The organism is Alloyangia pacifica (assembly GCF_003111685.1).
Taxonomy (GTDB): Bacteria; Pseudomonadota; Alphaproteobacteria; order Rhodobacterales; family Rhodobacteraceae; genus Salipiger; species Salipiger pacificus_A.
In genome coordinates this window covers 57,672-112,686 of sequence record NZ_CP022195.1, presented here as the reverse complement: position 1 = coordinate 112,686, position 55,015 = coordinate 57,672, and the positions used below count along the sequence as shown (strand labels likewise).

Sequence of the window (55,015 nt, the reverse complement as noted above, 5' to 3'; positions counted from 1 at the left end):
CAGCAGAGCGGTGCACGGCAGGATGCTCAGCAGCAGGAAAAACCGCGGAAAGCCCAGCGTCAGCGTGCCCAGTTGCAGCGTGCCCGGCGGGATGTAGGTCAGCAGGAAGAGCACGATCACCGCGACCGTTCCTGCTGGCAGCGCCTTGCTCCCCGTCATGGCCCCGGCCATCCCGATCCCCCGTTACCCGATCCACGGGCCGCAGCGGCCCTCCCCGAGCGGTAGGATGGTTTCCCTAATTTTTGGTAAAGTTAAACCGCATATGAAATCCCGCATTCAAAAATAAATTCGCAGGAATTAATTACCTATTAACCAAGTCTATGCCGAATTGAACGGGGTAAAACCCTCACTCTCTTTTCTTGTAAAATTGGCTCCTGCGCAATGCCAGACGATCCTTCCGCCGACTTGACCGTGCTCATCGTCAGCTACAACACCCGCGCGCTGACCCTGAAATGCCTCGAGACGCTCTACGCCAACACGCGCGCGCGCTTTCGCACGATCGTGGTGGACAACGCCTCGCAGGACGGCTCGGCCGAGGCCATCGCGGCGCGCTTCCCGCAGGTCATGCTGATCGCCAGCGCCAAGAACCTCGGCTTTGCCGCGGCCAACAACCTCGCCGCCGCGCGGGCGCGCAGCGACTGGCTGCTGCTGCTCAACCCCGACACCGAAACCTACCCCGGCGGCGTCGACGCGCTGCTGGCGTTCTCGAAGGCCAACCCGCAGGCCGGGATCACCGGGGGGCGGACCTATTACCCAGACGGCAGCCTCAACCCCTATTCGTGCAGCGCCCGTCTCACCCTCTGGAGCACCGCCTGCCGTGCCAGCGGGCTTGCCGCCGCCTTCCCCCGCTCGCCGCTCTTTAATCCCGAGGCCTATGGCGGCTGGCAGCGCGACAGCGCGCGCCGGGTCGATATCGTCGTCGGCTGCTTCCTGATGATCCGCCGATCGCTCTGGGACCAGCTCGGTGGCTTCGATCTGCGCTATTTCATGTATGGCGAGGATTACGACCTCTGCCTCCGCGCGGGCCGGCTGGGATACCGCCCGATGCTCTGCCCCGAGGCGAAGATCATGCATCTCGTCGGAGCTTCCACCACCCTGCGGGCGCGTCGGCACATCCTGGTGGCCAAGTCGCGGGTCTCGTTGATCCACGACCACTGGCACCCGGCGCTGGTGCCGCTGGGGGTGGCGCTGACCTGGCTCTGGGGCGCGCTGCGTACCGCGGCCGCCCTGAGCCGCGCGGTGCTGCGGCGGCACCCCTCCAGCCGCGAGAGCGCCGCGCAATGGCGCGAGATCTGGCGCGCCCGGCGCAGCTGGCTCCAGCCCTACTGACCCCGTCCGCTCGGCGCCGGGCGTTGCCCCGCCGACGCACCGGTTTTCCCTTGCCGCCCGGCGCCGCCGCGCCGGTGCGGCGGGCGCGGGTCGATTGCGCCTTGCAAGGCCCGCCGGTGCCGCCTACCAAGCAGGGGTTCCCCAAGGGTGCCCGGCCATTTCCGCCCGCCCCTCCCCTGTCACCAGAGATCATCACCATGCAGAGTTCCCCCGTTTCCGCCGGTGGAGCGGACCCCGTTTCCGATCCCGACCTCGCCGCGCGCAACCGCCTTGTCATCCTGCTGCTGCTGGTCTCGGCCTTTACCGTGATCCTCAACGAGACGATCATGGGCGTCGCCCTGCCCCGGCTCATGAAGGATCTGAACGTCACAGCCAATGCCGCGCAATGGCTGACCACGGCCTTCCTGCTGACCATGGCGGTGGTGATCCCGATCACCGGGTTCCTGCTGCAGAGGCTGCACACGCGCACGGTCTTCACCATGGCGATGGGTCTTTTCAGCACCGGAACGCTGATCTGCGCGCTTTCGCCGGGGCTCGCCATGCTGATCTTCGGCCGCGTGGTGCAGGCCTGCGGCACGGCGATCATGATGCCGCTGCTGATGACCACGGTGATGACGCTGGTGCCGCCCGAGAGCCGCGGCAAGACCATGGGCAATATCTCGATCGTCATCTCGGTGGCCCCGGCCATCGGGCCGACGATCTCCGGCATCATCCTCAATGTTCTGGACTGGCGCTGGATGTTCTGGCTGGTGCTGCCCATCGGGCTCGGCGCGCTGGCGCTCGGCTATGCCCGGCTGCAGAACGTCACCGAGCCGCGCAAGGCCCCGCTCGACCTGATCTCGGTGCCGCTCTCGGCGCTGGCCTTCGGCGGGCTTGTCTACGGGCTTTCGACCCTGGGCGAAGGCCACGGCAGCGGCGGCGCCGTGCCGGTCTGGGCGCCGCTCGCGGTGGGCTTCGTGGCGCTGGCGCTGTTCATCGCGCGGCAGATCCGCCTCGCCCCGCAGGGACGGGCCCTGCTCGATCTGCGCACCTTCCGGGTGCGGGTGTTCAGCGTCGCCGTGGTGATGATGGCCTTTTGCATGATGTCGCTCTTCGGGATGATCATCCTGCTGCCGATCTACATGCAGAACGTGCTGGGGATGGAGCCGCTCGAGGCTGGTCTGCTGTTGCTGCCGGGCGGGCTGGCGATGGGGCTCATGGCGCCCTGGGTCGGACGCACCTTCGACCGGATCGGCGCGCGCAAGCTGGTGATCCCGGGATCGGTGCTGGTCTGCCTAGGGCTCGGCTCGATGTCCCTGCTCGGCACCGGCAGCGCAATCTGGCAGGTGCTGGCCTGCCACCTGCTGCTCAGCATCGGCCTGGCGCTGCTCTTCACGCCGCTCTTCACCTCTTCGCTCGGCTCGCTGCCCAAGGATCTCTACTCCTACGGCTCGGCGGTGATCGGCACGGTGCAGCAGGTGGCCGGCGCGGCGGGCATCGCGCTCTTCGTGTCGATCATGTCGATCCGCATCGGCACCGAGATGGGCGCGGGGGCCGAACTGGTGGACGCCACCGCCGCCGGGGTGCGCGCGGGCTTCCTCACCGGCGGGCTGATCTCGCTGCTGATGATCGGCGCGAGCTTCTTCGTCCGCCGCCCGCCAGCGATTCCGCCGACGATGCCCGGCGGGCACTGACCGCGGGCCCTCCCCTGCCCCGTGAAGAGAGACCGTGAAGAGATACCGGCCGCGCCATGGCGCGACCGGCTCCCGGGGGTGCGGTGCCCCCGTCCCCGCGTGGTCCCGGTTCCGCAACCGGGCCCCCGCATCCGGTGTCGGTAGGGCATCAGGCGACGAGAAGCTCTGCGAACTCGCCCGCCCGTTGCCAGCCATAGGTTTCGTCGAAGTCCGCCAGGCCGGTCGGAACGGCGGTGAAATTGGCGTTCCCATCGTTGAGCAGCAGATAGGGCGCCGCGCCAATCGGGGTGCCACTGGCGCGGAGGATCAGGTCGATGTCGCCATCGCCGTCGAAATCCCCCTGCGCCGTGATCTGCCCGACGATGCTCGGATCGAGCTTGTCGACCACGATGTCTATCATCCCGTCCTCGACCGGGAACTCGAACACCCGCAGCCCGGGGTCGAGATCCTCGGAGCTGCTCTGGATGCTGGCATTGACCATCTCCAGCGCGCCATCCCCGTCGAAATCGGCGATCTGCAGCCCACCGATGCCGTTCAGCTCGCCCTTGGGGAACCATGGTCCGTAGCCGTCGCTCGCCCCGGTCCCGTCGTTGATATAGGTGTTGATGCCGCCGCCGTCGCTGATCGCCACGTAGAGCACGTCAAGATCGCCGTCCCCGTCGAGATCGGCGGGAATCTCGGTGCTGTTGCCATCGTCACTGCCGCCATACCTACCGACCCAGTCGAAGTTCCCGGCACCGTCGTTGATCATCACCTGCGTCGAGCTGGTCTCCCAGGCAACGCTGAGCAGGAGGTCGAGCAACCCGTCGTCGTTCATGTCGGCCAGCCGGATGTAGTTGCCGCCCTCGCTGAGTTCGCCAGCGAAGAAATGCTCCGACGGGATCGGCAGCACCGACAGGCTGAAGCTGTCGTCGCCGTTATTGTCGAAGAGCAGCAGCTCGTTGCCAAGCCACGACGCCCCGACGAAATCCACGTCGCCGTCGCCATCAATGTCACCGGCCTCGCCCACCTCCAGGATCTGCCACGCCCGCCTGACATCCTCGGCGGGCCAGCCATAGACTCCGGTCCAGTAGCTGGTGGTGTCGGTGGCCACGACGCTGAAGCCGCCGCTGCCGTCGTTCTCATAGACCGTGGTTTCGACAACAAACTCGAAGTCGTCGGTGTAGCTGGAGGGATCGGGCAGCGGGAACGGGTCGGCCACCTCGACGCGCAGGAAATCGAGATCGCCGTCGCCGTCCATATCCACGGCGCGCAGCGAGCCGCCAGCCGCGAGACCGGTGTCGACCTCGGTGAAGGCGCCGCTGCCGTCATTGAGCGCGACATAGACTTCGGCGCCTCGCGTGTACCACAGATCCAGCGTCCCCTGCGGCGGGGTCGGCCCGTTCGGCCCATTCGCCACCGCGGTGAACTCCAGGTAGTCGACCCGCAGCGGCTCGCCGCCGTCGCCTTGGCCGCGCAGCTCGATCACGTCGCCGAGCCCCAGCGCGAGCCCCTCGATCACCTCGGTGGCGCGGCTGGCAGTGCTGGCGATCGCCGCGCCGGTGCCCGCATCCCAGTCCCACTCCGCCACGACGGTGCCATTGACCAGCACCTGCATCCATGACGCGCCGTCGGTCTCGTCGAAATAGCCGATGGCCAGATCGAAACTCCCCGCCTGCTGCACGGTGTAGCTTGCCCGCGCGGTACCGCCGCCCACGTGCTGCAGGGTCTGGTCGCCCGAGGCGGCGCCGTTGCTGGCGATGCTGAAGCCCGACAGGATCTGCAGATCCTCGGCCTCGATGACAAAGCTCTCGCCCACCGCCGGCGTTGCACTGGCGAGGATCTCGATCGCATCGGTGCGCAGCGGCTCACCGCCGTCCGCCATGCCGCGCAGCTCGATCACATCGCCCGGCGCCAGCACCAGCCCGGCGATCGAAGTCACCGCCGCCGAGGCCTTGGTGACGATGGCATCCCCGCCGGTCGCGTCCCAGTCAAAGGCCACGACCACCGCGCCATTCACCAGCACCTCCATGTGAGAGACCCCGTCGGTCTCGTCGAAATAGCTCAGGTTGATGTCGTAGAGCCCAACCGGACCTTCGAAAACGCCCCCGCGCGCGACGTCGCGGCGGTCGCCTGCAGGTAGCGTCCGCCCGAGGCGTGTGGGTTCGAAACAACCGCGAACCCACTGTCAATGCTTAGATTTTCGGCTTCGGTCTCGCCGGCGAACAGGCTGGCCGAAAAGCTGACCTCGGGAAAGCCGACAAGCGACGGCGTTGACTGCGTCGTGGGCATGACCTGCCTCCGAAATAGGGATTTTCAAAATGCGAAATTCAAATGCCCAGCCAGAGTGCTCTGCCCGAGAGAAAGCGTCAACTGTGGCCTGTGAATCGGCGGTTCTTTGCGCAGCTACGACAGAGTCCCGAACGGCCGCTGGATCGGTGGGTCAGGCGATGACCTGCACCTCGTCGATGCCCGCATCTACGCCGCGACAGACACTCAGCAGCCGCGCCCCGAGATGGCCGGCGACATAGCTGGCATGAAAGCGTGTCGGCGCGCCCAGCACGAGCCGCCCCCCTGCCCTCTCGCGCCGCTCGAGCGCGGCGAACCAGGCGGCATAGAGCGCCGGATCCTCCTCGTGCAGGATCGCCCTGGCCAAGCCCCAGTCGGAAACGTCGGCCAGATCCGGCGCGGGAATTTTTCCCTTGATCGGGAGAGGCACGATCTTCTCGTCTGGCTCGCTGCCCGAGAGCCTCTGTTCGAAGTCCGGCCCGACGTCGCCCCAGCGGTCGCGGCTGTCCTCGAGGATGCGCTCGATGGCGAGGGAATATTCGCTGACCCTGCCCCGGGCGCCCTGCCGCTTGACCCGCAGCCAGCCCATGGCGCGCAGCTTGGCCATCTCGCGTTTGACCGTGCGCTCATCCACCATCCAGAGCCGGGCAATCTCGCGCTGCCCCACGGCGAGCTCGTCCCGCGCCCAGTTGTAGCGGGCGGTGATCAGCGTCATCAGCCGCAGAACCAGCACCTGCCGGCCCTTCTCCTGCGCCAGCGCAAAGGCCCCCATCACGGTGAGCAAATCATATTTCAGGGCCGAGGCATTGCGCCCGACCGCTTTCGTGGCAAGCATGTCGCTGCCCCTCGCTCTGTCCCCGCCTGTACGCGGTGCCTCTGTGGTTCCGGGCTCTGCTGGCCCGTTGCGTCGGTGGCGGGGAAAGCGCGGGGTCACTTTCGGTCAAACCCAACGCTCTTTCCCAACCTTGGGCTATTTGCGTCCGGTTTCTCGATTCTGTCAAGCGGCGGGCGGTGACGGGTCTGGCCCTCTTCCCATTTCAGAATGAAAAAATGGGTATTCTGGTATGGGGGGACATGCAGGATGTCCCCTATTGAGGCAAAAATGTCCCCCAATATGTAGCGGGAGGCCAGATCGTGTCCCCCATTATTCGGTCCCTCTCCCCAGGGTGCGCGGTGAATTTCCCGAATCGGTTCCGACCCTTGCGACTTGCGCGGCGCCCTGTGGGGACGAGCGCTGCGCCGGGGACCGACCCGAAAGCCACGCAATTTCGCGGATCGCGCGTTTCCAGAGTATTAGCTTTTGCCTTGATTGCAAATTCGGCGTAAATTCCAGCCCATCGGAAATTAGCGTCCCGCGTTTTCGGAAAGCCTGTCCCCGCGGGGACAGGGTGGTTTCGGAGCGCGGCCCCGGGCAGAAGCCGAGAGGGTGTCCCCGCGGGGACAGGGCACAATCTCCCGCCGGGACGGGGTCCGAGGCGCGTGTCCCCGCGGGGACGGCCCCACGGTCCGGCGTCCCCGCGGGGACAGAGGCAAAGCGCCCGCAGTGGCGCGACACTATAAGGTGTCCCCGCGGGGACAGGAGGCAGGATGTTTACACATGAAGACCTTGCGCGGCTGCAGGCGCAATCGCTGAAGATGCAGGGATGGATCCGGCAGCAGACCTTCTCGCCCGAGATGGAAAAGACCCTGCGCCGCTTCTCGAGCTGGGAGGTCGCCGAGCTGATCCTGCAGGTGAACCAGTCGACCCTGCGGGGACGCATGGCCGCCGACCCGCACCTGCCGCAGGGCCTGGTGGAAGAGGACGGCCGCCAGCGCTGGTACTCGCTCGAAGAGATCAACGAGATCCGCCGCAAGCTGAAGGTCAACCGCAAGAGCCTGATGCCCTACCGCCCGGCGAAGAAGCGGGCCTTCCGCGTCGCCATTTCCAACTTCAAGGGCGGCGCCGGCAAGTCCACGGTGGCGCTGCACTTTGCCCATGCCGCCGCGCTTGACGGCTACCGGGTGCTCTGCGTCGACTTCGACCCGCAGGCGACGCTCAGCCACTCCATGGGCCTTTCGGACGTCACCGAGGAATACACCGTCTGGGGCATCATGGCCCGCGACCTGATCCGCGAGACCGAGCGGATGAACGCCGCAACCCGCGGGGCCGAGAGCGGCTCCGCCCTGCCCCAGCGCAAGCTGCCCGAGGCGATTACCTCGATGGGCCTGCGCGACCTGCGCGCCGCCGACTTCATCAAGCCGACCTCCTGGCCGACGATAGATGTCATCCCCTCTTGCGCCAACGCCGCCTTCGTCGAGTTCGCCAGCGCGCAGTACCGGCACCTCAACCCCGAGTGGTCCTTCTTCGCCGCGGTCAGCCGCTATCTCGACAGCCTGCCGCCCGACGCCTACGACCTGGTGATCTTCGACTGCCCGCCCGCCATCGGCTACCAGAGCATGAACGCGGTCTTTGCTGCCGACATGCTCTATATCCCCTCGGGGCCGGGCTACTGGGAATACGACTCCACCACCTCCTTCATCGGCCAGCTCTCCGAGGCGCTCGGCGATCTGTCGGGCTTCGAGGGGGTTGTCCCCGCGGGGACACTCACTTTGCCCAAGGCGTTTCTCGACGTGCGCTTCCTGCTCACCCGCTACGAGACCGGCAACGAGCTGCACCGCGCGATGCGTCAAGCCTTCCAAAAGGTCTGGGATGAAAGAATGACCGAGCACCCGATCGAGATGACCCGCGCGGTCGAACAGTCCGGGCGCTTCCTGAGCTCGATCTACGAGATCGACTACCGCGAGATGACGCGGGAAACCTGGCGCCGGGCGCGCGCCTCCTTCGATCGCGCCTACGAGGAATTCCGCACCCACGTCCAAGCGGCCTGGGACAAGCTGGAGGATGAGGCATGAGCAAGCGACGCGGTTTCGACATCGACTTCCCCGCGGGGACGGAGGCGCCGGCGGAGGAAGAGTTTCCGCGCGGCCCCGAGGGCTATTACACCGGCGGCGGCCGGGCCAAGCCGGGCGCGTCCCGGCGGGGACCGATGGCGGCGGCGATCTCGGAAAACGCCGAGGCGCTGCGTGACCGCGCCGAAGCCGAGCGCGCCATCCGCGAAGAGAACGACCGGCTGGCGCATGATTACGTCCGGCTGAAGCGCGCCGGGCTGATCACCGATCTCGTACCGATCGACGCGGTGCTGACCACCAAGCTGACCCGCGACCGCGCCGGCGGGCCCGACCCCGAGATCGAGGAGCTGAAGGCCTCGATCCGCGAGGTCGGCCTGTCGAACCCGATCCGTGTCGAGCCGGTGGACGACCACTACGAGCTGGTCCAGGGCTTCCGGCGTCTGTCGGCCTATCGCGAGCTCTATGCCGAGACCGGTGACGAGGCCTATGCGCGCATCCCCGCGGGGCTGGTTGCCTCGGGCGAGGCGCTGGTCGGCCTCTATCGCAAGATGGTCGACGAGAACCTTGTGCGCCGCGGCATCTCCTTTGCCGAGATGGCGCAGCTGGCGCTCAGCTTCGCCCGCGATCCCAACACCGAGACTACCGACATCGAAGAGGCGATCACCCTGCTCTACGCCTCAGCTGGCCGGCAGAAGCGCAGCTACATCCGCCATTTCGCCACGCTGCTCGAGGAGCTGGGCGACGATCTGCACCACGCCGAGGCGATCCCGCGCAAGCTGGGTCTCGACCTGGTCAAGCGCATGGGCGACGAGGAGGGCTTCACCGACGGGCTGCGCGAGATGCTGTCGGGGCAGGGCGAGGTCTCGTCCGACTACGAGGTTGCACGGCTCGCCGACGCGCTGAAGAGCGCGCCCAAGGCCGGCCCGAAACCGAAGGGCAGCTCGGCCAATGCCGCGGCCAAGACCACCTTGCGCTGCACTGTCCCCGCGGGGACAGTCCGCTGCGCGGCGCGCGACGGCAAGGTCGAGCTGGCCATGGAACGCGATTTCTCTAGCATCGACCGCCACCGGCTCGAGGCCGCGGTTGCCGCCTTCATGGCAGCGCTCGACGACTGACGCGCGGCACATCGGCAGCAGGGCCGCGCCCCTGTCCCCGCGGGGACAGGGGCTTTTTCGTGCCCGCTGTCCAGCAAGCGGCCGCCGCACCGACGCTGTCCCCGCGGGGACACGCCGGGATGTCGCCACGGCCAGCCGCGCATCTGTCCCCGCGGGGACAGCCTTGCCGAGGGCGGGTGGGCGCCGCGTTTGTGTCCCTGTCCCCGCGGGGACAGGGACTTTTGAATGGCGGCGGACCTGCCTGCGGATGTTGCATCAAAGCTGTCCCCGCGGGGACAGGCTGGGATATCGCCATGGCCGTCCGCGCGTCTGTCCCCGCGGGGACAGACTTGCCGAGGGCATTTGGCCGCCGCGTTTGTGGTCCTGTCCCCGCGGGGACAGGCGCTTTTGCATGCGTGCGGACCTGCCTGCGGGTGTCGCATCGAACGTGTCCCCGCGGGGACACCCCGGGATAATGCCATGGCCAGCTGCGCATCTGTCCCCGCCGGGACAGCCTTGCTGAGGGCGTATGGCCGCCGCGCTCGCGACCCTGTCCCCGCGGGGACAGCGGGTCTCCGCCACGGACCTATATTAGTATTATGTTAAATATCTACCGCAGTCCCGGGCGCCGGGTCGGCAAGCTGCCGCTCGCAGGAGGCGAGTTGCCGCCAAATCTCACCCGCCGAAGGGAAAATCGCGCTATCAATGAAATATTGACTGCATCGAGGGCCCTTGATGTCCAGATTGTCCAGATACCCCGCCGGATTGCCCGCGCTCTTCCTCGTCGAGATGTGGGAACGTTTCAGCTTCTACGGCATGCGGGCCATCCTCGTGCTGTATCTCGTCGATGCGGTGGAGACCGGCGGGATGGGGCTGGACACCGCGGAAGCGGTGGCGATCTACGGCATCTACACGGCAGCGGTCTACATCCTCGCCTTGCCGGGCGGCTGGGTGGCAGACCGGTTCTGGGGCGCGCGCAAGGCGGTGGCGGCAGGCGGCGTGGTGATCATTGTCGGACACATCCTGCTCGCGATCTCGGGCGCAACCGCCTGGGTATTCCTTGCCGGGCTGTCGTGTATCGCGCTGGGGACGGGGCTGCTGAAGCCCAATATCTCGACCATGGTCGGCGAGCTCTACCCCAAGGAGGACGTCGGCGGGCGCGATGCGGGCTTTTCGTTCTTCTACATGGGCATCAACGTCGGCGCGATCCTCGGCGGCTTCGTCGCGGGCTATCTCGGCGAGGTCTGGGGCTGGCACTGGGGCTTCGGCGCCGCGGCGGTGGCCATGGCGATCGGGCTGCTCAATTTCCTCTATGCCGGTCGGCGCTCGCTGCGCGGCAAGGGCGAGCGGCCGCCGCCCAAGGTGGTGGATGCGGCGACGCACCGGCGCGACCGCCGGGTGAGCCTCGGGATCACCGGCGCCGTGGTGGTGATCCTGGCGCTGCTCATTGGCACCGGGGTGATCGAGGTGACCAGCGCGGCGGGGGTGGCGCAGGCGACCGGCGTGCTGATCGTGACGGTGGCGGTGGGCTTCTTTCTCAACATCTACATCGCCGGGGACCTGTCGAAGGACGAAAAGAAGCGGATGATCGTGCTCGCCGTGCTCTTCGTCGCCGCGGCGGTCTTCTGGTCGCGCTTCGAGCAGGCCGGCTCGTCGTTGTCGATCTTCGCCGCAGAGCTGACCCGCCGCGACCTTCTGGGCTTCGAGGTGCCCGCCTCGTGGTTCCAGAACCTCAACCCTGCGTTCATCATCCTGCTGACGCCGCTGTTTGCCTGGTTCTGGACCCGGGCGCAGGACCGGGGCTGGGAGATCTCGGTCTTCGTCAAGTTCGGGCTGGCGCTGGTGCTGGTGGGGCTGGGCTTTTGGATCCTCGTGCCGGCGGCGCAGATCGCGATGACCGGGGCCAAGGTCTCGGCGCTGTTCCTCGTCGGCACGTTCTTCATCCACACCTGCGCCGAGTTGCTGCTGAGCCCGGTGGGGCTATCGACCTTCTCGCGGCTCGCACCCGAGCGGTTCGTCAGCCAGATGATGGGCTTTTGGTTCCTCGCCGCCTCGCTCGGCAACCTGCTCGCGGGGCTGCTCGCGGCGGGCATGGACACCGAGAGCCCCTCGGCGCTGCCCGGCCTGTTCAACCAGCTCTTCTTCGGCAGCGCGATCGCCGGGCTGGTGTTGATCGGGCTCTCGTGGCCGCTGACTCGCTGGGCGCTGTCCGGCAAGGCGGCGCTCGAGGATGAACGGCGCCCGGTCCAATAGGGCAGGGGGGCCGGTTCGGGAGCGCAAGGGCGCCGCATTTTGGCCTATCCCGACGCGTGGCGCCCAAGTCTCGGGCGGTGTTGGACGAATCCCGACGGTCCGGCGGTGCAACAATGTTCGCCGGAGTTCCTTTGACACGGCAGGGCCACCTCGGGTCGTGACGTGGCTCGCAAATCACTATACCGTGGGACGTGTCATTGGACATAGGGCAGGGGTCGTGCCGGTTTCGGTCATCGGCCCCCGTCCGAAGGCCGTGATGATTTTGAACGATCTGTTTAATTGAACAAATTTTTTTGGCGCCTTGCGGCGCGGGTACGGGGCGGCGTCACACGCATCGGCATTTGCATGTCTCGAGGATTGTCTCGGGGCGCGGCGCCGGAGCGGTCGAGAGGCGGGCGCGGCTCCCGAAGTTTTCGAGCGGAGTGATTACATGGAGGAGAGCATCGTGACGAATTCCGGTCCGGCATCCGACGACACTGGGGCGGCACGTCGCCACTGGAAGCAGAATCCCGAAGCGGTGCGGGCGAACATCCTCGAGGTGGCCCGCAAGGCCTTCGTGGCGCATGGGCTGACCGGGGCGAAGATCGACGAGATCGCGGCGGGCACCGAGACCTCCAAGCGGATGATCTATTATTACTTCGGCGACAAGGAAGGGCTCTACCGCGCGGTGCTCGAGGATGCCTATGCGCAGATGCGGGCGGCCGAGGACGAGCTGGAGCTGGCCAGCCTGCACCCGGTCGAGGCGCTGCGGCGGCTGGCGGAATTCACCTTCGACCATCATGCCTCGCACGAGGATTTCGTGCGGCTGGTGATGGTCGAGAACATGCACAAGGCGCGCCACATGAAGAAGGCGGGCGACCTGTCGGGCCAGAACATCTCGGCGATCCGGCTGCTCGACGAGATCTACCAGCGCGGCTGCGCCGAGGGGCTGTTCCGCCGCGGGCTCACCGCGATCGAGCTGCATTGGCACATCTCGGCACTGGCGATCTTCAACGTTGCCAACCGCGCGACCTTCTCCAGCCTCTTCGGCACCGCGCTCTTCGAGCCCAAGGGGCAGCAACAACTGCGCCGCCACGTCGGCGACATGCTGCTGCGCTTCGTGATGAAGCCGGGGCTGTCCGTCGAGGAGGCCTCGACCAAGCCGATCGCCGAGGCGCGGGCCATCCATCCCGACATCTACCGCTTCCGCGAGACCTGGGATGCCACCTGGGCGACGCTGCCGACCGAAGGCGATGCGGCAACGCGGCGGCTGCATTTCGAATCCGTTTCGCGCTCGTTGCGGCTGCCGAGCCCCGAGGGGGTGGAGACCGACGAGGAGCATTGGATTGACACGGACCGCGGGCCCGTGCGGGTGCGGCTGTTCCGCCCCCCGGGCTCCGAGCCGCTGCCGGGGATGGTGTTCCTGCACGGCGGTGCCTGGCGGCAGGGCAGCCCCGAGACCCATTGGAACATCACCGCGCGGCTCGCCGCCTGGTCCGGGCATCTGGTGATCTCGGTGGATTACGCGCTGGCGCCCGAACAGACCTATCCCGCGGCGCTGGAGCAGATACCGGCCGTGCTCGGCTGGGCGCGCGATCATGCCGGGACGCTGGGGCTGGACCCGGAGCGGCTGTCGATCGGCGGCGACGGGGCAGGGGCCAACCTTGCCGCCGCCGCAACGCTGATCTGCCGCGATGCCGGGGTGAAGCTGTCGGCGCAGCTGCTGATCTACCCGGTCTGCGATTTCGACACGACGCGGCCCTCCTGCATGGAATATGCCGAAGGCCCGCTCTGGACGCTGGCGCAGCTTTTGTCGGCGCATGCGCAATATTGCCCAGACACCACGCGGCGGCTGAGCGATCCGCTGATCTCGCCTTTGCTGGCGCGGGATCACGCAGGGTTGCCGCAGGCCTACCTGGCGCTGGCCGAGCACGACCCGCTGCGTGACAGCGGCATCGCCTATGCCGAGGCGCTTCGGTCCGCCGGGGTCGCGGTGGAGGTCGATTCCGGCAAAGGGCTGGTGCGCGACTACCTGCACGCCATCGGCTTCGGCAGCGCCGCCGAAGACCGGCTGCGCGAGATGAGCGCCTGGATGAAGGCCGTCGCGGGGTAGGGGGGGCGCGGCCCCTCCGGACGGAGCGGGCCGCGGTCAGAAGGCGCTGGTCAACCCGGCACTGAGCCGCAGGTCGCGGTAGCTGTAAGCGTCGAAAGTGCTTTCGCGCCGCGCCGCCTCGATCTGCACGTAGGGGGTGAGCCGACCGAAGAGGAAGGTGTCGGTCTTGTCGACCCGCAGCTCGAGCCCGTATTCGGTCTCGTGGCGGGCCTCGCCGAGTATCGGGTTCGCGCCGATCTGGTCGTAGGCGGCAGCATAGGCGGAGGGTTCCAGCAGAAAACCGCCGCCCACCTCGACCCGGCCGGCGAGGCGCAACTCGGCGTAGTCGTAGGAGAGGTCGTCGCGCTCCGCCTCCTGGTGCTGCAGCGACAGGCTGCCGCCGATCTGGGCGCGGCCGCGCAGGGGGCGGATCACCGTGAGCTTGGCGCTGGCGCGCTGCACGTCGATACCCGGATAGCGCTCGAGATCGACGTCGAGCCATTCGGCCTCGAGCGTGGTGGTGAGACCCGAGGCGGTGCGCCAGCTGACGCCGGCCCCGATGCCGAGACGGTCCTCGAGCTTGTCGCCGCCGAAGTAGTCGGTCCCGGCGATGGCCTCGGCCCAGGCGGTGGTCTGCGGCCATGTGAGCTGCAGGCCGGCGCTGAGATCGGCGCCAAGCTCGTCCCAGTCACTTCCGGAGGTCTGGTAGAGATCGCCCTCGGCCTGAAGGTAGCCGGTCAGCCGGGCGCCGCCCTGGCGGGCGTGCAGCGGCCATTGCTTGCGGAGCGCGCCCGAAAGCTCGAGCCCGGTGAGCGGTGCCTCGTCGCGGTCCATCGTCAGAACCACGGGACCGGAGCCGAAATCGGTCACGATCTTGTCGCTGTCGTAGCTGCGTCCGGCCCCCGCGGGGGCGCGCAGGGCAAAGGAGAAGCGGCTGCGCAGCCCCTGGCGTTCATCGATGGCGCGCAGGAAGCGCAGCACGTTGGCGCGCACCTCCGGGGGCAGGTCGGGGCTGGAAAGCACAATGCGGAACTGCTCGCGCGATTGGGCATATTCGCCGGCCTCGAAGAGCGCGCGCGCCAGCTCGAGGCGCACGCGGAGCAGGCCGGGATCGACGGCAAGCAAGCCGCGCAGGAGGCGCACCGCGGCCCCGGGCTGGCCGCCGGCGAGGGCGGCCAGGGCCTGCTGGAAACGGGCCTCGATCTGGGTCGGGGCAGGGGAGGCGGTCGGGGATACGGTGGCAGGGACGGCGGCCTGCTGGGCCTGCACCCCCGGTGCCCCGACCACCGGCGCCATCGCGGCAAGCGCGAGCACGGTGGTCAGGGCCCGTGGCGGGCGGAGCATGGTCAGCGGCTGCTGTCGACCGCGCCGAAGCCGCCGAAGTAGGTGCTGTCGGCGGTGCTGCCCGAGAAGGTGCCGCCCACCTCCTGCGCATTGTCGCCGTAGAACTGCCCGTCGACCGAGCCGGTCAGCACGCCGGTGTCGATGTCCGCCGCGAAGCCGGTGCCGCTGACGCTGCCGGCGGTGTAGAAGTCGAGGTCGGAGCGGTCGCCGGTGATCGCCCCGGTGGTCGGGTCGGCGGTGACCGTGTCGCTGCTGTAGATCTCGACCATATCGAAGTCGGTGTCGACGGCGATGTAGGAAGTGGTCACTTCCACCTTGTCGCCAGTGACCACCTGTCCGAGGCTGTCGCCGTAATAGCTGGCGGTGCCGGTGGTCGGCATCTGGCTTTCCGAGGTGCGCACGCCCAGCGACCCGGCTCCCGCCACGCGCGAGGTGCCGTTGAGGCCGGACTGCCAGGCGCCGAAGGTCTGGTAGCTGTAGCCGCCCTTCGTGGGGTCCGCGGCCACCAGCATGACATCGCCATCAGCACTTGTCGCAAGGATGCCGTTGAGCACGGTGCTGACGTCGAAACTGTCGCCTTCGGCGGTGGAGAGAGTGACGGTGCCCTTGCTTGTGGTCAGCGTCACGGCGGTCAGAAGGCCATCCTCGTAGGTCATGTCCGCGGTGATGTCGGTCTCGGTCTCGGGTGTGCCGAAGGAAAGCACCTTGCCCGAAGCATCGGTGGTGTACCCCGAGGAGACGGCCATGCCGCTGGCGCGGTAGGTGCCGTCTTCGGGGGTGGTGAAATTGGTGAGCGGGGTGACTGCGCTGGAGTGGCTGCTGCGGGCGCTGGTCTTGCCGTCGCTGCAGGCTGCCAGGAGCGCCAGCGCGGCTGTACTGACTAAAAGGTACTTCATAATTCCTCACGATCAAAAAACACGACAAAATAGGGTCTGGTCTGTTCCGGCACGGCGATCGAGATGCCGGGCCGGGGTCACAAATTATCCGCGAACCGCGGGAGAGGTTAAAAAGTCTACAATAATCAAGCGCGACTCGCCTGTTCGCCCTGTCAGGGAAGCATATAAGCCGGCGTTCTGCAAAGGTTTCCGCCTCAGGCGCTGTCCGCCAGAACCATCCGATGTCGCCGCAGCAGCGCCGACTGGCGGTAGTTCCGGTCGTAGGTGACCTCGGCCCCAAGCCACGCGGGGCGGGCGAAATCCGTCTCTTCGGAGGTCAGCTCGATCTCGGCAATCAGCGTGCCTTCGAGCGCGCCGTGGTATTCGTCCACGGTCCAAGGCTGCCCCTCGTGCTCGACGTGGTGGCGGGTCTTGCAGATCGGCGGGCCATCGCAATGCAGCGTCAGCAGCGCCCGGCCGTCCTCGAGCGGGATGGGATATTCGAACTCGTCGCGCGACATGCCGGTGCGCGGACCCTTGACGGCGAGGGTGGCATGGTTGTCGCCGTAGAACCGCAGGCGAACCTTGCGCCCGTCGCGGAACGCGATGATCCCGTCGCGCAGGTCGACCCGCGAAACAACTGCAGAGCGCCAGCCTTCGGATGCGACCAAGAACTTTCGTTCGATTTCGCGTGCCATGACCACTCCGCCAACCTGACCAAGGTACTGTCACCGCGGTCGGCCGAAAAGGCAAGCAGGCGTTGTGGCGCCCCCCGGGCGCGGGGTGCGCCGGTGCGGGTTCTGCCCGGCGGATGGGCAGCCGCGTGCTGAAAACCGCGCCAGCACGGCGGCTCCCGGCACGCGACGGGACCGGCCCCTCGAGGGGCGATCAGGCGGGGATGCGCAGCACCTGCCCGGGGTAGATCTTGTCCGGGTCGCTGAGCATCGGCTTGTTGGCCTCGAAGATCTCGCTGTAGCGCGCGCCGTCGCCCAGCGTCGCCTCGGCGATCTTCCACAGGTTTTCGCCCTCCTTAACCTCGTGGAACACCGGGCCGGGGCCGTCGGCCTCATCCTCGACCTCGGCCACGCCCTCGATGTTGCCGACGGCGAGGATCATTTTCTCGCGGGTCTCCTGGTCCTTGGGCTGGCCCTTGATCTTCACCTTGGAGCTCTCCGGCTCGACCTCGATCTCGACGCCGCTCTTGTCGAGCCCGAGGGTGTCGAGTTCGGCCTCGAGCTCGGCCTTGGCCGGTATCGCCTCCGTGCCGAGCTTCTTGCCCTTGCCCTTGAGGAAGCTGAAAAGTCCCATGCTGAAACTCCCGTAAAATGGATTGGGTTGAATGGCGGCAGTGTCGCTCAGCCGCCGCGTGCCAGCCACCGGAAAGATTCCGGGTGGCGGGAGTTGGCCTGCCGGGGAAGGGGGCCTATCCGTTTGGTGAGCGCCGCACCCATCCGCCACCCTGGGCCATCCCGCCGCGGGTCTCCGCGCGCCGCGCGTGGCGGGCTATGGTGATCTCACGCCACCGTGACCAACCGATATCCGGTGAGGCAGGTCGAGAGGAGAATGAAAATGGTCAACGGACTCCTGAAAATGGCTGGGTATCGCGTCGAATACGTCTGCGAGTGGGGCACCTACGACCGCCGCTACGGCGACATGGAATATTACGTCAACCTCCCGATCACCCCGGAGATGAAGATCGCGCCGCCCTGGGCCGAGAAGCGCATCGTCCGCAAGCACTGACCCTGCTGCGCGCCCGCCGCGCGAAGCGCGTTGCGGGCTGGATCTCGGCAGGGCCTATCCGTCATATGCGCAGGTGCCCGGAGTCGCCGGGCGCGCAGGCGGACAGACCCAGGACGTGACCGAGCAGATGACGCAGACCACACCGACTCCAGCCAGCGGCGTTGCCGCGCCCCGCAACCTTCATCTCGAGGATATCGCCGTGGGCGACCGGTTCGTCAGCGGCGAGCACGCGCTCGACGCCGATCAGATCAAGGCTTTTGCCGCGCAGTACGACCCGCAGCCCTTCCATCTCGACGAGACCGCCGCCGAAAGCAGCCTCTTCGGCGGGCTCGCCGCCAGCGGCTGGCACACGGCGGCGCTGACGATGAAGCTCTTTGTGGCCTCCGTTCCCGTGGCCGACGGGCTGGTCGGTGCCGGGGTGGAGGTGAGCTGGCCAAAGCCGACGCGGGCCGATGACATCCTGCACACGCAAAGCACGGTGACGGAAATCAAGCCGTCGCGGTCGCGCCCCGGGCGGGCGATGGTGACCTTCGAGACGCTGACCCTGAACCAGGATGGCGAGACACGGCAGCGGCTGGTCTCGCGGGTGGTGATGTTCGCCCGCGGCCAGGGGTGATCAGGGCGCGCGGCCCAGAGAGGCGGATTCGCCGTCTTCCGGCGCGCCGGACCCTCAGAGCTCGAGCGGCGAGTTTTCGTCCGCGATGAGCGCGCTCAGCAGGCCGCGGCGGGTGTTCTCGGTGTGCAGGCTGATCGCCTCGCGCGCCGCCGCGCCGTCGCGGGCGCGCAGGGCGGCGACGATGCGGCTGTGGTCTTCCTCGGTCTCGGGGGTGACGTCGCGGATCGTCGCGCCCATGTGGAAGAGCCGGGTGCATTCCTCGAGATAGCCGGTGATCAGCGCGTGCAGCCGGGGCACCCGGGAGCCGAGCGCGATGGCGGCGTGGAAGCGGTTGTTGGCGGCAACGAAGTCGAGCACCGGCAAGGTCCTGTCCTGCCCGTAGGTCTGATGCGACAGCGCCTCGAGCTCGTCGAGCTCCGCGTCGCTCATGCGCAGCGCGGCGAGCTCGGCCGCCACGGCTTCGAGCGCCTTGCGCACGGTGAAGATGTCGGTGATGTCCTTCACGGTGACCGGCGTCACCCGGTAGCCGCGCCGCGGAAAGGCCTCGACCAGCCCCTCGAGGGTGAGCCGGGCCAGCGCCTCGCGCACCGGCGTCTTGCTCATCGACAGCCGCGCCGCCAGGTCCTGCTCGCCGATGTCGGTGCCGGGGCGCAGCGCGCAGGTGATGATTTCTTCGCGCAGCCGGGCGTAGGCCTGATCGGTCAGCGAGGGCGCCTTGCCGCGCTCGGCGGCGGGTTTGTGCAGTTTCGTCATGCCTGCTCCCTGTGGTCCCGCACGGCCCCCGCCATGCGCTGCAGCGCCTCGTCCAGCAGCTCCGCCGTGCACCCGTAGTTGAGCCGTGCCCAGCCTTCCAGATCCGCCTCGAGGTCGGCGCGTTTGCTCAGCGCCGGGCGGGTGACAATGGCCAGCTACTCGGGCTCGATGTGCCGGCCATTGTCGCGCAGCTTCGCCCGGACGGGCGCGTGGCGTTGTCCGTTCGGGGCCCGGCCCTAGTCAAGCACGCCACGGTCGGAGCCGCGCCGGTCCGGCGCTGTCAGCCTCGTCATCAGAGCCCCCGGATCATCCCGCCATCGACGCGGATCATCGAGCCGGTGACATAGCCCGCCTGCTGCGAGCAGAGGAAGGTAACCATGGCGCCAAACTCCTCCGGTGCGCCGTAGCGGCCGGCGGGGATGGTCTTGCGGCTGGCCTCCTGCACCGCCTCGAGCGAGGCGCCGGACTTGTCGGCCTTGATCCCATCGAGCTGCGCCAGCCGGTCGGTCGCGATGCGGCCCGGCAGCACCATGTTCACCGTCACGCCATGCGGCGCGACCTCCTCGGCGAGGGTCTTGGACCAGCCCGCCACCGCGCCGCGCACGCCGTTCGACAGTGCGAGGTTCGGAATGGGCTGGACGATGCCCGAGGAGCCGATGGTGACGACGCGGCCCCAGCCCTTGGCGATCATGCCGGGCAGGGCGGCGTCGGTGATGGCGAAGATCGGCGCGGCCATGGTCTCGAAGGCCGCAGCCCAAGCGGCGCTGCTCTGGCCCTTGGCGGGCCCGGCGGCGGGGCCGCCGCAGTTGTTCACCAGTATGTCGACCGGCTGCTCGGCGAGCCGGGCGATCAGCGCCTCGACGCTGGCGGCATCGGCGAGATCGAGCGCCAGCCCTTCCATGCCCTCGGCCGGGGCCTCGCCGCTGCGCGAGGCGGCGATCACATGCGCGCCCTCGGCGGCCAGAAGCGTGGCGCTTGCCGCGCCAAGCCCGCGGCTCGCGCCGAGCACCAGCGCCGTCTTGCCCTTCAGTCCCAGATCCATCAGTTCAGCTCCTTCAGTCGTTTTTCTTGCCGGGCCAGCAGACGCTCGACCTCGGCGATGGCCTCGGGGGCAAGCCCCGCGCCCGGGGCGCGCAGCGCCGCCGAGCCGATGGCCCCGCGTTTTGCCAGCACGTATTTGCGCACCGCCAGCCCGGCGCCCGGCTGCTGTTCGTAGCGCACCAGCGGCAGGTAGGCGTCGAAGACGTCCTGCGCCCGGTCCATATCTCCCGCCGCGGCGCGTTGTACAACCTCTGCCAGCATCTCGGGAAATCCGAAACCGGTCATCGCGCCATCGGCACCGCGCGCCATTTCCTCGGGCAGGAAGACCCCGCCGTTGCCGCAGAGGATCGAGATCCGGCGCCGGCCCTCGGCCTCGGCGCGGCGCAGCTTGCTGATCTTGGCAAGGCCCGGCCAGTCCTCGTGCTTGAGCATGACCACCTGCGGGACGTCGTCGATGATCCGGCCCAGCACCTCGTCGGAGATCTGCACGCCGGTCGCCAGCGGGAAGTCCTGCAGCACGAGCGGCACATCGTCCCCGAGCGTGCGGGCGACCTGGCCGAAATAGCCGTGGATCTGCTGGTCGGTCTTCAGGCTTCCGGGGGTGGTCACCATGCAGCCGGCGGCGCCCATGTCCATGACCGCCTTGCCCAGCTCGCCGATGGCGGCGAGCCCGGGGGCCGAGACGCCGACCACCACCGGCTTGCCGGCGGCGCGCTTGATCACCCGCTCGGCCACGGCGCGGCTCTCGGCCTGGGTGAGCTTCGGCGCCTCGCCCATCATGCCAAGGATGGTGAGCCCGTCGGCGCCCTTGTCGAAGTAGAAATCGGTCACCCGGTCGAGGCTGTCCCAATCGATCTCGCCCTGATCGGTGAAGGGGGTGACGGAGATGACGTAGACGCCCTTGGCGTCAGAGGTGAGCAGGGTCATTGGTCGTGTCCTTGATCGGCGAACCAGCCGGTGGCGCCACGCGCCACGTAGCGGCCGCTGCCGGAGGTGTTGAGGATTTCCGCGCCGTCCCAGACCGGGGCGCCGCGCAGGTAGGTGGCGACGACGCGCAGGCTGAAGCTGTCGCCGTGGAAGGGGGACCATTTCAGCCCGTCGCGCCCGGCGGCGCGGGTCTCGGCCAGCCGTTCGGGGCGGTCGAGCGGCAGCGGGTTGTCGTAGGGCATGTCCACAAGCGTGGTCACCCCGCCGGCCAGCGCGCCGCGGGTGGTCTCGGCGATGCCGGCCATGCCCTTGGCGCTGGTGGCATGGGTCTGGCCGTCGACCACCCCGGGCAGGATCAGCGCGTTGCCGTGGTCGATGGTCCGTGCGGCGGCGGGAGCGTCCGGGCCCTGTCCGACCGCGGCGATGCGCCCGCCGGAGACCGCGATCCAGCCGTTTTCCAGCGTTGCCGCGGGCGTGACGATCGTGCTGCGAAGGAGAAGGTCCATGTCAGGCATGTCCGGCTCTGGTCTTTGCAAATGCGTAGTCGTCGAGGTCGAGCGCGGCGATGGCGGCGTCACTCTCGATTCCGGCGGGGGCGCCCGCCAGCTCGGTGCGCCAGCCCTGCGGCGTGCGGACCTGTGTGGTGAGCTTCAATACCGAAAGAAGGGACATGGTGACTCAGCCGGGAGGTGAGGGGCGATTTACTGACGATCCGATCCGTGGGCTCAGGTATAGATATTCCGCGTAATACATCAAGATGGAAGTGCGTGCGGAGTTTTCCCTGCAGGCACCCGACGCCGAAAAGCGCCGTATAATGCTGGTGATCTCGCTGGAGGAGCACGCCTGCTTCCCGATACGAAGATGCGGGATTCCAGGGATCAATATGGCGTTGTTGCAGAAATCTCATCGTGAAAGATTCACATCACGAATCCAAGCGGTTAGACGGGCGTCATGAGCAAGCCCGAGCCCAAGCCCGCCCGCTACCGCACGACGAACTGGTCCGCCTACAACGCTGCGCTGACGAAGCGCGGGTCTCTGCTGATCTGGCTGGACAAGGAGATGGCTTGGCACGCGCCGCATGAGGGCCGCCCCGGACGCCCGCCAGTCTTCTCGGATGCGGCGATCCAGTTCTGCCTGTCGATCAAGGTGCTATTGAAGCTGCCGCTCAGGCAGACTGCCGGGATGGTCGCAAGCCTCCTGCGCCTCGCCGGGCTGGACTGGCCCGTTCCAGACTTCTCCACGCTGTGCCGCCGGCAGAAGACTCTTAAGGTGCAGATCCCCTATCGCCGTGCCGGCGGGCCGCTGAACCTGCTGGTGGACAGCACCGGCATCAAGTTCCTCGGCGATGGCGAATGGCAGGCCCGGAAGCACGGTTTGCAAGGCCGTCGCCAATGGCGCAAGGTCCATCTGGCCATGGACACCGCCACTTCCGACATCCGCGCGGTCGAGTTTACCCCCAGCCGGGAAGGCGACAGCCCCGTCCTGCCAGACCTGCTGGACCAGATCCCGGACGACGAAGACATCGGCACCGTGACCGCAGACGGCGCCTACGACACCCGCCGCTGCCATAGCGCCATCATCGCACACGGTGGCACTGCGATCATCCCGATCCGCAAGAACGGTCGGCCATGGAAAGGCGACTGCCCAGCTTCCCGGGCGCGCAACGAAACCCTGCGCGCCACACGTCACTATAGCAGGGCGTTCTGGAAGCGGTGGACCGGATACCATATCCGCAGCCGCGCCGAGGCCAGGATGCGATGCCTGAAGGCCTTCGGCGAGCGCATCGCCGCCAGAGACCCCGACCGCCAGACTGCCGAAATCCACATCCGCGTCGCCCTCATGAACCGCTTCAACGCCCTCGGCACAGCCGAGATCGTCCGCGTGACCTGAACCTGACGGGGAAAGGGCCCCCCACGCCTCAGGACGCCGTTCTGCAACAACGCCGATCAATATGCAAGAAATCGGATGCCAGCTTTGAAATAAATATTTCACTTGATATAACAAAATCTGGAAACGCCTACGGCAACCCGCGACATAGTCGCGCCGCAACCGCCGCGACCCGATCCAACACAGGCGCGAATATGTCCCGTGCGTTCAGATCCTTCGCGGCGCGCTCCGGCCTTGCACCACGTCGCTAAGGACTTAGATCCGGTTCGCTCGCGCGCGCTCGATGCCGCGATACAGGGGCTGCGCCCGGCCTTCTCAGGTCTGGCGCCCATTTTTGGTGCAAGCATAAGAAATAACGGATTCAGCACGCATACTCTGATTGGAACACTGCGAAACTAGCGGTTTTTCGTTGCGGACCAATACACTTGGCTCTTGTTGCGCAACTCTTCGTAAGAGGAGATCCGGGCTTGGGCCTCGTCTCCTCCGCGGGCCACCAGCATCGCGATCAGCGTTTCGATCAGCGCCATGGCACCCGCGTAGCAGCCGAAATGATAGGTCGACAGGACCGAGACGAGCAGGGTCTCGTCAGCGCTGAATTCCGGTGAGACGATCTCGCTGTCGGAAATCATGATGAGTTTCATGCCCTTGCTCTGCGCAAAGGCACAAGCTTCGATGGTCTCGCGCGAATACGGGGTGAAGGTGATGGCGATCATCACATCACCGGCCTCGGCAGTGTGCAATTCGTCGATGGCGCTGTTCATGTGGCGCGGGATGAGCTGTAGCGAGGGCAGGGCCATCCGGCCGACGTAGTGAAGAAAATACGCCAGCGAGTAGCTGGCGCGCACCGCCGTGAGATAGACGCTCGGCGCCTCCATGAGCATGTCGACGACGCGCGACATCTGGTCAAGCTTCTGCCGCTCGAGGCTGCGCTGCACGATGGCCATCTCGTTCATCGCGGCCTCGGCCTGGACGGCTCCCAGTGCGCCCCCGTCCCGTAAACCGTCAACCCAGGCGGGGCGTTCGGCCACAACCGCGGCGGACACCAAGGCCTGGCGGAACGGTTCCCGCATCTCATCATAGCCGCCGAACCCAAGCCGCTCTGCAAGGCGTACGAGCGTGTAGGTGCTGACACCGGCCTTCTTCGCGGTCTCGCGGATCGAGTCGAGGCCGAAGTCCGAGGGATGATCGATGACATATTTCGCGCCCGTTCGGAGGCCACGCGGCAGGACCGGGATCTGCGCTCGCAGTGCGGCGATCGTCCGGTTTTTGAGCGTCGGGTCCATGGCTGTAAATCTCAGGCTTGAGTGGTACAAACGTTATTTTCTATAGCCATTGACCGTTTTCGTTTTGTTGGCAAGTGTTGGGGTGACGCAAACCAGACGCAAACGGCTCCCGGGCCGTTCCTCCTGCGGAAAGAAACCATGGCCGACCCTTTTCCCTCCCACGCCGCGCCCTTGGGCAAGATTGCCGGGCACACGTCGTCCTGCACTTTTGGCTTCCGGATCGGCAAACCGGTCGCATTGGGGCACGCGTATCATGCAGTGGCTGATGGAACGCGGGTCCAGGTCGACATCGCGCGGACCCTCTACGATGCCACCGCGGTTGAAGGCCCGCTCTTCGATCCCGAAGGCAACCGGATGAAGGTCTGAGGCATGACACGCCCCTACATCATGGTCGCACCCAATGGCGCGCGGCGGGGCAGGGCGGATCATCCTGCCCTGCCGGTCACCACCGAGCAGATTGTCGCAACGGCGGCGTCCTGCCGCGCCGCGGGCGCAGATGCGCTGCACCTGCATGTGCGCGACGACGACGGCCTGCATTCGCTCGACGCTGGCCGGTATGCCGAAACCTTGGCGGCAATCTCGGACCGTGTGCCTGACCTGCGCGTGCAGATCACAACCGAGGCGGCGGGGGTTTTCGATGTGCCCGCGCAGCTTCAGTGCCTGTCCCAGGTCAGGCCCGGCTGGGCCTCCATCTCGGTGCGCGAGATCGCGCGCGAGCCGGAGCTCGCGCCGCGTGTCTATGGCATCTGCGATGAACAGGGCACCGAGGTGCAGCACATCCTCTACGATACCGAGGACATTGCGCTGCTCCAGGATTGGCGGGCGCGGGGCATCGTCAGGCAAGATCAGAGGGCGGTGCTCTTTGTGCTGGGCCGCTATGCCGCCGGACAGGTGTCATTCCCTGGGAACCTTCATCCGTTCCGCGATGCGATGCCAGAAGCCCGGAACTGGATGGTCTGCGCATTTGGCCCGCAGGAGCACGCCTGTCTTCTCGAGGCGGCAAAGCAGGGCGGTGCCTTGCGCGTCGGCTTCGAGAACAGCCTCACCGACCACTGCAATCGCCCACATCCCGACAATGCGGCCTCGGTCGCCGCGCTCCGCTCCCTGCTCGAAAGGCAGCTTTCATGAGCCATGTATTTCCCCGCCACTGCCATTCCGACCTGCCCACCGCGGTGGGCGGCGAGGGCTGCTACCTGATCGACGCCGAGGGCAAACGCTATTTCGATGGCTCGGGCGGCGCGGCGGTCTCCTGTCTCGGCCATTCCAACCAGCGCGTGCGGGACGCGATCAAGGCGCAGGTCGAGAAACTCGCTTTCGCGCACACTGGCTTCCTGACGTCCGAACCCGCCGAAGCGCTGGCCGATCTGCTGATCGCCAATGCGCCGGGCGACCTTGATCGGGTCTATTTCGTCTCGGGTGGTTCCGAGGCGGTGGAAAGCGCGATCAAGCTCGCCCGGCAATACCATGTCGAGCGCGGCGAGCCGCAGCGTCGGCATCTGATTGCCCGCCGTCAGAGTTACCACGGCAACACCATCGGCGCGCTTTCGGCGGGCGGCAACGCCTGGCGGCGGCAGCAGTTCGCCCCGCTGCTGGTCGAGATGAGCCATATCGCGCCCTGCTACGACTATGCCGAACGTCCCGAGGGCGAGAGCCTCGAGGCCTATGGGCTGCGTGTTGCCGATGAGCTCGAGGCCGAGATCCTGCGCCTCGGGACCGACAGCGTGATGGCCTTCATCGCCGAGCCGGTGGTTGGCGCAACGCTGGGGGCGGTTCCCTCGGTGCCGGGCTACTTCCGCCGCGTGCGCGAGATCTGCGACACCTATGGTGTGCTCTTGATCCTCGACGAAGTCATGTGCGGCATGGGGCGGACCGGGCATCTCTTTGCCTGCGATGCGGAGGGCATTGCTCCCGATATCCTCTGCATCGCCAAGGGTCTCGGCGCAGGCTACCAGCCGATCGGCGCGATGCTCTGCTCGAAGCAGATCTACGAGACGATCGCCAATGGCACCGGGTTTTTCCAGCATGGGCATACCTACCTCGGCCACCCGGTCGCCGCGGCAGCAGGCCTCGCGGTGGTGCAGGAGATGCTCGAGAACGATCTTCCGGCGCAGGTGCAGGCGCGCGGCGCCTACCTGCAGTCCGCCCTGGAGGCACGGTTCGGGCAGCATGCCCATGTCGGCGATATCCGTGGACGTGGCCTGTTCCGCGGGCTGGAATTCGTGGCCGACCGCAGCACGAAAGAACCTTTCGATCCCAAGCTGGGCATTGCCGGAAAGCTGAAGAAGGCTGCCTTTGCCGAAGGGCTGATCTGCTACCCGATGCCCGGTACCCGCGACGGCCGGCATGGCGACCACGTGCTTCTGGCGCCGCCCTTCATCGCCACCGAGGCCGAGCTTGACGAAATGATTGTTCGCCTCTCCCGCGCGGTCGACACGGTGATGGCCGGCCTCTGACCCGGAACCGCCTCCCTTCCCTCGGGAAGGGGAGGGCCCTGCGACCTCCGATGCGCGCGGCAGCCTGCCGCGGGTGGCCGCAGCCGTTCGCATATCCTGGCTCACCGTCAATTGCCCGTCGCAGCGCGGCATCGTCGGCGCGATTGCCAGCTTCATTGCCGCCGAGTCATTTCAGCCGACGCGAAGCAGGAGATTGAGCGCCGGCGGGTCCTGGGGCAGGTAAATTGTCAGCCTGTGGGCGAGATACGAGATATATGGCGAGTATCGCGATGCGCAGAGATTTCCCGGCGCTGCCGCAGAACACCGTTTCGTCGACGCCCTCGTCACGAAATACACCGATCAAACCCTCGACGCCATCGTGACGGTCGGACCAGAAGCGCTGCCCGTGGCAATCGAATTCCAAACGAGGACCGGCTCGGAGGCGCCGGTGATCTATGGCGGCGTTCAGGCCGCGCCCCAATCGCAGTATTCCGGTGTCGCCGGGTTCTATGGAGTGCTTTCGTCCTTCGACATGCGCGGCACTTTTGACCTGGCGCGGCACCTGCAGCCGGAAGCGAAACGGGCCTTTATCTTCACCGGATCGGCAGTCTTCGATGAGCGGTGGAAGTCTATTGCGGAAGACATGATGTCGGATGTCCGCGACATGGAGGTCCTATTCGTCTCCGGTCTTTCCCTGCAGGAGTTCCGGGACCGGGCGGCGGGGCTCGACGCATCGGATATCCTGATCATTCTTACGATCTTCGAGGATGCCGACGGGCGCCGCTTCGTGCCGGCCGATGTCGTCGCGACGATTGCCGAGGTCTCGGGCGCCCCGAGCTATGGCGTCTACAGTTCCAACATCGGCCGAGGCGTCGTCGGCGGCAGCTTTTCCTCCTTCGAGGCTACGGGCGCCGTGATGGCTCAGCAGGCTTTGAAGGTTCTCAATCATTAGTCCAAGGTGGAGCCAAGCGTGACCGTGCCGGTGACGTCCGTGCTCGATTGGCGACAGCTCAAGCGCTACGGCCTCGATGCCGAAAGGCGCCCGGCGGACAGCCAGTTGCTCTTTTACGCCCCTGGTCCCTGGGAGCGGTACCGGGTACAGATCGCCGCGGCCATTGTCATCATCGCCCTTCAGTCGAGCACGATTGCCGCGTTGGTCGTCATGAATCGCCGCCGTCGACGGGCCGCCGAGGAACTTGGCCGACGGCGGATGGAGATGGCGAGACTGTCGCGCATAGCGCAGCTCGGGGAACTGTCGGGCGCCATTGCCCACGAGTTGAACCAGCGGCTGACGTCGATCCTCGCGAATGCCGAGGCGGGGTCAGCGATGCTTGCGCAGGATCCGCCCGACATCGTCGAAGTCGGCGAGGTGCTGCGCGACATTGCCGAGGACGACAGGCGCGCGGCGGACATCATCACCAACCTGCGGCGGCTCATGTGCAATGGCGGCGGGGGGCCGAGATGGCCGACCTGAACGAGATGGTACGATCGACCATGCGCCTCGTCTCGAGCGAGATGCTGGCGCGCGGGGTGGCCGTGCAGCTGCGGCTCTCCCGCGACCCGCTCACCGTGAACGCGGATGTCCGGCAATTGCAGCAGGTGCTGCTCAATCTCGTGATCAACGCAGCGGATGCGATGGCGGATGAAGACACGCGCAGGCTGACGATCGCCACCGGACTTGGCGATGGCGACCGGCGTGTGCTGTCGGTGTCCGACACCGGCCCCGGGTTGCCGGAGGGGTTGCGCGACAGTCCCTTCAAGCCCTTCGCGACCTCCAAGGCACAGGGCATGGGGCTCGGTCTTTCGATCAGCCAGAGCATCGCGGAGAGGCATGGCGGCACGCTGCGCGTTGCCAGCAGCACCAGCGAGGGGGCACGTGTCGAGCTTGCCCTTCCAGCGCCATGAGTGGGGAATTGTCAGGAGTGTTCCACGTTCACATCGTGGACGACGACGACCGCGTACGTCGCGCCCTGAAACGGCTGGTGTCGCGCGCGGGGTTCGATGCCCGCCTGAATTCAGATGCCGAGACCTTCCTGGGCAACTTCGATCCGGCTCTGCCAGGGTGCGCAATCCTCGACATGTACCTTCCGAAGCTGAACGGCTTTGACCTGCAGCAAAAGATCGCGGCGATCGCGCCGAACTGCCCGGTCGTGTTCCTTACGGGCCGCGGCGACATCGGCATGGGGGTCAAGGCGATGAAGGAGGGGGCTTTCGACTTTCTCACCAAGCCGGTTCACTCGCAAAAGCTCTTGGCGACGCTCGCGGCCGCCGAGGCGCGGGTGGAAGAGTCGCTGGCCATCACGCGCGATGCTGCACGATACGAGGAGCGCCTTCGGAACCTGACGCCCCGCGAGGCCGAGGTGCTTGCGGCCGTGGTGGAAGGCAATTTCAACAAGCAAATCGCACATGACCTCGGCCTTGCCGAGAAGACGGTGAAGGTCCACCGGGCACGGGTCATGAAGAAAATGGGCCTGCGCAGCATAGCCGACCTCGTGCGCGCCAGTATCACGAAGCGGATCGACGGGCCGTGATGTAGGTACAGAGGCCAACTATGCCTGCGAGGCGGGGCTGTCTAGATTTCCCGCATGGAGCCGAAACCCAGAATTGTCCTGATCGTTGAAGATGACGCGGCCGTCAGCCGCGCGCTGTCACGTGCGGTCCGATCCCTCGCGTTTTCCGTCTACGCCTTCGAGAGCGGAGAGGCGCTGCTCGCCAGCGCGTTGCCCAGATCATCCGCCGTCCTTCTGCTCGATCTGCATCTGCCCGGGATCGGCGGTGCCGAGCTCATTTCGGCGCTCGCGGCGGAGGCGCCTGACCTGCGTATCGCCGTGATGACGGGCCGAGATGTCGCGGGCGCGCGGGAGGCGTGCTTGGAAGCAGGGGCGGCCTGCTACATCACCAAGCCGATCCCGCGGAGCGATCTTGCGGCGCTGCTCGACAGCTGACTCCGCCCCTGCGAGCGCGGTGTAGGTACTTAGTCCAACTATACGGACGACGCAACGGCACCCAAGCTTCCCCTGCGGTGAAGGCCAATGCCGCGGAATCGACCTTTGCCCTTGGACCTGCGCTGTACCGAGCGAATTACGCTGACAGGGAGACAGTCATGTCACCAAGACACAAAGCGCATCTATTTCTGATGGCCGTGGCCGCAGTCGCGGTATCGGGCGGCCCACTCGCGGCACAGGACACGGCAACCGCCGCGAAGCCGAACATTCTGGTGATCTGGGGCGATGATGTGGGCCAATCCAATATCTCGGCCTACACGAGGGGCTGATGGGCTACGAGACGCCCAACATCGACCGGATCGCGAAGGAGGGCATGATGTTCACCGACTACTACGGTGAGCAATCCTGCACAGCCGGCCGTTCCTCCTTTATCATGGGCCAGTCGGTGTTCCGCACAGGTTTGTCAAAGATCGGCCTGCCCGGCGCGCAGGAAGGCATGCAGGTCGAAGATCCGACCATCGCGGGCCTGCTCAAGGCCGAGGGCTACGCGACCGGCCAGTTCGGCAAGAACCACCTCGGCGACCGCGACGAGCACCTGCCGACCAACCACGGATTCGATGAGTTCTTTGGCAACCTTTATCACCTCAACGCCGAGGAAGAGTCCGAGAACGAGGACTATCCGGCTGATATGATGACCGCTGACGGCCAAACCTTCCGGGAAGCCTTCGGTCCACGTGGCGTCATACATTCCTACGCTGACGGCGAAATCGAGGACACTGGACCGTTGACGAAGAGGCGCATGGAAACCGTGGATGACGAGACCACCGCTGCGGCGATCGATTTCATCGAACGCGCCAACGAGCAGGGCACGCCTTGGTTCGTCTGGTGGAGTGGCACCCGTATGCACTTCCGCACGCATGTCAGCGAAGAGAACCGCGCAAGAGCCAACGAGATCGTCGGCAAACAGGTCGACGAATACACCGCAGGCATGATCGAGCATGACGCCGATATCGGCGTTTTCCTCGACAAGCTGGACGAGCTCGGGATCGCGGACAACACCATCGTCTTCTATTCCACCGACAACGGCCCGCATATGAACACCTGGCCCGATGCCGGGATGACGCCGTTCTGGGGCGAAAAGAACACCAACTGGGAAGGCGCGTGGCGCGTGCCTGCGATGGTGCGCTGGCCGGGGCATATCCCTGAGGACGAAGTGGTCAACGAGATCGTCCATCGCATGGACTGGCCGCCGACCTTCCTTGCCGCTGCCGGGAACGAGACGATCAAGGACGACCTGCTGGAAGGCATCACTGTCGCCGAAGTGGGCGGTGGTCGTGACTACAAGGTCCATCTCGACGGCTACAACATCCTGCCGCTGCTGACCGGCGAAACCGAAGAGAGCCCGCGCAAGGAGATCTTCTATTTCTCCGATGATGTCGACCTGATGGCGCTGCGCTATGCCGACTGGCAGATCACTTTCCTCGAGCAAAAGGCCTGGGCCACGTTCCGCGCCTGGATCGAGCCGCTGACGCCGCTGCGCACGCCGCTCGTTTTCAACCTGCGCCGCGATCCCTATGAGCGGGGCTACCGGACGTCGAATACCTTCTACGACTGGATGCTCGACCGTGCCTACATGTTCGTGCCAGCGCAGACCTACGTGGCCAACTTCCTCGAGAGCTTCAAGGAATACCCGCCACGTCAGGAAGCGGCATCCTTCAGCCTCGACAAGGTGATGGAGAAACTCGCGCAACCGGTCGGCACGCAGTGAGCGCTGGCGGGCGATAACAAGAAAATGTCGGCCCTGCGGGATGAACGCGGGGCCGTCCTTCAGCATGCTGGTGCATCACACCGGCGCGGACCGGGAGTTCGCCTATGACCCGCGACCGCCACGTCGGGAAACTGGACCGCGGGCTGGACGAAGGCGAAGGGCGCGGTTGGCTGATTGTCGACATGGCACAGGACTGGAGCAGAATGGCCCGGGCGGTGCGCTGAAAACGCCATCTCGATTTCGCTATTGATGCTGTGGCTTGCGACGTCGGCCCCGCGGAAAGTCAAAGTGGGGTCTGCGCATCGCGTGATGGGTTTGTCTGATGCTGCGCATGCGAAAATCCCTCCGATGCCGCCTTCTTGAACGTCGAGATAGGGCTCGCAGCCCAGCTGCGGCACAGCAGCAGGAGCCGTAGCTCGGCCCGCCAGACCGATGGAGCTACGCGGCATCGCCAGGCTTTCTGGTTCCCTCAAACTTTCTGGTTCAGAAAATCAGCGCTCTTGTGTCGCCGCCGCGCGGCCAGCGATGATGCCGTTGATGATGGCCGCGACCTCGCGGTGCATCTCGATGGTTGCTGGCTGGTGGGATGCCCTTGCCGCGTTTTCATGTGTTGCGGCGGCATCCTTCAAGAGTCCGATAATCTCGCCGTCGGGAAGGACCTCGTTTTCGCTCAGGGCAAGCAGGAGCGCCTCGCAAATGGAGACCGCGGCAACACCGAGGTATTCGACATCGTTGCGCATCTTGATCTTCTCTCCTTCGTGAAGCGGGAAGAAACGGCTCTCCGTTTGTCGTCTGCACTTTGGCCGGAACCCTGCTATGGTGCGCTAACCTGAAGCAGTCATTTAGATTTTTTGGGAGCCGCGAAATTCCGAATTCCATGAGGGCCCAATGACTTCCGCAACAGACAGCCCTCTCGCCCGCAAACTCTCGGCCTTCGCTGTTTTCAACGACAGCGAGATGGCGGTGCTCGAGCGCCTTCACGAGCGCCGCAGATCCTTCTCAGCCGGGCGAGACCTTGTCTATCAGGGGCAATCGCGGCAAGCGGCCTACGTTCTCGCCTCCGGATGGGCCTGCTCGTACAAGATCCAAGCAGACGGCACGCGGCAGATCGTCGATGTCCAGATCCCCGGAGATTTTCTTGGACTGCGCAGCGTCCTTCTGCGCACCTCCGACCACAGCTTCGAGCCGATCACCGACATCGAGGCGATCGAGGTGCTGTCCGAGGATCTTCTGAACGTCCTGACTCAGATGCCGCGTCTTGCAACCGCGATCTTCTGGGCCGCCTCTCGGGACGAGGCCATGGTGGTCGAGCATCTCGTCGGCATCGGTCGACGCGATGCTGCGGCGCGCATGGCGCATTTTCTTCTGGAACTCGCATCCCGTTTGTCGCTGGTCGGGCTGGGCGGCCGAGGCGGCTATGACTGCCCTTTGACACAGTACCACCTGGCGGACGCGCTGGGTCTGAGCGCCATCCATGTGAACCGCGTGCTGCGGCAGTTGCGGGAAAGGGGGCTGGTCACGTTCCGGGACGGCCACGTGTCGTTCCAGGATTACAACGGGCTCGTGACGCTCGCGGATTTTGATCCGACCTATCTGGACCAAGAGGGACCGTTGCTGCCGGGGGCATGATCCGGCGCGCGGTCGCGTTGGCGTGCGGGCGGCCGCTAACATGTGTAAGCGCGTGCGCGATCCCACTGCCGTATGACCAGCGTGGCATCCTCTCCAAGAATGGCGGGACGTGCATGGTCACTTCCTTGGAGGACAATAAAATGAAAACCGTCTCTTGGCTCAAACCGGGCGTTTATGGCGCCGCCATCGGGGCTGTCGCCCTTGCCGTCCTTGGGTTCTCTTGGGGCGGCTGGCAAACCGCAGGAGGCGCCGCGACACGCGCGCAGACCGCAAGCCATGACAGCGTCATTGCGGCAATGGTCCCGGTTTGTCTTGACTTGGCGCAGAGTGACCCCGAGCGCAGCGCGAAGATGGAAACGATCCGCGCGGCCAGCACCTACAAACAAAAAGACGCCGTAATGTCGGCGGGTTGGGCGACAATGTCGGCGGGTTGGGCGACGGTCCCCGGCGCCGAGAAGCCGGATGCGGACATCGCCAAGGCTTGTCTGAGCGCGCTTGCCCTCTGATCCGCATCCCGCCCCCGCAGTCCCGAGGCGCGCTTTCTCAACGTTCCTGCGCTGGCCAGTTTCGCCGCTAACCATCAGCGCCCATGCGGCGCCAAGGAGATCCAAATGCGAGTTAAAATAGGCTGCCGCCTGCAATATACCTTCGTGCAGCCGACACCATTGATCGCGATGCTGAACGTCCACTACTCACGCTTCGGCGATCTTGAGCAGGCGGACTATCTTGTCACCTCCCCCAGCGTCTCGCTCGAAAGCTATCGCGACGGCTTCGGCAACTGGTGTACCCGGATGCTTGCCCCGGCCGGGGAGTTCACCTTGTCCAGCAGCGGCATCTTTCGCGATACCGGGCAGCCCGATCCGACGTTTCCGGGGGCACGCCAGCACAATGTCGAAGACCTGCCGTTCGAGACGCTCGTGTTCCTGCTGGGAAGCCGCTACTGCGATACCGACATCCTATCCGAGCAGGCGTGGCAGCTTTTCGAAGGCACCCCCCCGGGCTGGGCGCGAGTCCAAGCCATCTGTGACCACGTCCACCAGACGATCAGATTCGATTACATGAAGGCCGATGCGACGCGCACGGCGTCACAGGCCCTGTCCGCCCGGCATGGCGTGTGCCGCGACTTTGCGCATCTCGCGATCACCTTCTGCCGGTGCATGAACATCCCCGCCCGATACTGCACGGGCTACCTGAGCGACATTGGTGAGCCGGAGCCGCACCCCCCGGGCGATTTCGCGGCCTGGATGGAAGTGTTCCTCGACGGGCGCTGGTGGGTCTTCGATCCGCGAAACAACACGCGTCGGACCGCGCGAATTCTTATTGCCCGGGGTCGAGACGCGGCGGACGTTCCGCTGACACAGACGTTTGGGCCGAACACGCTCACCGGCTTCCAGGTCTGGACCGAGGAGGCAGAGCTGGCCGGCAATCCAGAAACTGTGGAGTGACGCCTTTTCCAGCTTCATGGAGGTGCCTGACGCTCTCTTTGGCCTGACACGCAAGGATCCACTGGTGGCTGCGCCAGATCAGCGGAGACGCTTCGCTATTCCGCCCACAGCCTTACGACCAAGAGTTTTGCCGGGAGACCAGACATGACCACTCCGATCCCCACCATCGTCGTCTTTCACAAACCCTTTGAGCTCGAGAGCTTTGATGAAACACTGCCAGCTGGCGAGTACCTCATCGAGAGCGAATTGCTGAGCATAGGTACCGTGAGAGCCGACGAAAGCCTTGCCGCGTCGGTTCTCGTCCATCTGCACCCCCAGATCGCTCACCCGGGCCTCGCACGCACCCTGACCGTCCCGCTTGGCGAGCTGGAGCAGGCCATGGCGACCGACAGGATGGGGGAAACGGAGCTGAGAGACACTTTCCTCGAGAAGATGCTGGCGGATCCGCTCATTCGGATGGTTATGCTGGCGGACGGCGTCAGCGAGCGAGAGCTGCGCCACTATTATGCCACAAGATCACCCACAAGCGGCAGTCCCTTGCATCGTGCCCAAGGTGCCCACCCTCCTGCCAGAGGCGCGGGCAGCAAGCCCGACGTGTTCCCCTTTTCGGGGTCTTCTCGGCCGGGCATCGGTGAATGATGCATCTCGATACGCGCCGGTTCTGGGGGCGGGCGGTGGAGCTGGCACTTCGGGGAGCCGGACCATGACAAACCTTCCCATCGATCTCGACCGCCACAGGACGCCCAGTGGTCGGCTCGAAAGCCGCATTCGCCGTATGGCGGCGAATTCCGGACTTCTGGCCCATCTCGATCACAGCGGCGTCGAAATCGACGTGATGTTGCTGGCAGATTCACTGCGCCGGTGGATCGAGGCGATGGAGCAAGTGCGTATCCTGCTGCGGCAACACCAGAATGAGCCTGAGATCAGAGAGGCCATGATCCAGACGATCATCGAAGAGGCGCTCAAGGATCTCGACCTGCTCAAGGAAGGCGAAGGACCGACACTATGACCGAAGACGAAGAGAGGCGGCCGGCTCTGACCAAGGCCCGCGGTGACGTGGAGGCGGAGCGCAAGTGTTTGCGCTGCGGCGCGCGTTTCTTGAGCACGGGTTTCGGCGAGAGAATCTGTGGTCACTGCAAACGGTCGGCCACCTGGCGATCGTCCCTGCCGGCCGACTCGGGCCGTGCCCGGCATCGCGCCTCCGGCGTGGGGCCATAGGAGCTCTCATGACAACGCTGAGCATCTCGCACATCACAACGTATCGCTACGGAAAGGCCGTGGCCATTGGCCCCCATCGCCTGATGCTCCGCCCCCGAGAGACGAGAGACCTGCGCCTGGTCGCATTCGATCTGCAGATCTCACCCTCCGCTCGGATCGACTGGGCTCAGGACGTCGCTGGCAACGCGGTCGCATCGGCCACCTTCGACACCTCCTCCGAGCTTTTGTGCATCCAATCGCGGATGACGGTGGAGTTGAGCGCTCCGACTTGGCCGGTCTTTGCGATTGCCGCCTCTGCGGCGTCCTATCCCTTTCGTTACGAGGGCGATCATTGGACCGATCTCGGGCCGCTTGCCCAGCCCCAGTATGCGGACGACGCCGGCAGGCTGGCACGCTGGGTGGATAGCTTTGTGATGGAAGGGCCGACCGACACCCTGTCGCTGCTCAAGGACGTGGCGAACGGGGTGAACGCCTGGGTTTCCTATCAAAGCCGCTCGTCGGAAGGGACCCAGGGGCCGCTCGAGACCCTGGACAGAGGCTGGGGCTCGTGCCGGGATCTCGCGGTCCTCTTTGCCGAGGCTGTGCGCACGCTTGGCTTTGGCGCGCGGCTCGTCTCCGGTTATCTGCACGACCCCGCAGGGGAAAACCTTGGCTCATTCGGCGCGGGATCGACCCATGCCTGGGTCGAGGTCTTCGTTCCCGGGGCGGGTTGGATCGCTTTCGACCCGACCAATCGCTCCGTCGGGTCGGCGAACCTCATCCCGGTGGCGGTCGCGCGCAACATCGCCCAGGTGACGCCGGTGAGTGGCGGGTACTACGGGACGGGGTGCGATCTTCTCTCTCTGGAGGTGGGGGTGAGCGTAAGCGTGGATGGTCCCTGAACCGCAGATCGGAAGCTGCCCAAGAGATGGGCCCCGTGCCGGGTGCATCGGCCTCGCCCGGGCAGACTTTAATTTTCACCAACTTCCGATTGTCCTTGTAAACCTGCGCGGCAGTCTCCACATGTATTGAGCTTACGCTTTTCTCTTCGAAATGCTGCTTCCGCTAACCCGGTTTCGGTTGATCGTCTTGGATCGACATTTGCCGGGCTGCCGCATGTCGTGGGCAGCATATTCAGGAGACTACGGACATGGCCAATGGCACCGTAAAATGGTTCAACAGCACCAAAGGCTTCGGCTTTATCGCGCCGGAAAGCGGCGACAAGGATATCTTCCTGCACATCACGGCGCTTGAACGTGCCGGGATTCCGCGCATCGACGACGGTCAGGCAGTGACCTTCGATGTCGAGACCGGTCGCGACGGCCGCGAGTCCGCCAGCAATCTGGCCCTGGCTTGAAGCGCTCGCTGGACGATCTGCTGAAGGGCATTCCGGCGCAGACCGGGAACGGCGGGAAGCCGCCGCAGCCCAAAGGGACGTCTGGTGAGAAGCGGACCGGGCCGGAAACCCAGCTCGACAAGATCACGGCGGGCGCCAAGCGCGTCTTGCAAGAAGAAGCCGACGAGCGCGCCGAGAAACTGGAGCGTCTCAAAGCTGCACGCGAAGCGCGCGACAAGACGTGATCGCCAAGACGTGGCCGGCGCCGAACGGGTGGATTGCCCGTGGGATGCCGTGCCACGATTGCAGACGACGGTTTGACCGGCCCGCAAGCTTCGGGCCAGGCAGATCGGATTTCCGGGTGAGCGCGTCGAGTGGACTGGTCCATCCTGTGGGCCTCGACCATTCCGCATCAGTCTTACCTGGAGGAGTTGCTGCAGGGCTTGCCCTGCGGCAGCTTCCATTCACTTTGAGGATTTAGAGGAGAGAGACATGGGCTATTCGCCTTCGAAAAAGCAGCTGGACCTCAAGGACTTCCTGAGCCAGCCGGCAAAGAAACGGCCCGGAGCAAAGACGTTCGGCTATCAGAGAACGCGGACGGCGCCGACACCGGTTCCGAAGCCCGAAGCGCAGCCGACCGAGGAAAAGTCGGAGTAAAATCCGATCCGGCGGCTTGCCCTTTCGGGCGCCGCGAGATGGGCCAATGTTGGTCAACATGGCTCATTCAGGTCATCGCTGGGCGGACCCCCGCCGCAACGATCAACCTTGAGCGAATTCGGGCCTGAGAGTTTCCGGCGGACCCAAGGGTCTGGCTGGTGGCGCAGAACCATTTGCGCCTCGAACTCCGGCCGGGCGCCTCTCACCCTAGACGCCCGCTAAAATGAAGACGCCGTGGTCAGGATCAATCCGGCCACCCGGAGCGCATGAGCGGTCCCGCGTCCGGACATCTTACAACGCCGCAGGCACCCCTGATTGGTCTCCTCGCAAGAGAGGCCGCAATCGGCGGCACCGTGGCTTCACGAATACGAAAGAGAACACACATGATGGAAATTTTCTGGGGAGACCCCCTCATCCTGATCGACCCGAAAGACGGGGACGTCACGCGCTTCTGCACGATCGAGAAGGTGCATTACTGGCTGCGTCGCAAATGGCCGGTGGCCGATGCTGCACAGCAAACCGCCTTGGCGAAGGTCGAGGCGGCCATGGACTGCATGAACTCCGTCGACGATGCCCGCAACGCGTTCCTGAAGGCCGCCCGTTTGGCAGGTTTCAAGCAAGCCGCCATGGTTTGACGGGCGGCGTGCCAAGTGGCAGGCGCTGAAACAGGCGTCTGCTCTTTGCAAGCCCTGCCGAAATCGCTGTTCCGGCCCGAGCCTGGGTCAAGAGTCCATCGGAACCTGTGCTGCCGACTTTCAAGGCGACCGCCAGGTGTCCCGGGGCGGGCTCGGGTAGGCTTTGACCAGAAAAAGGACGTGGGGCGAAAAAGCTAACCGACCCGACGCGAATCTGCCTACTCTAAAGCAATTGATTGAATTCTAAGGGGATGGCAGTGGAAGCGATCGCGGTTCACCCATTGGCTCCTGACCACATTCCCGGGTACGTGGTCGGCGCTGATGGCACTGATACTTTGTTCACGGTGATGACGGTTTTCGGCATCGCGCTCGTCATCGGCCTTGGGGTCATATACCTGACGCTGCATGCGATCCCCGAGCGCATGGCGCACAAGTCGAGCCACCCGCAATTGCAGATCGTCGGCATCCTCGCATTGCTGGCGCTGTTCACCCACAACAACCTGTTCTGGGTCGCAGCGGTGCTGGTGGCGGGCTTTCAGTTCCCCGACATGCTGTCGCCGCTGCAGTCGATCGCCCGCTCTCTCGCACGGCTCGCCGGCCGGCCCGTGGAGGAGGACATTCCGCAGCCCGATGGTTCTGCCCCGGCTGCGGAGCCTGCGTTCCGCCATCGCGACGGGGAGGCCTGATTTTGCTCGAAGCCATCCTTTGTTCGCTTGTCTCGCTGGTGCCGGACTATCTCTATCGCCGCTACGGGCAGGGGAAGCGGTTTGGACACGAGCTGACGCTTTTCTCGGTGTGGTACGAGCTGCGCTGGGGGCTGACGCTCTGGATCTTCCTGACCGTCTCGCTGATCACTGTGCTCTTCTACTACCACCCGGCCAGCATGTCAGTGTCCTCCTATTTCCGCACAGTGACCATCCTGCCGCAGGTGAGCGGGCGGGTCTCGGACATTTACGTGGTGAACAACCAAAAGGTCTCGGCGGGAGATCCGCTGGTGCGGCTCGACGGGCTGTCGCAGCAGGCGCAGGTCGATGCGGCGCTGGCGCTGCTGGCCGAAACCGAGGCTTCCGCAAAGCTGGCTGAAACCGATCTGGCGCAGGCCGACGCGGGAATCGCCCAGGCCCGCGCGGCGCTTGTACAGGCGCAGGAAGAGCTGCAGCGCAATGAGCAGTTGCGCGACCAGGGATCGAGCGCCGTTCGCCTGGTGGATATCGAGCGTTTCGAGAACCTGGTCGACCAGCGCGAGGCGCAACTGCGCGCCGCCGAGCTGCAGAAGGAAAGCGCCCAGCAACGGATCGATGAGGTGCTGCCCGCCAAGCTCGAAAGCGCCCGCGCGCAGCTGGCGCTGGCCGAGGCCGAGCTGGGCAAGACATTGATTTCGGCCGGGGTCGACGGGCGGATCGAACAGCTTGCGCTTCAGGTCGGCGACTTCATCAGCCCGCTCGCCCGGCCTGCCGGCATCTTCGTGCCGAGCGGCGCAGGGGCGGAGCGGTTTCAGGCTGCCTTCAACCAGATCGCCGCGCAGGTTATTCACGCTGGCATGGTCGGCGAGATGGGCTGCCTCAGCAAACCCCTCGACATCATCCCGATGGTGGTGACCGAGGTCCAGGACGTGATCCCCTCGGGGCAGCTGCGGCCGAGCGACCGGCTGGTCGATCCGCAGGACGATGTGCGCCCCGGCAGCGTGCTGGTCTACCTCGAGCCGCTCTACACCGATCAGCCGACCAATGTGCCTCCAGGCAGCAGCTGTACCGTCATGCTCTATACCAACAACCACCACCGGCTCGAGCATGAGGAGTTGGGCACCGGCACGCGGATCTTCCTGCACGTGGTCGACACGATCGGCGTGGTGCATGCGGCGGGACTGCGGTTGCGCATGCTGTTCCTGCCGGTGCAGACGCTGGTGTTCTCGGGCGGACACTGACACATGCGGAGCCGGGTTCCGGCCCGAGCTCCATCATAGCGTCCCGCGCCATGGCACATGCCTCAGGGTCACGGGCTGCGGGTGTCAGCTGATTGCAGCGGGCCAGCCGGGACGCCTAAACAGACATCCGAAGACCATCTACAAGACCGCTTACCGGCAAGGCGACACTCAGGCGTTGAGCCCTCGCGGTTCGCTGGTTGCCAAGATAGCGGCAGCGGGGTTTGTGCTGGCGGGCGATCAAGGCCCGCCAGAAGTCTCTACAAAGGTTGATGCAAACGTGCGGTGTCAGCAGATGTCTTGCGCGATCTATGCGGCGCTACCTTCGCGATGCGCATGCCGAGCCGCGCCAGAAGCGCCGCATCCTGGCTGGCGGATGGGTTGCCTGTGGTCAGCAACTGCTCCCCCACGAAGATCGAGTTTGCACCCGCCACGAAGCACAGCGCCTGTAACTCGTCGCTCATCCTTGTGCGTCCGGCCGAGAGCCGTACGACCGAGGCGGGCATGAGTATCCGTGCAAGCGCCACCGCCCGGACAAGCGAAAAGGGGTCCACCGGTTCGGCGTATTCCTGCACCGGGACGCCGTCGACATCATTCCACAGGTTCACCGGAACGCTCTGGGGATGCTCGGGCAAGGTGGCGAGCGTTACCAGCATCGCGATCCGATCCTCTTCGGATTCGCCCATCCCGAGGATGCCACCGCAGCAGACCCGGATCCCGCCGTTTCGGACATGGGCCAGGGTCTCCAGCCGGTCGTCCATCGTCCGGGTCGTGGCGATTTGCGCGTAGTAGTCGGGGGAGGTGTCGATGTTGTGGTTGTAGAAATCGAGCCCGGCATCCTTCAGCCGCGTCACCTGTTCCGGGCTCAGCATCCCCAGCGTCATGCAGGTCTCGAGGCCGAGCTCCGCAACGCCCTGAACCATTTCGCAAAGATGGTCCATATCGCGGTCCTTGGGGCCGCGCCATGCCGCGCCCATGCAGAAGCGCTGCGCCCCGGCACCCTTTGCCCGTCGCGCGGCTGCAAGAACCGCCTCTGTGCCCATCAGCTTGCTTGCCTTCACGCCGGTGTCATAATGCGCCGACTGCGAGCAGTAGCCGCAATCCTCGGGGCAGCCGCCGGTCTTGATCGACAAGAGGCTGGCGGTCTCGATCTCGGTGGGGTCGAAATGAGCACGGTGCGTGGCCTGCGCCTGCGCCAGCAACTCAGGAAAGGGCAGGGCGTGGATCGCATGTGCCTCCGCTATCGTCCAATCCGTGCGGATCATGCAAGGCGCCCTTTCAGACTGCTCGCGCCTGAAACCAGCGTCGCGGCCAGCGCGACCTTCAAGAGATCGCCAAGCACGAACGGCGTGAGTCCCGCGGCGAGCAGCTTCGGGATCGGAACGAAGAGCGCCAGCCAAGCGAGGCCGACAGCATAGACGAGGGCAAGGCCCGCAACCATCGCCGTGGCCATGCCGAGCCAGCCGCGGCCCCGTGCGAGCGTGCCGATAAGCGATGTCGCCAGCAGGTATCCCGCGAGGTAGCCGCCGGTTGGGCCCATCATGTAGGCGAGACCGATGCCGCGCTCGGGTGTGCCCGAAAACACCGGCAGCCCGAGCGCACCCGCGCCGAGATAGGCCGTCATGGCAGCAAGCCCGAGCCGCGGCCCTAGCCCTGCCGCGACGAGGCAGATCGCCAGCGTGTGAAGGGTCATCGGAACTGGCCAAAATGGGATCTGGACCTTGGCCCCAATCGTGATCAGCGCGGCGCCGGCAAGGGCAAAGGCAAGGCTCCGCCAGAGCGGCAGGCCACGCGCGTGCGTGGGCGTCAGGGGTGTCATCGAAAGGCTCTCCTCGGGTGGTTGGATGATGATCATCAACCTCGGGCAGAGAGCGGTTTCGAAACAACGCAGATTATAGATAATTATCCAGAAATGTCGTATGTATCAGTAATAATGGCATTTTTTCTCGCTGCCTTGCGCTTTCCGATCCAGCCGACGTGCCGTGCTAGGACGGTGCAGGCCAAGTCGACCTGCCCCTTCCGCAACGCCTCGAGGATGGCCCGATGGTCATGGTCGGTGCGCGACTCCCAGTCCCGTCGCCAAGCGGCGAAGAGGAAGCGTGCGCTGGCGGTATGCAGGTCATCGATACTGCGAAGAAGACGCGGCATCTGACAGGGCGAAAGGATGAGCCTGTGGAACTGCCGGTTCGCGGCCTCCCAGTCTCGGACGCTGCAGGCGCGGTCGCCCTGCCGCGTGACCGCATCAGCCTCGGCTAGGATCGCGCGGGTCATTTTGGGCGCGGCGTTGCGCAGCGCCAACACTTCGAGGCTGGCCCGCATCTCCGCCACCTCTCTCAGCTCGGCGACGTCGAAATCGGTCACGCGGTATCCGCGGCGCAGCTCGCCCTCAGCGAGCCCTTGTGCCTCCAGCGTACGGAAGGCCTCTCGCACCGGCACATGGCTGGCCTGAAATTCGATAGCGATATGATCCTGGCGAAGGCGGGCACCGGGCGGGATTTCACCCGAGATGATCCGATCCGCGAGCACCCGCGCGATACGGGCGGACTGGGTTTCTTTGCGTGTCATGCCAGACCCATAGCGCGGCGGCATCAGCTGTGTCATGCGCCGGATGCCGCCCGCGGATCGATTAGCCGCCCCAAGGCCGGTGACCAGAATGCGCGATCGAAGGTTTGAGAGCATGGAAGATGTGCGGGCGACAGAATATTCCCCTCAACCTTCCTCTTCACGCTATTGGCGCTTATGCGACTCTAGAGTGGGGTAGGGTCTTTGGCATCAATCGACGGCTTCAGATCCGGCCCTCATCGTTGCCCCGTGCGGTATCAGCCGGGCGCCGCACGTCCCTTGTTTGGCCGGATGGCCTGGGCGGAGACCCTAGCTAGGCGGTGTTGCGTTTCGTATCTGAGCGATGTCCGCCCAATCGTCACCGGCGGCGGCGCAGCTTCTCAAGACCGGCCATTCGCCGCGGTTGCGGTGCGGAGCCAAGGCCAACGCTCATTTCGCAGACGAGGACGAAGCTGCGATTTGATCCACACCATGATATGTGTTGATATCCACCCAGAATTGACCCGGGATTTCCATCTGGAACTGACCCACCTTGGATTATGCTGAGCGGGTCATATTTGGCTCAAGACATGGCTTCCCGGTCTCTTTTTCCGCGTTGCCCTCGGAATGGAAGCCGCCGTTTCGTGTTTCGGGCATATGGCGGCGACGTCACGCTGTCTTGGAACCCGTCGCTCGAGCCGCCGGTTGGTGTTCAGGGCACTGCCTTTCTGCCAGGGCGAGGAGGGGGCGCAGAACCACGTTTGGGTTCCGAGCTGGGCCTGCAGGTGCGGCCATGAAACGAATTCCGTGCCGCGGGCGAAGATGATGGACACCCGACCCGCCATGGGCGGAACCCGCACCGCCCTCACGATCTTGGTCATGACCGGATTGAAGTGATGCTGTGGACACCCGAACCTTTCAGAATATCCCGTCGGTCCGGCAGTTGATGTGGATCTCGGGCACCGAGGCGGTGTTCGATAGGCCGATCGCTTCCATCACCAGATGCGCGACCTCCTCCGGCTGGGTCATCTGCTGGGCGGCTCTGCTGCCCGCGGCGGCGGTTTCGCCCATGTCGGTTGCCACCAGGCCAGGGCAGACCGCGGTGGCGCGGATGCCATGGTCCCAGCCCTCGTAGCGCAGCGCGTGGGCCAGTCCGACGGCGGCGAACTTGCTGACCGAATAGAGCCCGGACCCGGCCGAGGCCACCCGCTTGCCGGAAAGCGATCCGAGGATGATGACGCGGCCGCGGCCCGCGGCCTTCAGGGCGTCCCAGCTCGCCATGGCCAGCCGCCGCGGCGCGCGCAGGTTCACTTCCAGCAGCGTGTCGACCTCGGCCTCCGGGGCCTCGACGATGCTGCTCGAGGTGAACAGCCCGGCGCTTGCGACGATGGCGTCGATCCGGCCGTGCTGCGCCATGACCGCCCCGGCCCAGGCCGCCTCGGCATCGCGAACGGTCGCGTCGTAGGCGAAGGTGTCGAGCAGGGCGGGATCAAGCCCCTCCGGCACGCGGGCGGGGTCGCGCAGCCCGAGGCTCACGTGCCAGCCAAGGGCCTGCGCTGCGCGGGCGATCTCGGCGCCGATCCCCCGGCTGCCGCCGGTGAGCATCATTACGGGGCTGTCGGTCATGGTGGGTCCTTTCGGTCAGTGGGTCAGTAGGCCAGCGAGGGCAGCCAGAGCGTCAGCGCCGGAAACAGGATCAGGATCAGCAGCGTCGCGAGGTCCATCAGCAGGAACCACCAGATGCCCCGGAAGATCTCGGGCAGGGTCACTGCGTTGTTTAGCGCACCGTTGATCATGTAGACATTGAGCCCAATCGGCGGCGTGACAAGACCGATCTCCAGCAGCTTGACGATGATGATGCCGAACCAGATCGCGTCGATCCCCGTGGTCTGCACCAGCGGGACGAGGATCGGCAGGGTCAGCAGGAGCAGGCCGATGGAATCGATCAGCATGCCGAGAACCAGGTAGATCAACGTTACCGCAAAGAGGATCCACCAGGTCTCGCTGCTGACCGAGAGGATCGCGTTGGAAAAGGCCGTGGGCAAGCCCGACAGGGCGAGGAAGCGGGTGAAGAACAGCGAGCCGATCAGGATGATGAAGATCGACCCCGTGGAGACCACCGCCTGCGTGACCGCCTCGATCACCGCGGCGCGGGTGAGCTTGCCGCGCACCGCCCCGATCACCGCCGCGAAGAAGGCGCCGAGCGCGCCTGCCTCGGTGGGCGAGAAGACGCCCGAGAAGATGCCGCCCAGCACCAGCAGGATCAGTGTCGGCAGTGGCCAGACGTCGCGCAGCGCCTCGCGGCGTTCCTCATCGGTCGGCGGCGGCGGGGTTTCTCCGGCCAGCGACGGGTTCAGCTTCACCCGGGTGACGATCATCGCCATGTAGATCAGCGCCGAGAGAATGCCGGGAATGAAGCCCGCCATGAAAAGCTGCCCGACCGAGACCTGCGCGTAGACGCCGTAGAGGATCAGCAGCACCGAGGGCGGGATCAGCGAGCCCAGCGTGCCCGAGGCGGCGATGGTGCCGGTGGCAAGTCCCTTGTCGTAGCCCTGTTTCAGCATTTCCGGCACCGCCATGCGCGACATGGCCGAGGCGGTAGCGACCGACGAGCCCGAAGCCGCCGCAAAGAAGGCGCAGGCCCCGACCGAGGTGATCGCCAGCCCCCCCGGCAGCCGCGCGAGATAGAGCCGCAGCGACAGGAAGAGGCCGCGGGTCATGTCGGTCGAGGAGCACAGGAAGCCCATCAGCAGGAACATCGGCGCCGCCGACAGTTCCCATTGCCCGACGTAGTCGAAGGGCGTGGCCGAGATCATCCCCCAGGCGACGCTCATGTTGAACATCTGCGAGATGCCGACAATGGAGACGAGGCCAAGCGAGAGGCCGATCGGCACGCGCAGCGCGATCAGAACTAGCGCGACGACGGTGCCGAGAATGCCGATATCGAGATTGCTCATGGGTTCAGATCCTCTCGGCGGTTACAGCGCGCGCCGCAGCGCTACGGATTTCAGCAGGTTCGACAGCACCGCCAGCCAGATACCGGCGAAACCCAGGGGCAGCGCCCAGCGGGCGGGCCAGATGTAGAAGGTGAAGTTGCTCATCGCCTCTTCGGCGCGGCGGGTGGCGCCGATCGCGTCCTGAGCGGACTGCCAGAAGAGCATCCCAAAGAAGATCAGCCCCAGCGCGCAGGCCAGCACGTGGAGCCCGAGCTGCACGGCCTGCGGTAGCATCTTGGCGAAGAGATCCACCCGGATGTGCTCGCCGCGCAGCTCGACGTAGCCCAGCGACAGGAAGACGATCACCACCATGTAGTAATAGGAGACGATCTCGAGCGTGCCGATGAGCCGGCCGTCGAAGAAGAACCGAACCGCCACGTCCGTGGTGATATGGGCCATCATCAGAAGCATGAAGGCGCAGGCGAGCGCCATGACGGCGCGGTTTGTCCAGCGGATCAGGGCGTGCATCGGGGCATCTCCTTGGGGCGTGCGGAAACAGGGGCCCGGGTGAGGGGCCCCTGACGGTTCGGATGCGGGGACGTTACTCGACGCCGTAGGTCGCCGGGTCGATGTCGCCGTAGATCTCGGACATGGCGAGCTCGGTCAGCGCGTCCTCGTCGGAGGTGTCGACCTCGGCCAGGAGCGCGGTCCATTTGTCCATCGTGGCGCGGAAGTCGTCGATCACCGGCTTGGCATCACTCAGCCCGTAGGTTTCCGTTGCCTTGTCGTAGACGCCGTCGAGCGTCTTGGCGCGGAACTCCTCGACCGAGGCGAGCAGGTCGGCCTCGGGCTCGTAGATGTTGCCGCCCTTGTCCCTGGCGGTCTCGAGGGCGGCTTCGGCCTGTGCGGTGTAGTTGATGATCATCCGCGCCATCGACCGGGCCGAGGCTTGCATGAAGACGCCGCGTTGCTCGGCGGTCAGGCCGGACCAGAAGCCGGGGTTGAAGCCCCAGTTCGGCCCCGACCAGTACATGCCGGTGGGCAGGAGGGTCGTGTGCTCGGCCACTTCCATGAGCGAACGGTCCACCAGGTCGTTGGCCGCGTTGGTGGCGCAGTCGAGTGTGCCGCGCTCGATCCCCGTGTACATCTCGGAAGAAGGCACGTTCACCGGAATGCCGCCCGCGGCCTCGACCCAAGCCGAGACGGCGGAGCCGGCGGTGCGGATGCGCTTGCCCTTCAGCTCGGCCAGGGTGCGCACCGGCTCGGCGCACATCAGGATGTAGGGCGGGGTGGCATAGGCGCCGAGGTAGACGATCCCCTGATCCTGCCATTCCGCCAGCTGCGCGGCATTGTGCATCGAGAAATCGGCCACGGCGAAGATCGCGGCCAGCGGATCGGAATAGTTGAAGCCAAGCTCCTGGACCGCGTTGGCGACAGGCAGGTCCGAGGGCGTGTAGATGGCGGCGTGGTGGCCGACCTGCACGACGTTGTCGCGGATGCCCTGCATGGTGGCGCGCGGGGCCAGCAGCACCGTGCCAGTGAAGACCTGTGGGGCGAGATCGCCGCCGGAGAGGTCCTTCACGATCTCGGCCCATTCGGTGTAGCCGTATTTGGCCAGCGGATGCTGCGCGTCGTAGAAGGTGTTGGCGATGAAATCCGTCGCCAGGGCAGGGCTTGCGAGCACGCCGGCGAGCAGCGTGGTGGTCAGGAACTTCTTCATGTCTCTCTCCGAGTTGGTCGGCGGGCGGCTCGGACCGCCCGCGCTGGATAAGTTTATGTTCTTTATTTAAATTTAGAGACTTGCCGCCTTCTTGATCGCGCGGCCGCCCTGCAGGATGAGCGGCATGTGGGCGCCCTGTCCGGTCAGCAGGTCGAGGTTCTCGAGCGGGTTGCCATCGACCGCGATGATGTCGGCATGGGCGCCGGGCGCGATCACACCGACCTCGCCTTCCATGCGCAGCACCTTGGCCGCGTCCACGGTGGCCGATCGGATCACCGCGTCGGCGGGGATGTAGCGCCCGCGGAGCGGGAACTCGCCCGACTGCTCGGTCTGCATGCCGCCCAGAAGGTCCGAGCCGTAGCCCATGGTCACGCCCGCTTCGTGCAGCTTCACCACGCGCTCGAGCCCCGCCTCGCGCACGTCGGCAACCTTGGCGACCGACTCCGGCGGCAGGCCGAACTCGGCGCCCTTGCGGGCCAGCAGGTCGTAGGTGATGTTGGTCGGGACCACGAAGGCCCCTTCGCGGGCCACGCGCTTGATGGTCTCATCCCCGATCAGATTGCCGTGCTCGATGCAGGTGATGCCGCAGTCCAGCGCCCGCACGATGGCCTCGTCGGCGTAGAGGTGCGCGGAGACATAGGTGCCGAAGCCGTTGGCGACCTCGACGAGGGCGGTGAGCTCGTCGACCGAGTAGACGAGGTACCCAATCGGGTCGGAGGGCGAGGACACGCCGCCGTCCGCCATCACCTTGAGGAACTGCGCGCCGCCCTTCAGCTCTTCGCGCGCCGCGCGCAGCAACTCGGGCTTGCCGTCGCAGATGCGCCCCAGAGTGCCGAGCGCCTGCGCGTACCAGCCGACGTCGCGGTTGTCGTAGGGCCCGCGGTAGTCGGTGTGCCCGCCGGTCTGGCTCAGGGCCTTGCCGCAGATCACCAGGCGCGGCGCGGTGAAGTGACCTTCCTCCACGGCCAGTTGCAGGCCTCGGTCAGCACCGCCGAGGTCCCGCACCGTGGTAAAGCCGCGCATGATCATGTTCTTCATCAGCGTCGCAGCACGCGCGGCCACCAGCGAGGAGGGCAGCGAGGCATTCAGCCCAAGGTTCGCCGTGGAGGCGATGGTGTGAACGTGGCAGTCGATCAGCCCGGGCATCACCGTCAGCCCGTCAAGGTCGAGCTCTTCGTCCGCGGTGAAGGTGACAGAGGCACCAACTTCGCGGATGCGGCCATCCTCGATGGCGATCTGCATCGGGTCGGTCGGCTCGTGCGAGGTGCCGTCGACGATGCGGGCGTTCTTGATCAGCAGGGTGGTCATCTTGGTCGTCCTTTCGGGGGTCAGATCAGCGCCGGTGCGAGGGTTTGGGCGATGAGGGACATGTCCGCCATGTCGTCGCGGCTGTAGGCATCGCGCGCATCGTTCAGCGACAGCACGCCGACGCAGCGCCCGGCCCAGAGCACCGGCGCGCAGGCGCAGGCCTCGCAGCCCTTCGACAGGATCAACTCGGCGTCGGGAAAGGCCCATCGGACGTCGTCGGCCGAGTTGCCTAGCCAGCACTTCCCGCCGTCGAGCACCACCTTGCCCCATTCGGTCAGCCCCATCGGCTTCAGCGCGCCGGTGGGATAGTCAGGCTCGGAGCTGTGCATCCGCATGACGTTGCCGGTGCCGGGCAGGTTCCTCAGCACGGTCAGGAAGCGGAAGCCGAAGCGGGCTCGGCAGGTCTGCTCGACGGCGCGGAAGAGCGTGTGGGGCTGGTTGAGCTGCGCCTGAGCGCGCAGCAGGGGTGCGAGATCGAGCGCGCGGTTTGCGGGAGAGGTCATTGTCTTATCCGTAGAAGAAATTCGGGAGCCAGAGCGCGATGCCCGGGAAGACGGCCAGCAGCGCGACCCCCACCAGCATCAGCACGAAGAAGGGTAGCGCGGCGCGGGCGACGTAGCCGATCGAGCGGCCCGAGATGCCCTGCAGCACGAAGAGGTTGAAGCCGACCGGCGGCGTCACCTGCGCCATCTCGACCATCAGCACGAGGTAGACGCCGAACCAGATCGGATCGAAGCCCGCCTGTAAGGCCAGCGGCAGCGAGATCGGCAGGCTCATCACCACGATCGAGGTGCCGTCGAGGAAAAAGCCGAGCCCGAGGTAGAAGAGCGAGAGCACCACCAGCAGCCCCCAGGGCGGCAGGTTGAGCGACGCGATGCCGTCGGCCACGTCCGCCGGGATGTGCAGATAGCCGATGGCCGTCGACATGAAGGCGGCGGTGATCAGGATCGAACAGACCATGGTCGAGGTGCGCAGCGCTCCCATCAGCGTGTCTCGCAGCAGCGTGAGCGATAGCTGGCGGGTGACGGCGGCGATGGCGATGGCGGCGATCACGCCGACAGCGGCCGCCTCGGAGGGAGTGGCGATGCCGGTGTAGATCGAGCCGAGCACGATGGTCATCAGCACCACCAGCGGCGCCAGGTCCCAGAGTGCGCGCAGGAAGTCCGTCGCGCTGCGGCGCTCGCGTGCGGCCGGCACCAGGCCGGGGTTCATCTTCGCGCGCAGCATGATGTAGCCCGAGTAGAGCGCTGTGATCATCAGCCCCGGCAGCACGCCGGCGGCGAAGAGACGCGAGATCGACTGCTCGGCGAGGATCCCGTAGACGATCATCACGATCGACGGCGGAATCAGCAGCCCGAGGCTGCCCGCGCCTGCCAGAGAGCCCAGCGACAGCCGGTCGTCATAGCCGCGCTGGCCCAGCTCGCGCGTGGTGATCCGGCCCACGGTCGCGGTGGTGGCGGGCGACGAGCCCGAGACCGCCGCAAAGAGCGTGCATCCCAGCACGTTGGTGTGGAGCAGGCGGCCGGGGATATAGTCGACGAAGGGCGAGAGGCCGCGGAACAGCCGGGTCGAGATGTCGGTGCGGAAGATGATCTCTCCCATCCAGATGAACATCGGGATGGCCGAGAGCTCCCAGCTGGTGGAATAGCGATAGATGATCCCCGCCGCGATCGAGCCGATACGCGAGAGATCCATCCCGTGCAGGAAGAAAAGTGACGTGGTGGCGACCAGGGCCAGCGAGATAAAGACCCAGACCCCAAGGCCGAGGAACAGCAGTAGGAAGGCCAGCGTTGCGGCCGCGGTCAGGAGCGTTTCCATGTGTTCTCTCCGAGTTTTGCGGCTTATTCGACCGGGGTCGCCAGGGGCGTGCTGGGGGCCGGCGACGGGTTTCCGGTGATGTGGCGCAGCCCATGCGAGAGCGCGGCAAGCGCAAAGAGCCCGAGCCCGAGCATGAGCGCGCCCTCGGGAATCCAGGTCGGCACCGCGGCGACCGACGAGGACACGGTGCCGCGCGACCAGGCCCGCGCGACGCGGATCCAGAACATCCACGCAAGCCCGGCCGAAAGTGCGCAGGCCACCAGCGCAGCCCCGGCGGTCATCAGCTGCTGCGCGCGCGGCGGCAGGCGATCAAGCACAAGGCCGACGCGGATCAGGTCACCATGTTCGAGCACGTAGCCGAGGGACCAGACCACACAGATACTGATCGCGTAGCCGACGAATTCGTCCAGCACGAAGGTTGAGGTGGCGAAGAAGCTGCGCAGGATGATTTCGTAGGCGATGTGGCCCACCATGTAGACCAGCGCACATGCGGCGATCACGGCAGCCAGTCGCGACAGGGCGAAAACGCCGGAATAGAAGCGGGTCATGCGAAACTCCCGTGAAGGCGGAAAAATGCGCGGACGGCAACCGGGGCCACCCGCGCCAGTCGGGGAGAAATCAACGGCTCTTATAGGCGTCCATAATGCTCTGCGCGCGCTCGCCGGTGTCTGCGATCCATTGGTTGATGAAGGGCCGCGCCGCGTCGGTCAGCGCCTGCGAGAACTCGGCAGAGATCTCCTCGGTCACCGTCATGCCGTTCTCTCGCATGGTGTCGAAATCCTTGGCAGTGGCTTCCGCCAGCAGGCCCCAGCCAAAGTCCTCGGCCTCTGCGGCCGCTTCCATGACGGCGGTCTGCTGCTCTTCGGTCAGGTCGTCCCAGGCGTCGAGGTTGAGGTGGATCGCCTGCAGCGAGGAGGCGTAGTTCACGTTGGTGAAGTTCGACTGCAGCTCCCACATCTGCACGCCGACGCCGCCGTTGGGCGAGGTCAGCACGGCGTCGATGGCATTTGTCGACAGCTGCGCGGGCACGTCGGCCCAGGAGATCTGGATCGGGAAGGCGCCGGCGTTCTTCATCGTCTCGGTGGAGGCGACGTCATAGGTGCGCACCTTCACACCTTCGAGGTCGGCGATCGAGGTGAAGGCCGTGTTGCCCCAGAGTCCCGAGGACGGCCAGGGCGTCGCGAGCAGCAGCATCTGGTTGTTGTCCTCGAGGACCTTTTTGTACTCGGGCTTCGCCAGTTCGTAGAGGTCATGCACGTCCTCGGTGGTCGGGGCGAGGAAGGGCAGCGACGAGAGCTGGAAAATCGGGTCGATGCCGGTCCAGAACACAAAGGCCGAGGACGCTGCCTGCAGCGCGCCGTCGCCCACCGCATCGAAATGGTCAACGCTCTTGTAGCCGAGCGCCGCACCGTGGTGAACGGTCACCTCGACGTCGCCACCGGTCTTCTCGGCCACGGCCTTGGCAAAGAAATCGGCGGTCTGCCCCTGGAGCGAGCCGGCGGGATATTCGCTCGACAGGTCCCAGGTGGTGGCGATCGCAGGCGCGGCTGCGAGGCCGAGGCCGGCGACGGTGGCAAAAAGCGTCTTGAAGGTCATGTGATCTTCCCTGTTGCGGCCCGTGCGATCGGGCGGTTTCTGCAATCTGCTCGTTGCGCACGCGAATACTTACGAACAGCTTTGTCCGCATCATGCGATCAGCGCTGTTCGTAAATCAAGCTTTGACCTGCTGATATTTTAATAGTGGGGCGAAAATTTCGGCAAGAATCTGAAAAATTTGGATTAATATCCTGTAATAAAACAGAAAATCTTTAGATCATTTTACGGGCAGTCCTGTCCGTAAGATTGCGGATTGCCCGGGCTTAGGCCTTCCGAGCGATCCGCTTCCACAGATCGATCAGCTTGTTCGCCGTCTGCGGATCAGAATCGAAGCTCTGGTGCATGGCGATTCCGCGCAGCACCGAGAGGTGCAACTGCACTTTCAGATCGGCTTCGGCGTCGTCGACGTCGCCGCCGATCAGGCGCACGGTGATGCGGTCACGCTTTCGGATCCATGACACCAGAATATCGCGCAGCGCGTGGCCCAGCTCGTTGTCCTGGCGCGCGGCGAGCATGAGCTCCATCGCCGCGATGTAGCGGCCCTCGGCGAAGATGTTGTTCCAAAGCGCGTCAATCAACTCATCGACCGAAAGCTGCTCCTTGTCGGGGTCGAGCCCAAAAGGGTAGCCCTCCCGCCATTCGCCAACCAGTTTCTCGAATGCGGCGACCAGCATGTCGTTGCGGGTCGGGAACTGGTGGGTGAGCGCGCCGCGCGACACCTGCGCCTTCTGCGCGATCAGCGTCGTCGAGATCTGCTCGTAGCCGACTTCCACGAGGGCCTGAAGCGTCGCCTCGCAGACCTTGCTGCGGGTTTCCTGTGATCGCTCCGCCTGCGTGCGCCGCGGGCGTGCGGCAGAGGGCGATTTGGCCTCATCGCTCATGTTCTGTCCAGTGTTCGTGAAGTTACGAACTGGTCTACCTGTTTTCGAAGGTGTTGCAAACTGAGATGGCCAAATCGCTGCTGTTGTCGAGGGCATTGCAGGTTTCGTTCAGGACACATCTATTGATGTGATCCCCGAAAACGCCCCCGTTCCAGCTTAGAGTTCTCCGGACGGAACCCTTGGCCGGGAGAGGAGCGGAAACGCATGAAGGCATCGGAGTCTACGGACGCGCAGAAGGCGTTCATCATCCACCCCCTGTGAACTCACGCCGAAGCGCAAAGTCTGATTTCCTATTTTATGTCAGTCGGTTTCGGATATCCACGAGCTTGGCCTCGAAGACTTAGGCAGGCGTTCGGTAGCCCAGGCATTTGCGGGGCGTCGCGTTGAGGCGCTGGCAAATCGACCTCAAATATCGATTTGTGAGCGCCGTCGGTTCGGTCGAGCGGGGCAGGAACTTGCGCAGACGGTTGTTGGTGTTCTCGACTGTGCCTTTCTGCCAAGGCGCCTGCGGGTCGCAGAACCAGCTGTCCGCGCCGATCCCATCCTTGAGCCGTTGCCATGCCGAGAACTCGGTTCCGCGGTCGAAGGTGATGGATTGCCTCGCATCCGCGGGCAGGGCGGAGAGCCCCTGGATGAGGGATTCCATGATCGGCTTTGATCGTCGGTCCTCGTTGCGCAGCACGACGGCGTAGCGGCTGACACGCTCCACCAGGGAGGTCACGTTGATCTTGCCGTGCTCCTTGCGGAACATCACCAAGTCGCACTCCCATGTGTGGATACCTCGGTCGGTGCAAGCATTCTTTTGAACGGGTCGAACATGTGATCGGGTACGGTCATGTGTCAGGCCTCGATGTGCGGCTTTGACAATGCCGCGGGCCGGTATGGCGATGCGAAGGTTGGGTGCATATCAATGCGCCCGAGTTGCAAGCTCTCTGGGAGTGCCTGGTTTCCACAACCTCGATCTGGTCGATCGTTTGTCCTTACTGTTCACTGTCCGTCTCACACCTGCCAACCCTCACCGTGTCACGCGGCAAGGACGGGGTCTCGATAGTCCTCCTGTTTCGTCATCATCGCCCAGATCGCGCGGGCGGTTTTGTTTGCCAGGGCGATGGCGACCAGCATCCGGGGCTTGCGCCCCAGCATCTGCTCCAACCAGGACCCTTTGGGAGGGCCGTTCTTGACCGCCCATCTGACCCGCGTCATCGCGCCGATGATCAACAGTCTGCGAATGTCCCGTTGTCCCATCTTTGAAGTGCGCCCCAGAATCTGCCGGCCACCTGTCGATTTCTGAACAGGGACGAGACCCAGCCAGGCCGCAAAATCACGCCCCCTTCGGAACCCTTCCATCGGCGGGGCGAAGGCTTGAATTGCCATGGCGCTGACGGGGCCGACACCCGGGGCTGTCTGCAGGCGGATCGTCTCAGGATCGTTCTTGGCTTCTTCTTTGAGGCGCTTCTCTATTCTTATGATCCTGACGTCGAGACTGCCAATCTGCTCGAGGTGCAGGCGACAAAGCTCGGTGACGCCGGATGGGAGCATGCTCTCTGGAGCATCGAGCTGCGCCTCGAGTTTCCTGACGAATGTCCGTCCGGGAGGCGCGATGAAGCCATATTCCATAAGGTGCCCGCGCAGCGCGTTGATGAGGGCGTTGCGTTGTCGAACGAGGAGATCGCGCGTCTTGAAGACCATGGATCTGGCCTGCTGCTCGGCGGATTTCACGGGCACAAACCGCATGGTCGGACGCACCACGGCCTCCGCGATGGCCTCGGCGTCATTCGCATCGTTTTTCTGCCGCTTCACGAAGGGCTTCACGTAGATCGGTGGGATGAGCCGTACCTCATGGCCGAGTTTCATGAACTCCCGCTCCCAATAGTGCGACGACGCGCAAGCCTCCATGGCGACAAGGCAGGGCGGGTGCTCGGCCACGAACCGGGTGAACTGCGCCCGCGAGAGCTTCTTGCGGAACACGGGCCGTCCTGACGCATCCGCGCCGTGGAGTTGAAAAACCGACTTTGCCAAGTCGATGCCGATGACTGTAACCTCTTCCACGGATACCTCCTCCATGCTGGTGCGTTTCAACCTCACCATCCTGGCACATTGCGATCCCGTTGCGGGGTGAGGTATCCACACCATCAGTGCCCAAACTCAACGCGCTCGGCGACGCAATCCGGCCTGTTTGAAAGGCTTTGCGCGTCCGAGATGTGGCT

General features: G+C 65.4%; 58 protein-coding genes and 4 pseudogenes (2 of these 62 only partly in view). 30 read left to right on the top strand and 32 right to left on the bottom strand.

Translation table 11 applies throughout. From position 1 onward, the window contains the following. On the bottom strand, window positions 1–159 hold the 5' end (the start) of the coding sequence (locus tag CEW88_RS24360) for an O-antigen ligase family protein (RefSeq protein ID WP_159099746.1). The gene continues 1,005 nt to the left of window position 1, outside the view; only the first 159 of its 1,164 coding nucleotides appear in the window; it begins with the start codon at window positions 157–159; its stop codon lies beyond the left edge, outside the window. Between the two features lie 222 nt (window positions 160–381). On the opposite strand from CEW88_RS24360, the gene CEW88_RS24355 reads away from it, so the two are divergent. Together CEW88_RS24355 and CEW88_RS24350 are read left to right on the top strand one after the other, a co-directional pair. Beyond that, window positions 382–1,329 (top strand): glycosyltransferase family 2 protein, encoded by a 948-nt coding sequence (locus CEW88_RS24355; RefSeq protein WP_108970978.1) that lies wholly within the window; start codon window positions 382–384, stop codon window positions 1,327–1,329. Window positions 1,330–1,526: 197 nt separating this feature from the next. Beyond that, window positions 1,527–3,002: an MDR family MFS transporter gene (locus CEW88_RS24350; RefSeq protein ID WP_108970977.1), complete on the top strand. Its 1,476-nt coding sequence runs from the start codon at window positions 1,527–1,529 to the stop codon at window positions 3,000–3,002. A 148-nt stretch (window positions 3,003–3,150) separates the two neighbouring features. Here the strand turns inward: CEW88_RS24350 and CEW88_RS24345 are convergent, their stop codons facing one another. The 3 genes from CEW88_RS24345 to CEW88_RS24335 all read right to left on the bottom strand — a co-directional run bounded on the left by CEW88_RS24345 (window position 3,151) and on the right by CEW88_RS24335 (window position 6,105). Beyond that, entirely contained in the window at window positions 3,151–5,013 is a 1,863-nt protein-coding gene (locus CEW88_RS24345) for an FG-GAP-like repeat-containing protein (RefSeq protein WP_108970976.1), read from the bottom strand. Between the two features lie 32 nt (window positions 5,014–5,045). Further along, window positions 5,046–5,273: a hypothetical protein gene (locus CEW88_RS24340; protein ID WP_108970975.1), complete on the bottom strand. Its 228-nt coding sequence runs from the start codon at window positions 5,271–5,273 to the stop codon at window positions 5,046–5,048. Window positions 5,274–5,424: 151 nt separating this feature from the next. Next, entirely contained in the window at window positions 5,425–6,105 is a 681-nt protein-coding gene (locus CEW88_RS24335) for a hypothetical protein (protein ID WP_108970974.1), read from the bottom strand. Between the two features lie 752 nt (window positions 6,106–6,857). On the opposite strand from CEW88_RS24335, the gene CEW88_RS24330 reads away from it, so the two are divergent. The 4 genes from CEW88_RS24330 to CEW88_RS24315 all read left to right on the top strand — a co-directional run bounded on the left by CEW88_RS24330 (window position 6,858) and on the right by CEW88_RS24315 (window position 13,598). Beyond that, window positions 6,858–8,162: an AAA family ATPase gene (locus tag CEW88_RS24330; protein WP_108970973.1), complete on the top strand. Its 1,305-nt coding sequence runs from the start codon at window positions 6,858–6,860 to the stop codon at window positions 8,160–8,162. Next, window positions 8,159–9,274, top strand: a complete 1,116-nt coding sequence (locus CEW88_RS24325) for a ParB N-terminal domain-containing protein (RefSeq protein WP_108970972.1) — start codon at window positions 8,159–8,161, stop codon at window positions 9,272–9,274. Before CEW88_RS24330 ends, CEW88_RS24325 begins: the two co-directional genes overlap by 4 nt. A gap of 714 nt (window positions 9,275–9,988) precedes the next feature. After that, window positions 9,989–11,506: a peptide MFS transporter gene (locus CEW88_RS24320; protein WP_108970971.1), complete on the top strand. Its 1,518-nt coding sequence runs from the start codon at window positions 9,989–9,991 to the stop codon at window positions 11,504–11,506. Window positions 11,507–11,936: 430 nt separating this feature from the next. Next, window positions 11,937–13,598, top strand: a complete 1,662-nt coding sequence (locus CEW88_RS24315) for an alpha/beta hydrolase fold domain-containing protein (RefSeq protein WP_108970970.1) — start codon at window positions 11,937–11,939, stop codon at window positions 13,596–13,598. A 36-nt stretch (window positions 13,599–13,634) separates the two neighbouring features. Here CEW88_RS24315 and CEW88_RS24310 read toward each other — a convergent pair whose 3' ends face one another. The 4 genes from CEW88_RS24310 to lysM form a co-directional block, all read right to left on the bottom strand. Continuing rightward, on the bottom strand, window positions 13,635–14,921 hold the full coding sequence (locus tag CEW88_RS24310) for a surface lipoprotein assembly modifier (protein ID WP_108970969.1): 1,287 nt from the start codon (window positions 14,919–14,921) through the stop codon (window positions 13,635–13,637). A gap of 2 nt (window positions 14,922–14,923) precedes the next feature. Beyond that, entirely contained in the window at window positions 14,924–15,817 is an 894-nt protein-coding gene (locus CEW88_RS24305) for a transferrin-binding protein-like solute binding protein (protein WP_108970968.1), read from the bottom strand. 194 nt (window positions 15,818–16,011) lie between these two features. Next, a complete protein-coding gene (locus tag CEW88_RS24300) occupies window positions 16,012–16,494 on the bottom strand; it encodes a CYTH domain-containing protein (protein ID WP_108970967.1) in 483 nt (160 codons plus the stop codon). A 190-nt stretch (window positions 16,495–16,684) separates the two neighbouring features. Further along, window positions 16,685–17,104, bottom strand: a complete 420-nt coding sequence (lysM, locus tag CEW88_RS24295; protein WP_108970966.1) for a peptidoglycan-binding protein LysM — start codon at window positions 17,102–17,104, stop codon at window positions 16,685–16,687. 261 nt (window positions 17,105–17,365) lie between these two features. Here lysM and CEW88_RS24705 point away from each other — a divergent pair, with 261 nt between their 5' ends. After that, a complete protein-coding gene (locus CEW88_RS24705; protein ID WP_159099745.1) occupies window positions 17,366–17,536 on the top strand; it encodes a hypothetical protein in 171 nt (56 codons plus the stop codon). 127 nt (window positions 17,537–17,663) lie between these two features. Beyond that, window positions 17,664–18,152 carry a MaoC family dehydratase gene (locus CEW88_RS24290; protein WP_108970988.1) on the top strand — a complete coding sequence of 163 codons (489 nt, stop codon included), beginning with the start codon at window positions 17,664–17,666 and terminating at the stop codon, window positions 18,150–18,152. Window positions 18,153–18,206: 54 nt separating this feature from the next. Here the strand turns inward: CEW88_RS24290 and CEW88_RS24285 are convergent, their stop codons facing one another. The 5 genes from CEW88_RS24285 to CEW88_RS24700 all read right to left on the bottom strand — a co-directional run bounded on the left by CEW88_RS24285 (window position 18,207) and on the right by CEW88_RS24700 (window position 21,545). Beyond that, window positions 18,207–18,905 (bottom strand): GntR family transcriptional regulator, encoded by a 699-nt coding sequence (locus CEW88_RS24285; protein ID WP_108970965.1) that lies wholly within the window; start codon window positions 18,903–18,905, stop codon window positions 18,207–18,209. 292 nt (window positions 18,906–19,197) lie between these two features. Beyond that, window positions 19,198–19,947, bottom strand: coding sequence for an SDR family oxidoreductase (locus CEW88_RS24280; protein ID WP_108970964.1), 750 nt, complete (start codon window positions 19,945–19,947; stop codon window positions 19,198–19,200). Next, on the bottom strand, window positions 19,947–20,873 hold the full coding sequence (locus CEW88_RS24275; protein ID WP_108970963.1) for a dihydrodipicolinate synthase family protein: 927 nt from the start codon (window positions 20,871–20,873) through the stop codon (window positions 19,947–19,949). The genes CEW88_RS24280 and CEW88_RS24275 overlap by 1 nt, the downstream gene beginning before the upstream one ends. Continuing rightward, window positions 20,870–21,379 (bottom strand): hypothetical protein, encoded by a 510-nt coding sequence (locus tag CEW88_RS24270; RefSeq protein WP_108970962.1) that lies wholly within the window; start codon window positions 21,377–21,379, stop codon window positions 20,870–20,872. Before CEW88_RS24270 ends, CEW88_RS24275 begins: the two co-directional genes overlap by 4 nt. A gap of 1 nt (window position 21,380) precedes the next feature. Beyond that, window positions 21,381–21,545, bottom strand: coding sequence for a hypothetical protein (locus tag CEW88_RS24700; protein ID WP_159099744.1), 165 nt, complete (start codon window positions 21,543–21,545; stop codon window positions 21,381–21,383). 279 nt (window positions 21,546–21,824) lie between these two features. Here CEW88_RS24700 and CEW88_RS24265 point away from each other — a divergent pair, with 279 nt between their 5' ends. Next, window positions 21,825–22,763, top strand: coding sequence for an IS5 family transposase (locus CEW88_RS24265; protein WP_108970961.1), 939 nt, complete (start codon window positions 21,825–21,827; stop codon window positions 22,761–22,763). A gap of 392 nt (window positions 22,764–23,155) precedes the next feature. Here CEW88_RS24265 and CEW88_RS24260 read toward each other — a convergent pair whose 3' ends face one another. After that, window positions 23,156–24,043, bottom strand: coding sequence for a MurR/RpiR family transcriptional regulator (locus CEW88_RS24260; protein WP_108970960.1), 888 nt, complete (start codon window positions 24,041–24,043; stop codon window positions 23,156–23,158). A 138-nt stretch (window positions 24,044–24,181) separates the two neighbouring features. On the opposite strand from CEW88_RS24260, the gene CEW88_RS24255 reads away from it, so the two are divergent. The 9 genes and pseudogenes from CEW88_RS24255 (at window position 24,182) to CEW88_RS24215 (ending at window position 31,188) form a co-directional block, all read left to right on the top strand. After that, on the top strand, window positions 24,182–24,409 hold the full coding sequence (locus CEW88_RS24255) for a glycine cleavage T C-terminal barrel domain-containing protein (protein ID WP_108970959.1): 228 nt from the start codon (window positions 24,182–24,184) through the stop codon (window positions 24,407–24,409). Window positions 24,410–24,412: 3 nt separating this feature from the next. Next, window positions 24,413–25,171 carry a 3-keto-5-aminohexanoate cleavage protein gene (locus CEW88_RS24250; RefSeq protein ID WP_108970958.1) on the top strand — a complete coding sequence of 253 codons (759 nt, stop codon included), beginning with the start codon at window positions 24,413–24,415 and terminating at the stop codon, window positions 25,169–25,171. Continuing rightward, window positions 25,168–26,496, top strand: a complete 1,329-nt coding sequence (locus CEW88_RS24245; protein WP_108970957.1) for an aspartate aminotransferase family protein — start codon at window positions 25,168–25,170, stop codon at window positions 26,494–26,496. The genes CEW88_RS24250 and CEW88_RS24245 overlap by 4 nt, the downstream gene beginning before the upstream one ends. 385 nt (window positions 26,497–26,881) lie before the next feature. Then, complete coding sequence (locus CEW88_RS24240; RefSeq protein WP_108970956.1) at window positions 26,882–27,427, top strand: hypothetical protein; 546 nt, start codon at window positions 26,882–26,884, stop codon at window positions 27,425–27,427. 18 nt (window positions 27,428–27,445) lie between these two features. Next, a complete protein-coding gene (locus tag CEW88_RS24235) occupies window positions 27,446–27,949 on the top strand; it encodes a histidine kinase dimerization/phospho-acceptor domain-containing protein (protein ID WP_108970955.1) in 504 nt (167 codons plus the stop codon). Further along, window positions 27,937–28,380, top strand: a complete 444-nt coding sequence (locus CEW88_RS24230; RefSeq protein WP_108970954.1) for a sensor histidine kinase — start codon at window positions 27,937–27,939, stop codon at window positions 28,378–28,380. Before CEW88_RS24235 ends, CEW88_RS24230 begins: the two co-directional genes overlap by 13 nt. Before the next feature lie 17 nt (window positions 28,381–28,397). Further along, window positions 28,398–29,006, top strand: a complete 609-nt coding sequence (locus CEW88_RS24225) for a response regulator transcription factor (protein ID WP_254694609.1) — start codon at window positions 28,398–28,400, stop codon at window positions 29,004–29,006. A gap of 54 nt (window positions 29,007–29,060) precedes the next feature. Next, window positions 29,061–29,420 (top strand): response regulator transcription factor, encoded by a 360-nt coding sequence (locus CEW88_RS24220; RefSeq protein WP_108970952.1) that lies wholly within the window; start codon window positions 29,061–29,063, stop codon window positions 29,418–29,420. Window positions 29,421–29,611: 191 nt separating this feature from the next. Beyond that, window positions 29,612–31,188 (top strand): annotated as a pseudogene (locus CEW88_RS24215) (arylsulfatase). Window positions 31,189–31,679: 491 nt separating this feature from the next. Here CEW88_RS24215 and CEW88_RS24205 read toward each other — a convergent pair. Further along, window positions 31,680–31,928, bottom strand: a complete 249-nt coding sequence (locus tag CEW88_RS24205; protein ID WP_108970951.1) for a hypothetical protein — start codon at window positions 31,926–31,928, stop codon at window positions 31,680–31,682. A gap of 148 nt (window positions 31,929–32,076) precedes the next feature. Between CEW88_RS24205 and CEW88_RS24200 the strand changes: the two genes are divergently transcribed. From CEW88_RS24200 to CEW88_RS24150, 12 genes are all read left to right on the top strand, one after another. Continuing rightward, complete coding sequence (locus CEW88_RS24200; protein WP_108970950.1) at window positions 32,077–32,817, top strand: Crp/Fnr family transcriptional regulator; 741 nt, start codon at window positions 32,077–32,079, stop codon at window positions 32,815–32,817. 140 nt (window positions 32,818–32,957) lie between these two features. Continuing rightward, the gene (locus CEW88_RS24195; RefSeq protein ID WP_108970987.1) at window positions 32,958–33,323 is read left to right on the top strand and encodes a hypothetical protein; all 366 of its coding nucleotides are present in this window, start codon (window positions 32,958–32,960) and stop codon (window positions 33,321–33,323) included. A gap of 105 nt (window positions 33,324–33,428) precedes the next feature. Then, window positions 33,429–34,262: a transglutaminase-like domain-containing protein gene (locus CEW88_RS24190; RefSeq protein ID WP_108970949.1), complete on the top strand. Its 834-nt coding sequence runs from the start codon at window positions 33,429–33,431 to the stop codon at window positions 34,260–34,262. A gap of 144 nt (window positions 34,263–34,406) precedes the next feature. Next, window positions 34,407–34,901 (top strand): hypothetical protein, encoded by a 495-nt coding sequence (locus CEW88_RS24185; RefSeq protein WP_193989116.1) that lies wholly within the window; start codon window positions 34,407–34,409, stop codon window positions 34,899–34,901. A gap of 64 nt (window positions 34,902–34,965) precedes the next feature. Further along, window positions 34,966–35,271 carry a hypothetical protein gene (locus CEW88_RS24180; RefSeq protein WP_159099743.1) on the top strand — a complete coding sequence of 102 codons (306 nt, stop codon included), beginning with the start codon at window positions 34,966–34,968 and terminating at the stop codon, window positions 35,269–35,271. A 217-nt stretch (window positions 35,272–35,488) separates the two neighbouring features. Continuing rightward, window positions 35,489–36,361: a transglutaminase family protein gene (locus tag CEW88_RS24175; RefSeq protein ID WP_108970947.1), complete on the top strand. Its 873-nt coding sequence runs from the start codon at window positions 35,489–35,491 to the stop codon at window positions 36,359–36,361. Between the two features lie 248 nt (window positions 36,362–36,609). Further along, window positions 36,610–36,816 (top strand): cold-shock protein, encoded by a 207-nt coding sequence (locus tag CEW88_RS24170; RefSeq protein ID WP_108970946.1) that lies wholly within the window; start codon window positions 36,610–36,612, stop codon window positions 36,814–36,816. Further along, the gene (locus CEW88_RS24165; RefSeq protein ID WP_108970945.1) at window positions 36,813–37,040 is read left to right on the top strand and encodes a hypothetical protein; all 228 of its coding nucleotides are present in this window, start codon (window positions 36,813–36,815) and stop codon (window positions 37,038–37,040) included. The genes CEW88_RS24170 and CEW88_RS24165 overlap by 4 nt, the downstream gene beginning before the upstream one ends. A 247-nt stretch (window positions 37,041–37,287) precedes the next feature. Then, window positions 37,288–37,452 (top strand): hypothetical protein, encoded by a 165-nt coding sequence (locus CEW88_RS24695; protein WP_159099742.1) that lies wholly within the window; start codon window positions 37,288–37,290, stop codon window positions 37,450–37,452. A gap of 383 nt (window positions 37,453–37,835) precedes the next feature. Continuing rightward, window positions 37,836–38,087, top strand: coding sequence for a DUF982 domain-containing protein (locus CEW88_RS24160; protein ID WP_108970944.1), 252 nt, complete (start codon window positions 37,836–37,838; stop codon window positions 38,085–38,087). Window positions 38,088–38,338: 251 nt separating this feature from the next. Continuing rightward, the gene (locus CEW88_RS24155; RefSeq protein WP_108970943.1) at window positions 38,339–38,773 is read left to right on the top strand and encodes a hypothetical protein; all 435 of its coding nucleotides are present in this window, start codon (window positions 38,339–38,341) and stop codon (window positions 38,771–38,773) included. Between the two features lie 2 nt (window positions 38,774–38,775). Further along, the gene (locus CEW88_RS24150) at window positions 38,776–40,011 is read left to right on the top strand and encodes an HlyD family secretion protein (protein WP_108970942.1); all 1,236 of its coding nucleotides are present in this window, start codon (window positions 38,776–38,778) and stop codon (window positions 40,009–40,011) included. 257 nt (window positions 40,012–40,268) lie between these two features. Here CEW88_RS24150 and bioB read toward each other — a convergent pair whose 3' ends face one another. The 17 genes and pseudogenes from bioB to CEW88_RS24070 all read right to left on the bottom strand — a co-directional run. Beyond that, complete coding sequence (gene bioB / locus CEW88_RS24145) at window positions 40,269–41,273, bottom strand: biotin synthase BioB (protein WP_108970941.1); 1,005 nt, start codon at window positions 41,271–41,273, stop codon at window positions 40,269–40,271. Further along, a complete protein-coding gene (locus CEW88_RS24140) occupies window positions 41,270–41,827 on the bottom strand; it encodes a biotin transporter BioY (protein ID WP_108970940.1) in 558 nt (185 codons plus the stop codon). Before CEW88_RS24140 ends, bioB begins: the two co-directional genes overlap by 4 nt. Before the next feature lie 83 nt (window positions 41,828–41,910). Further along, the gene (locus CEW88_RS24135) at window positions 41,911–42,609 is read right to left on the bottom strand and encodes a GntR family transcriptional regulator (RefSeq protein ID WP_438839495.1); all 699 of its coding nucleotides are present in this window, start codon (window positions 42,607–42,609) and stop codon (window positions 41,911–41,913) included. Window positions 42,610–43,205: 596 nt separating this feature from the next. Beyond that, window positions 43,206–43,454: pseudogene (locus CEW88_RS25335) on the bottom strand (IS30 family transposase); the annotation flags it as partial. A 13-nt stretch (window positions 43,455–43,467) separates the two neighbouring features. Then, entirely contained in the window at window positions 43,468–44,175 is a 708-nt protein-coding gene (locus CEW88_RS24130) for an SDR family NAD(P)-dependent oxidoreductase (RefSeq protein WP_108970939.1), read from the bottom strand. A gap of 23 nt (window positions 44,176–44,198) precedes the next feature. Then, window positions 44,199–45,506, bottom strand: a complete 1,308-nt coding sequence (locus CEW88_RS24125) for a TRAP transporter large permease (RefSeq protein WP_108970938.1) — start codon at window positions 45,504–45,506, stop codon at window positions 44,199–44,201. Window positions 45,507–45,527: 21 nt separating this feature from the next. Continuing rightward, window positions 45,528–46,013 carry a TRAP transporter small permease subunit gene (locus CEW88_RS24120; protein WP_108970937.1) on the bottom strand — a complete coding sequence of 162 codons (486 nt, stop codon included), beginning with the start codon at window positions 46,011–46,013 and terminating at the stop codon, window positions 45,528–45,530. A 73-nt stretch (window positions 46,014–46,086) separates the two neighbouring features. Beyond that, window positions 46,087–47,205 carry a C4-dicarboxylate TRAP transporter substrate-binding protein gene (locus tag CEW88_RS24115; protein ID WP_108970936.1) on the bottom strand — a complete coding sequence of 373 codons (1,119 nt, stop codon included), beginning with the start codon at window positions 47,203–47,205 and terminating at the stop codon, window positions 46,087–46,089. A gap of 72 nt (window positions 47,206–47,277) precedes the next feature. Further along, entirely contained in the window at window positions 47,278–48,513 is a 1,236-nt protein-coding gene (locus CEW88_RS24110) for a metal-dependent hydrolase family protein (protein ID WP_108970935.1), read from the bottom strand. Window positions 48,514–48,533: 20 nt separating this feature from the next. Further along, complete coding sequence (locus CEW88_RS24105; protein WP_108970934.1) at window positions 48,534–49,016, bottom strand: GAF domain-containing protein; 483 nt, start codon at window positions 49,014–49,016, stop codon at window positions 48,534–48,536. Between the two features lie 4 nt (window positions 49,017–49,020). Further along, window positions 49,021–50,331 carry a TRAP transporter large permease gene (locus CEW88_RS24100; protein WP_108970933.1) on the bottom strand — a complete coding sequence of 437 codons (1,311 nt, stop codon included), beginning with the start codon at window positions 50,329–50,331 and terminating at the stop codon, window positions 49,021–49,023. 23 nt (window positions 50,332–50,354) lie between these two features. Then, window positions 50,355–50,879 (bottom strand): TRAP transporter small permease subunit, encoded by a 525-nt coding sequence (locus CEW88_RS24095; protein WP_108970932.1) that lies wholly within the window; start codon window positions 50,877–50,879, stop codon window positions 50,355–50,357. A 70-nt stretch (window positions 50,880–50,949) separates the two neighbouring features. Next, entirely contained in the window at window positions 50,950–51,927 is a 978-nt protein-coding gene (locus CEW88_RS24090) for a TRAP transporter substrate-binding protein (RefSeq protein ID WP_108970931.1), read from the bottom strand. A gap of 263 nt (window positions 51,928–52,190) precedes the next feature. Beyond that, window positions 52,191–52,808: a TetR/AcrR family transcriptional regulator gene (locus CEW88_RS24085; RefSeq protein WP_159099741.1), complete on the bottom strand. Its 618-nt coding sequence runs from the start codon at window positions 52,806–52,808 to the stop codon at window positions 52,191–52,193. Window positions 52,809–53,148: 340 nt separating this feature from the next. Further along, window positions 53,149–53,700, bottom strand: a pseudogene (locus CEW88_RS24080) (IS30 family transposase); the annotation flags it as partial. 131 nt (window positions 53,701–53,831) lie between these two features. Further along, window positions 53,832–54,857: an IS110 family transposase gene (locus tag CEW88_RS24075; protein WP_108970985.1), complete on the bottom strand. Its 1,026-nt coding sequence runs from the start codon at window positions 54,855–54,857 to the stop codon at window positions 53,832–53,834. A gap of 86 nt (window positions 54,858–54,943) precedes the next feature. Beyond that, window positions 54,944–55,015 (bottom strand): annotated as a pseudogene (locus CEW88_RS24070) (IS30 family transposase); its annotated part runs 465 nt beyond the window's last position; the annotation flags it as partial.

Coding starts and splice junctions, on each gene's coding strand:
- CEW88_RS24355 (WP_108970978.1), top strand. CDS start 382: ATGCCAGACGATCCTTCCGCCGACTTGACCGTGCTCATCGTCAGCTAC.
- CEW88_RS24350 (WP_108970977.1), top strand. CDS start 1,527: ATGCAGAGTTCCCCCGTTTCCGCCGGTGGAGCGGACCCCGTTTCCGAT.
- CEW88_RS24345 (WP_108970976.1), bottom strand. CDS start 5,013: ATGGAGGTGCTGGTGAATGGCGCGGTGGTCGTGGCCTTTGACTGGGAC.
- CEW88_RS24340 (WP_108970975.1), bottom strand. CDS start 5,273: ATGCCCACGACGCAGTCAACGCCGTCGCTTGTCGGCTTTCCCGAGGTC.
- CEW88_RS24335 (WP_108970974.1), bottom strand. CDS start 6,105: ATGCTTGCCACGAAAGCGGTCGGGCGCAATGCCTCGGCCCTGAAATAT.
- CEW88_RS24330 (WP_108970973.1), top strand. CDS start 6,858: ATGTTTACACATGAAGACCTTGCGCGGCTGCAGGCGCAATCGCTGAAG.
- CEW88_RS24325 (WP_108970972.1), top strand. CDS start 8,159: ATGAGCAAGCGACGCGGTTTCGACATCGACTTCCCCGCGGGGACGGAG.
- CEW88_RS24320 (WP_108970971.1), top strand. CDS start 9,989: ATGTCCAGATTGTCCAGATACCCCGCCGGATTGCCCGCGCTCTTCCTC.
- CEW88_RS24315 (WP_108970970.1), top strand. CDS start 11,937: ATGGAGGAGAGCATCGTGACGAATTCCGGTCCGGCATCCGACGACACT.
- CEW88_RS24310 (WP_108970969.1), bottom strand. CDS start 14,921: ATGCTCCGCCCGCCACGGGCCCTGACCACCGTGCTCGCGCTTGCCGCG.
- CEW88_RS24305 (WP_108970968.1), bottom strand. CDS start 15,817: ATGAAGTACCTTTTAGTCAGTACAGCCGCGCTGGCGCTCCTGGCAGCC.
- CEW88_RS24300 (WP_108970967.1), bottom strand. CDS start 16,494: ATGGCACGCGAAATCGAACGAAAGTTCTTGGTCGCATCCGAAGGCTGG.
- lysM (WP_108970966.1), bottom strand. CDS start 17,104: ATGGGACTTTTCAGCTTCCTCAAGGGCAAGGGCAAGAAGCTCGGCACG.
- CEW88_RS24705 (WP_159099745.1), top strand. CDS start 17,366: ATGGTCAACGGACTCCTGAAAATGGCTGGGTATCGCGTCGAATACGTC.
- CEW88_RS24290 (WP_108970988.1), top strand. CDS start 17,664: ATGACGCAGACCACACCGACTCCAGCCAGCGGCGTTGCCGCGCCCCGC.
- CEW88_RS24285 (WP_108970965.1), bottom strand. CDS start 18,905: ATGACGAAACTGCACAAACCCGCCGCCGAGCGCGGCAAGGCGCCCTCG.
- CEW88_RS24280 (WP_108970964.1), bottom strand. CDS start 19,947: ATGGATCTGGGACTGAAGGGCAAGACGGCGCTGGTGCTCGGCGCGAGC.
- CEW88_RS24275 (WP_108970963.1), bottom strand. CDS start 20,873: ATGACCCTGCTCACCTCTGACGCCAAGGGCGTCTACGTCATCTCCGTC.
- CEW88_RS24270 (WP_108970962.1), bottom strand. CDS start 21,379: ATGGACCTTCTCCTTCGCAGCACGATCGTCACGCCCGCGGCAACGCTG.
- CEW88_RS24700 (WP_159099744.1), bottom strand. CDS start 21,545: ATGTCCCTTCTTTCGGTATTGAAGCTCACCACACAGGTCCGCACGCCG.
- CEW88_RS24265 (WP_108970961.1), top strand. CDS start 21,825: ATGAGCAAGCCCGAGCCCAAGCCCGCCCGCTACCGCACGACGAACTGG.
- CEW88_RS24260 (WP_108970960.1), bottom strand. CDS start 24,043: ATGGACCCGACGCTCAAAAACCGGACGATCGCCGCACTGCGAGCGCAG.
- CEW88_RS24255 (WP_108970959.1), top strand. CDS start 24,182: ATGGCCGACCCTTTTCCCTCCCACGCCGCGCCCTTGGGCAAGATTGCC.
- CEW88_RS24250 (WP_108970958.1), top strand. CDS start 24,413: ATGACACGCCCCTACATCATGGTCGCACCCAATGGCGCGCGGCGGGGC.
- CEW88_RS24245 (WP_108970957.1), top strand. CDS start 25,168: ATGAGCCATGTATTTCCCCGCCACTGCCATTCCGACCTGCCCACCGCG.
- CEW88_RS24230 (WP_108970954.1), top strand. CDS start 27,937: ATGGCCGACCTGAACGAGATGGTACGATCGACCATGCGCCTCGTCTCG.
- CEW88_RS24220 (WP_108970952.1), top strand. CDS start 29,061: ATGGAGCCGAAACCCAGAATTGTCCTGATCGTTGAAGATGACGCGGCC.
- CEW88_RS24205 (WP_108970951.1), bottom strand. CDS start 31,928: ATGCGCAACGATGTCGAATACCTCGGTGTTGCCGCGGTCTCCATTTGC.
- CEW88_RS24200 (WP_108970950.1), top strand. CDS start 32,077: ATGACTTCCGCAACAGACAGCCCTCTCGCCCGCAAACTCTCGGCCTTC.
- CEW88_RS24195 (WP_108970987.1), top strand. CDS start 32,958: ATGAAAACCGTCTCTTGGCTCAAACCGGGCGTTTATGGCGCCGCCATC.
- CEW88_RS24190 (WP_108970949.1), top strand. CDS start 33,429: ATGCGAGTTAAAATAGGCTGCCGCCTGCAATATACCTTCGTGCAGCCG.
- CEW88_RS24185 (WP_193989116.1), top strand. CDS start 34,407: ATGACCACTCCGATCCCCACCATCGTCGTCTTTCACAAACCCTTTGAG.
- CEW88_RS24180 (WP_159099743.1), top strand. CDS start 34,966: ATGACAAACCTTCCCATCGATCTCGACCGCCACAGGACGCCCAGTGGT.
- CEW88_RS24175 (WP_108970947.1), top strand. CDS start 35,489: ATGACAACGCTGAGCATCTCGCACATCACAACGTATCGCTACGGAAAG.
- CEW88_RS24170 (WP_108970946.1), top strand. CDS start 36,610: ATGGCCAATGGCACCGTAAAATGGTTCAACAGCACCAAAGGCTTCGGC.
- CEW88_RS24695 (WP_159099742.1), top strand. CDS start 37,288: ATGGGCTATTCGCCTTCGAAAAAGCAGCTGGACCTCAAGGACTTCCTG.
- CEW88_RS24160 (WP_108970944.1), top strand. CDS start 37,836: ATGATGGAAATTTTCTGGGGAGACCCCCTCATCCTGATCGACCCGAAA.
- CEW88_RS24155 (WP_108970943.1), top strand. CDS start 38,339: ATGGCAGTGGAAGCGATCGCGGTTCACCCATTGGCTCCTGACCACATT.
- bioB (WP_108970941.1), bottom strand. CDS start 41,273: ATGATCCGCACGGATTGGACGATAGCGGAGGCACATGCGATCCACGCC.
- CEW88_RS24140 (WP_108970940.1), bottom strand. CDS start 41,827: ATGACACCCCTGACGCCCACGCACGCGCGTGGCCTGCCGCTCTGGCGG.
- CEW88_RS24135 (WP_438839495.1), bottom strand. CDS start 42,609: ATGACACAGCTGATGCCGCCGCGCTATGGGTCTGGCATGACACGCAAA.
- CEW88_RS24130 (WP_108970939.1), bottom strand. CDS start 44,175: ATGACCGACAGCCCCGTAATGATGCTCACCGGCGGCAGCCGGGGGATC.
- CEW88_RS24125 (WP_108970938.1), bottom strand. CDS start 45,506: ATGAGCAATCTCGATATCGGCATTCTCGGCACCGTCGTCGCGCTAGTT.
- CEW88_RS24120 (WP_108970937.1), bottom strand. CDS start 46,013: ATGCACGCCCTGATCCGCTGGACAAACCGCGCCGTCATGGCGCTCGCC.
- CEW88_RS24115 (WP_108970936.1), bottom strand. CDS start 47,205: ATGAAGAAGTTCCTGACCACCACGCTGCTCGCCGGCGTGCTCGCAAGC.
- CEW88_RS24110 (WP_108970935.1), bottom strand. CDS start 48,513: ATGACCACCCTGCTGATCAAGAACGCCCGCATCGTCGACGGCACCTCG.
- CEW88_RS24105 (WP_108970934.1), bottom strand. CDS start 49,016: ATGACCTCTCCCGCAAACCGCGCGCTCGATCTCGCACCCCTGCTGCGC.
- CEW88_RS24100 (WP_108970933.1), bottom strand. CDS start 50,331: ATGGAAACGCTCCTGACCGCGGCCGCAACGCTGGCCTTCCTACTGCTG.
- CEW88_RS24095 (WP_108970932.1), bottom strand. CDS start 50,879: ATGACCCGCTTCTATTCCGGCGTTTTCGCCCTGTCGCGACTGGCTGCC.
- CEW88_RS24090 (WP_108970931.1), bottom strand. CDS start 51,927: ATGACCTTCAAGACGCTTTTTGCCACCGTCGCCGGCCTCGGCCTCGCA.
- CEW88_RS24085 (WP_159099741.1), bottom strand. CDS start 52,808: ATGAGCGATGAGGCCAAATCGCCCTCTGCCGCACGCCCGCGGCGCACG.